General features: G+C 29.0%; 52 protein-coding genes and 3 pseudogenes (1 of these 55 only partly in view). 40 read left to right on the top strand and 15 right to left on the bottom strand.

The genetic code is table 11. From position 1 onward, the window contains the following. The 12 genes from BUB83_RS11175 to BUB83_RS22715 form a co-directional block, all read left to right on the top strand. Positions 1–582 carry the 3' portion of a site-2 protease family protein gene (locus BUB83_RS11175; protein ID WP_073338555.1) on the top strand. 480 nt of this gene lie to the left of the window's left edge, so the window shows 582 of its 1,062 coding nt (coding positions 481–1,062); the start codon falls outside the window, past its left edge; it ends in the stop codon at positions 580–582. Positions 583–611: 29 nt separating this feature from the next. Beyond that, positions 612–1,988 (top strand): ThiF family adenylyltransferase, encoded by a 1,377-nt coding sequence (locus BUB83_RS11170; protein WP_073338554.1) that lies wholly within the window; start codon positions 612–614, stop codon positions 1,986–1,988. Next, the gene (locus BUB83_RS11165) at positions 1,989–2,882 is read left to right on the top strand and encodes an ABC transporter ATP-binding protein (RefSeq protein WP_073338553.1); all 894 of its coding nucleotides are present in this window, start codon (positions 1,989–1,991) and stop codon (positions 2,880–2,882) included. It begins immediately after the preceding gene. After that, complete coding sequence (locus BUB83_RS11160) at positions 2,879–3,967, top strand: ABC transporter permease (protein WP_073338552.1); 1,089 nt, start codon at positions 2,879–2,881, stop codon at positions 3,965–3,967. The genes BUB83_RS11165 and BUB83_RS11160 overlap by 4 nt, the downstream gene beginning before the upstream one ends. A 12-nt stretch (positions 3,968–3,979) precedes the next feature. After that, on the top strand, positions 3,980–4,132 hold the full coding sequence (locus BUB83_RS21945; RefSeq protein ID WP_159434078.1) for a hypothetical protein: 153 nt from the start codon (positions 3,980–3,982) through the stop codon (positions 4,130–4,132). After that, complete coding sequence (locus BUB83_RS11155; protein ID WP_207649334.1) at positions 4,113–4,436, top strand: hypothetical protein; 324 nt, start codon at positions 4,113–4,115, stop codon at positions 4,434–4,436. Before BUB83_RS21945 ends, BUB83_RS11155 begins: the two co-directional genes overlap by 20 nt. After that, positions 4,426–5,850, top strand: coding sequence for a B12-binding domain-containing radical SAM protein (locus BUB83_RS11150; RefSeq protein ID WP_073338550.1), 1,425 nt, complete (start codon positions 4,426–4,428; stop codon positions 5,848–5,850). Before BUB83_RS11155 ends, BUB83_RS11150 begins: the two co-directional genes overlap by 11 nt. Then, on the top strand, positions 5,847–7,691 hold the full coding sequence (locus tag BUB83_RS11145) for a YcaO-like family protein (protein WP_073338549.1): 1,845 nt from the start codon (positions 5,847–5,849) through the stop codon (positions 7,689–7,691). The genes BUB83_RS11150 and BUB83_RS11145 overlap by 4 nt, the downstream gene beginning before the upstream one ends. 367 nt (positions 7,692–8,058) lie before the next feature. Continuing rightward, the gene (locus BUB83_RS21620; protein ID WP_143160526.1) at positions 8,059–8,232 is read left to right on the top strand and encodes a PD-(D/E)XK nuclease family transposase; all 174 of its coding nucleotides are present in this window, start codon (positions 8,059–8,061) and stop codon (positions 8,230–8,232) included. A gap of 274 nt (positions 8,233–8,506) precedes the next feature. Next, entirely contained in the window at positions 8,507–9,514 is a 1,008-nt protein-coding gene (locus BUB83_RS11135; RefSeq protein WP_242950665.1) for an ATP-binding protein, read from the top strand. 274 nt (positions 9,515–9,788) lie between these two features. Beyond that, a complete protein-coding gene (locus BUB83_RS11130) occupies positions 9,789–10,928 on the top strand; it encodes an RNA-binding domain-containing protein (protein ID WP_073338548.1) in 1,140 nt (379 codons plus the stop codon). Positions 10,929–11,467: 539 nt separating this feature from the next. After that, positions 11,468–11,590: a hypothetical protein gene (locus BUB83_RS22715; protein ID WP_278336926.1), complete on the top strand. Its 123-nt coding sequence runs from the start codon at positions 11,468–11,470 to the stop codon at positions 11,588–11,590. An 88-nt stretch (positions 11,591–11,678) separates the two neighbouring features. Here BUB83_RS22715 and BUB83_RS11125 read toward each other — a convergent pair whose 3' ends face one another. From BUB83_RS11125 to BUB83_RS11115, 3 genes are all read right to left on the bottom strand, one after another. Continuing rightward, complete coding sequence (locus BUB83_RS11125) at positions 11,679–12,155, bottom strand: type II secretion system protein (protein ID WP_073338547.1); 477 nt, start codon at positions 12,153–12,155, stop codon at positions 11,679–11,681. Positions 12,156–12,347: 192 nt separating this feature from the next. Continuing rightward, a complete protein-coding gene (locus BUB83_RS11120; RefSeq protein WP_073338546.1) occupies positions 12,348–12,815 on the bottom strand; it encodes a hypothetical protein in 468 nt (155 codons plus the stop codon). A gap of 144 nt (positions 12,816–12,959) precedes the next feature. After that, positions 12,960–13,217 (bottom strand): hypothetical protein, encoded by a 258-nt coding sequence (locus BUB83_RS11115; protein ID WP_073338545.1) that lies wholly within the window; start codon positions 13,215–13,217, stop codon positions 12,960–12,962. Positions 13,218–13,626: 409 nt separating this feature from the next. On the opposite strand from BUB83_RS11115, the gene BUB83_RS11110 reads away from it, so the two are divergent. Both BUB83_RS11110 and BUB83_RS11105 read left to right on the top strand, forming a co-directional pair. Next, positions 13,627–13,881, top strand: coding sequence for a hypothetical protein (locus BUB83_RS11110; protein ID WP_073338544.1), 255 nt, complete (start codon positions 13,627–13,629; stop codon positions 13,879–13,881). A gap of 236 nt (positions 13,882–14,117) precedes the next feature. After that, positions 14,118–15,491, top strand: coding sequence for an NAD(P)H-dependent oxidoreductase (locus BUB83_RS11105; RefSeq protein WP_073338543.1), 1,374 nt, complete (start codon positions 14,118–14,120; stop codon positions 15,489–15,491). Positions 15,492–15,667: 176 nt separating this feature from the next. Here BUB83_RS11105 and BUB83_RS11100 read toward each other — a convergent pair whose 3' ends face one another. Then, on the bottom strand, positions 15,668–16,552 hold the full coding sequence (locus BUB83_RS11100) for a transposase (protein ID WP_073338542.1): 885 nt from the start codon (positions 16,550–16,552) through the stop codon (positions 15,668–15,670). Between the two features lie 293 nt (positions 16,553–16,845). Here BUB83_RS11100 and BUB83_RS11095 point away from each other — a divergent pair. From BUB83_RS11095 to BUB83_RS11085, 4 genes and pseudogenes are all read left to right on the top strand, one after another. After that, positions 16,846–17,388, top strand: a pseudogene (locus tag BUB83_RS11095) (helix-turn-helix domain-containing protein); the annotation flags it as partial. 37 nt (positions 17,389–17,425) lie between these two features. Further along, complete coding sequence (locus BUB83_RS21610) at positions 17,426–17,659, top strand: transposase (protein ID WP_143160525.1); 234 nt, start codon at positions 17,426–17,428, stop codon at positions 17,657–17,659. Between the two features lie 153 nt (positions 17,660–17,812). Beyond that, a complete protein-coding gene (locus BUB83_RS11090) occupies positions 17,813–18,904 on the top strand; it encodes a GerAB/ArcD/ProY family transporter (protein ID WP_073338541.1) in 1,092 nt (363 codons plus the stop codon). A gap of 273 nt (positions 18,905–19,177) precedes the next feature. Next, complete coding sequence (locus BUB83_RS11085) at positions 19,178–19,723, top strand: ATP-binding protein (protein ID WP_073338540.1); 546 nt, start codon at positions 19,178–19,180, stop codon at positions 19,721–19,723. Positions 19,724–19,848: 125 nt separating this feature from the next. Here BUB83_RS11085 and BUB83_RS11080 read toward each other — a convergent pair whose 3' ends face one another. Together BUB83_RS11080 and BUB83_RS11075 are read right to left on the bottom strand one after the other, a co-directional pair. Then, positions 19,849–20,688, bottom strand: coding sequence for a prolipoprotein diacylglyceryl transferase family protein (locus tag BUB83_RS11080; protein WP_073338539.1), 840 nt, complete (start codon positions 20,686–20,688; stop codon positions 19,849–19,851). A gap of 87 nt (positions 20,689–20,775) precedes the next feature. Continuing rightward, positions 20,776–21,219, bottom strand: a complete 444-nt coding sequence (locus BUB83_RS11075; protein ID WP_073338538.1) for a hypothetical protein — start codon at positions 21,217–21,219, stop codon at positions 20,776–20,778. 277 nt (positions 21,220–21,496) lie between these two features. Here BUB83_RS11075 and BUB83_RS11070 point away from each other — a divergent pair, with 277 nt between their 5' ends. Then, entirely contained in the window at positions 21,497–22,426 is a 930-nt protein-coding gene (locus tag BUB83_RS11070; RefSeq protein ID WP_073338537.1) for an Rpn family recombination-promoting nuclease/putative transposase, read from the top strand. 588 nt (positions 22,427–23,014) lie between these two features. On the opposite strand, the gene BUB83_RS11065 is transcribed toward BUB83_RS11070, so the two are convergent. Continuing rightward, positions 23,015–23,827: a hypothetical protein gene (locus BUB83_RS11065; protein ID WP_073338536.1), complete on the bottom strand. Its 813-nt coding sequence runs from the start codon at positions 23,825–23,827 to the stop codon at positions 23,015–23,017. 362 nt (positions 23,828–24,189) lie between these two features. On the opposite strand from BUB83_RS11065, the gene BUB83_RS11060 reads away from it, so the two are divergent. Then, positions 24,190–24,783 carry a carbohydrate ABC transporter permease gene (locus tag BUB83_RS11060; protein ID WP_073338535.1) on the top strand — a complete coding sequence of 198 codons (594 nt, stop codon included), beginning with the start codon at positions 24,190–24,192 and terminating at the stop codon, positions 24,781–24,783. Positions 24,784–24,820: 37 nt separating this feature from the next. Here BUB83_RS11060 and BUB83_RS11055 read toward each other — a convergent pair whose 3' ends face one another. Next, positions 24,821–25,411 carry a DJ-1/PfpI family protein gene (locus BUB83_RS11055; RefSeq protein ID WP_073338534.1) on the bottom strand — a complete coding sequence of 197 codons (591 nt, stop codon included), beginning with the start codon at positions 25,409–25,411 and terminating at the stop codon, positions 24,821–24,823. Between the two features lie 914 nt (positions 25,412–26,325). Here BUB83_RS11055 and BUB83_RS11050 point away from each other — a divergent pair. Further along, positions 26,326–26,847: a sigma-70 family RNA polymerase sigma factor gene (locus BUB83_RS11050; protein WP_073338533.1), complete on the top strand. Its 522-nt coding sequence runs from the start codon at positions 26,326–26,328 to the stop codon at positions 26,845–26,847. Continuing rightward, positions 26,844–28,943, top strand: coding sequence for a beta-propeller domain-containing protein (locus BUB83_RS11045; protein ID WP_073338532.1), 2,100 nt, complete (start codon positions 26,844–26,846; stop codon positions 28,941–28,943). The genes BUB83_RS11050 and BUB83_RS11045 overlap by 4 nt, the downstream gene beginning before the upstream one ends. Positions 28,944–29,051: 108 nt before the next feature. Here the strand turns inward: BUB83_RS11045 and BUB83_RS11040 are convergent, their stop codons facing one another. Beyond that, complete coding sequence (locus tag BUB83_RS11040; RefSeq protein WP_073338531.1) at positions 29,052–29,303, bottom strand: MCP four helix bundle domain-containing protein; 252 nt, start codon at positions 29,301–29,303, stop codon at positions 29,052–29,054. A gap of 175 nt (positions 29,304–29,478) precedes the next feature. Between BUB83_RS11040 and BUB83_RS22855 the strand changes: the two are divergent. The 11 genes and pseudogenes from BUB83_RS22855 to BUB83_RS10995 form a co-directional block, all read left to right on the top strand. After that, a pseudogene (locus BUB83_RS22855) lies at positions 29,479–29,592 on the top strand (catalase-peroxidase 2); the annotation flags it as partial. A gap of 128 nt (positions 29,593–29,720) precedes the next feature. Then, positions 29,721–31,019 (top strand): hemolysin family protein, encoded by a 1,299-nt coding sequence (locus tag BUB83_RS11035; protein ID WP_073338530.1) that lies wholly within the window; start codon positions 29,721–29,723, stop codon positions 31,017–31,019. Between the two features lie 68 nt (positions 31,020–31,087). Beyond that, complete coding sequence (locus BUB83_RS11030; protein WP_073338529.1) at positions 31,088–31,900, top strand: AraC family transcriptional regulator; 813 nt, start codon at positions 31,088–31,090, stop codon at positions 31,898–31,900. A gap of 177 nt (positions 31,901–32,077) precedes the next feature. Further along, positions 32,078–34,057, top strand: a complete 1,980-nt coding sequence (locus BUB83_RS11025; RefSeq protein WP_073338528.1) for a sulfatase family protein — start codon at positions 32,078–32,080, stop codon at positions 34,055–34,057. Positions 34,058–34,081: 24 nt separating this feature from the next. Further along, on the top strand, positions 34,082–34,246 hold the full coding sequence (locus tag BUB83_RS21940) for a hypothetical protein (protein WP_159434077.1): 165 nt from the start codon (positions 34,082–34,084) through the stop codon (positions 34,244–34,246). Beyond that, complete coding sequence (locus tag BUB83_RS21605) at positions 34,194–34,505, top strand: hypothetical protein (protein WP_143160524.1); 312 nt, start codon at positions 34,194–34,196, stop codon at positions 34,503–34,505. Before BUB83_RS21940 ends, BUB83_RS21605 begins: the two co-directional genes overlap by 53 nt. Before the next feature lie 406 nt (positions 34,506–34,911). Then, complete coding sequence (locus tag BUB83_RS11015) at positions 34,912–36,669, top strand: sensor histidine kinase (RefSeq protein WP_073338526.1); 1,758 nt, start codon at positions 34,912–34,914, stop codon at positions 36,667–36,669. Next, entirely contained in the window at positions 36,662–38,188 is a 1,527-nt protein-coding gene (locus BUB83_RS11010) for a response regulator transcription factor (RefSeq protein ID WP_073338525.1), read from the top strand. The genes BUB83_RS11015 and BUB83_RS11010 overlap by 8 nt, the downstream gene beginning before the upstream one ends. Positions 38,189–38,290: 102 nt before the next feature. Continuing rightward, a complete protein-coding gene (locus BUB83_RS11005; protein WP_073338524.1) occupies positions 38,291–39,592 on the top strand; it encodes an ABC transporter substrate-binding protein in 1,302 nt (433 codons plus the stop codon). A gap of 81 nt (positions 39,593–39,673) precedes the next feature. Then, positions 39,674–40,564 (top strand): carbohydrate ABC transporter permease, encoded by an 891-nt coding sequence (locus BUB83_RS11000; RefSeq protein WP_073338523.1) that lies wholly within the window; start codon positions 39,674–39,676, stop codon positions 40,562–40,564. A 2-nt stretch (positions 40,565–40,566) separates the two neighbouring features. Beyond that, positions 40,567–41,418, top strand: coding sequence for a carbohydrate ABC transporter permease (locus BUB83_RS10995; RefSeq protein WP_341465349.1), 852 nt, complete (start codon positions 40,567–40,569; stop codon positions 41,416–41,418). 194 nt (positions 41,419–41,612) lie between these two features. Here BUB83_RS10995 and BUB83_RS10990 read toward each other — a convergent pair whose 3' ends face one another. Beyond that, complete coding sequence (locus tag BUB83_RS10990) at positions 41,613–42,461, bottom strand: helix-turn-helix transcriptional regulator (RefSeq protein WP_073338522.1); 849 nt, start codon at positions 42,459–42,461, stop codon at positions 41,613–41,615. Between the two features lie 326 nt (positions 42,462–42,787). Here BUB83_RS10990 and BUB83_RS10985 point away from each other — a divergent pair, with 326 nt between their 5' ends. Together BUB83_RS10985 and BUB83_RS10980 are read left to right on the top strand one after the other, a co-directional pair. Beyond that, entirely contained in the window at positions 42,788–43,945 is a 1,158-nt protein-coding gene (locus tag BUB83_RS10985) for an iron-containing alcohol dehydrogenase (RefSeq protein ID WP_073338521.1), read from the top strand. 293 nt (positions 43,946–44,238) lie between these two features. Continuing rightward, positions 44,239–46,782: a diguanylate cyclase gene (locus tag BUB83_RS10980; RefSeq protein WP_073338520.1), complete on the top strand. Its 2,544-nt coding sequence runs from the start codon at positions 44,239–44,241 to the stop codon at positions 46,780–46,782. A 245-nt stretch (positions 46,783–47,027) separates the two neighbouring features. On the opposite strand, the gene BUB83_RS22445 is transcribed toward BUB83_RS10980, so the two are convergent. From BUB83_RS22445 to BUB83_RS10965, 3 genes are all read right to left on the bottom strand, one after another. After that, on the bottom strand, positions 47,028–48,968 hold the full coding sequence (locus BUB83_RS22445; RefSeq protein WP_073338519.1) for a methyl-accepting chemotaxis protein: 1,941 nt from the start codon (positions 48,966–48,968) through the stop codon (positions 47,028–47,030). A 304-nt stretch (positions 48,969–49,272) separates the two neighbouring features. Next, complete coding sequence (locus BUB83_RS10970; RefSeq protein ID WP_073338518.1) at positions 49,273–50,253, bottom strand: D-isomer specific 2-hydroxyacid dehydrogenase family protein; 981 nt, start codon at positions 50,251–50,253, stop codon at positions 49,273–49,275. A gap of 92 nt (positions 50,254–50,345) precedes the next feature. Beyond that, entirely contained in the window at positions 50,346–51,602 is a 1,257-nt protein-coding gene (locus tag BUB83_RS10965) for an L-lactate MFS transporter (RefSeq protein ID WP_073338517.1), read from the bottom strand. A 429-nt stretch (positions 51,603–52,031) separates the two neighbouring features. On the opposite strand from BUB83_RS10965, the gene BUB83_RS10960 reads away from it, so the two are divergent. Continuing rightward, positions 52,032–52,631, top strand: coding sequence for a hypothetical protein (locus BUB83_RS10960; RefSeq protein WP_073338516.1), 600 nt, complete (start codon positions 52,032–52,034; stop codon positions 52,629–52,631). Between the two features lie 154 nt (positions 52,632–52,785). Here the strand turns inward: BUB83_RS10960 and BUB83_RS10955 are convergent, their stop codons facing one another. After that, entirely contained in the window at positions 52,786–52,962 is a 177-nt protein-coding gene (locus BUB83_RS10955; RefSeq protein WP_084133522.1) for an aspartyl-phosphate phosphatase Spo0E family protein, read from the bottom strand. Between the two features lie 268 nt (positions 52,963–53,230). After that, positions 53,231–54,082 (bottom strand): aldo/keto reductase, encoded by an 852-nt coding sequence (locus tag BUB83_RS10950; RefSeq protein ID WP_073338515.1) that lies wholly within the window; start codon positions 54,080–54,082, stop codon positions 53,231–53,233. A 323-nt stretch (positions 54,083–54,405) separates the two neighbouring features. Between BUB83_RS10950 and BUB83_RS10945 the strand changes: the two genes are divergently transcribed. The 4 genes and pseudogenes from BUB83_RS10945 to BUB83_RS21280 form a co-directional block, all read left to right on the top strand. Further along, entirely contained in the window at positions 54,406–55,281 is an 876-nt protein-coding gene (locus BUB83_RS10945; protein ID WP_073338514.1) for an ABC transporter ATP-binding protein, read from the top strand. Between the two features lie 9 nt (positions 55,282–55,290). Then, positions 55,291–56,094 (top strand): ABC transporter permease subunit, encoded by an 804-nt coding sequence (locus tag BUB83_RS10940; protein WP_073338513.1) that lies wholly within the window; start codon positions 55,291–55,293, stop codon positions 56,092–56,094. Between the two features lie 12 nt (positions 56,095–56,106). After that, complete coding sequence (locus tag BUB83_RS10935) at positions 56,107–56,904, top strand: ABC transporter permease subunit (protein WP_073338512.1); 798 nt, start codon at positions 56,107–56,109, stop codon at positions 56,902–56,904. A gap of 80 nt (positions 56,905–56,984) precedes the next feature. Next, a pseudogene (locus BUB83_RS21280) lies at positions 56,985–57,630 on the top strand (ATP-binding protein); the annotation flags it as partial. Positions 57,631–57,671: the final 41 nt, after the last annotated feature.

The following is a 57,671-nucleotide window of genomic DNA, read 5'->3' as shown; positions in this document are numbered from 1 at the left end:
AACATGCTTTTCTTACATGAGATCAGTCATGTTATAGTTGCTCGCAGATATGGAGTTAATGTACCGGAATTAGGAATAATACTTTATTGGTTTATGCCGGGAGCATTTGTTAATTTAAGTAATACGTGTGCATTAAAGAGTGTTTTAAAGCGAATAAAAATTTTCTCGGCCGGAATATTTTTCAATTTGTTAATTTCAGGGATTTCATTATGTATATGTTGCTTTATTGATGAGAATCTAAAATTTTATTTTATCTGGTTAGCCATTGATAATTTTTTTAATGCCATATTTAATTTATTCATTTTTTTGAAAATGGATGGATATTTAATTTTAAAAGAAATTATTGAGGAAGAATATTTGAGAGAGCGTTCTATTAGCTACATTAAATCAGTTATAGCAACGTTTTTATCTAAAAGAACAGCAAAATTAAAAGAAGGGCTTGAGTTTTATAATTATGTAGATTTAAAGGCAGGTAGTGCTACAAAGAAGGCAGTATATATTACATATGGAATTTTTGCGTTTTTATATATTCCGATTCTTTTACTTTCTTTTCTAGTAACATTACTTTACAGTCTAATATAGTAAAAACTACTAGAAGCGGAGGTGGAAAAATGAGTGAGACTTATTATATAAATTGTTTTATACCTGTTACAATTAAGGAAAATGAGGTTTTTTTCGGAATTACAATGGGAAAAAGTAGTCAGAAACACAAATTTCATTTTATAGAAAAGCAAAAAGAAATCATAAAAAAACTAATTGCTGGTGAATCCTTTAGTAAAGAAGAGTTGATAGAGTATTTAGGAGAAGATACTGTAAATTATTTTATAAAAAATAAAATTATCCTTAATCATACTCAGGATACACAAAGTATTTGTAGTAGAACAAATGCTTATTTTAATATGCATTTGAATAGTCGTGCCTTAAATAAACTGAAAAAATCTACGGTACTTTTATTAGGCTGCGGAGGCATAGGAACGCATGTAGCTTGGAATCTTACCACTATAGGTATAGGCAAGATTGTTTTATTAGACTTTGACAAGATTGAATTAAGTAATTTAAATAGGCAATTATTATTTGATGTTAATGATGTGGGTAAAAGTAAGGTTGAAGTTTTAAAAAATAAATTAAGAAATATTAACCCAATGATTGAAATTGAGACCATTAATACGAAAATTACTTCGGAAAAAGTTTTGAAAGATATATTCTTAAAATATCCTAGTGATTTAATTATTAAGACCTTAGACTCACCAACGGAATTTCCTATGTGGATTGATTCATTATGTAGTAAGCTAAAAATTAATTACATTGCGGGAATTACTTCAGGAATGTTCTCACTTATAGGACCTACATATATTGCAGGTTTTTCTCATGGATACTCAGATTTTTTTGATTCTATTAAGCAATATGAAATAGTCAGTGGTATTGCCCCATCTATATCTATTCAACAAAGCTATTGTGGCAGTGAAATTTCTAATGAAGCATTAAAATTACTAACAATGATGGATTTGCGCACTTTAAAATATATAAATAAAATTCACTACATAGACATTATTCGTAATGTTGAAATGGACATGATTCCTAAGGATGCTTTTATAGAAGCAGATATAGATTATAAAGAAGGTATTAGAAAAAATATTCTAATGGTGAGTTTAATATTTATTATTAGTGTATTATTGACAAATTGGAATGCTTTATTTTGGATAGGAGCCTGTTTTTTAATTATTGCGCCACTATTTTTATATAAGACTTCAAAATATATTTCCATGTCAGTTTTTATAAATCTATCCTGGTATATGCTCATTGGGATAATATCGTTAATAGTAAAAAATCATCATCTTTCTGATAACATGTCATTTTACACAATTATTTCTAGTATAACGGTTCTATTTATTTTTTTTAGTTTAATTATTTTTGTGGGTACGGTAATTTCGCGAGGAATGTTTGAGTTTAAAGTGTCGATAGGTAAGATGTTTTCAGGAGGTAAATAGATGATTCAATTTGAAAATGTTAATAAAATATATAAGGATAAACATCAGGAAAAATATGCATTAAAGAATGTTAGTTTTAGTATTGAACAAGGAGAAATTCTAGGCGTAATTGGACGAAATGGCGCAGGTAAAACTACCATGTTTAAAATTTTAAGTGGCATACTTGCAAATGATTCTGGTAGAGTAATCATAGAAAATAAATCAAAGAGAACAGATATGATTAGCTATTTGCCGGAAAATAGAGGATTAGATTCTCGCCACATTGTTAAAGAACATCTTAGTGATTTATTAGGATTTAAGGGTATAAAAATGTCCGAGGCAAGGGTACTAGTAAAAAAATGGTTAAAAGAATTTCAAATGGAGGAGTATTCTGACTCCAAAATTGAATCTTTATCTAAAGGGAATCAACAAAAAATCCAATTTATAAGTGCTATAGCCAATAATCCAGAAATATTAATTTTAGATGAACCTTTTAGTGGACTTGATGTTATTGCTACAGATTTTTTTTGGGAAATGATTAAAAACGTAAAAAGTCAGGGAACAACAATTATTTTTTCTACCCATAATTTACAGGATAAAATGTTGCTTTGTAAAAAGTTTCTTTTTTTAACAAAGGGAGAAATTGCTAAGTATGGGACTATAGATGAAATACAAAATGATTTTAAAAAAATGTTAGAAATAGAGTCAAAAGAGGTTGAGAAGGAAAAGCTTTTTCAATTTATTAGTGCTAAGGAACAAAAAAGATATAACATAAATGGTTGCATTATGCTAGAGAATGATGATATGGCAAAAGAATTATTTCATAAGCTAGGTAATCCTTATTGTGAAAAATTTTTAGTAAGAAAACAAAGTTTAGAAGAAATTTTTAGAGAGGTTAATGGTGAATCTTTATGAAGCGAAGACAATTTATTAATGCAATTATGATTAAATTTCATAATTTAATGGATTCTATTGCTGTGAAACTTTGTTTATGTATTACATTATTGATTAGTTTACTATTTTCCTTTTGGCCGTTTATAAACAATAATATTGTTGGAACTAACCAATTAAATATTTATACAAACTTCACTTATGATTCAAGTAAAATAGAAGATTTAAAAGAAGTTTCTCGTGATTTGGCGGATGTTGAGATTATTTTTGAAAATGATAATTATCATATAAAAGTTCATAGTGACGATTTTAATCAATTTGAAAATACTATTATGAATATTATACGTGAAGAAAATGGAAAGTATTTTATTGAAAAATATAATGGGGATATTAACCAACAAGATATGAGTTTTATCACAAATCAAAATATAAATATAGAATATGATAAAGATATTCAAGAAATTAATAATGAAATAAATACAAAACTGATGATTGCAATTTTTATTTTTCTTCTAATGATTATTATTTTGACAAGTAGAATTGGAGCAGGAGTAGCTTATGAAAAAGGAAACCAAATTACAGAAGTTATTTTGACTAGCATTTCAAGAACAAAGTTATTTTATACAGAAATAATTTCAGGTTTTTTTGTGGTACTAGTAAATATGATGCTAGTAATGTTACCTATGTGCTTGGCTTTTTTTATTAGGGATGACAAAATCACTATGGATTTTTCTTTTTTTTCCACATCTATGATTGTGCAATCCATGACTCATTTAAGTATTTGTATTTTTAGTTTAGTGTTATTAAGTATTGGATTAAGTAGTTTATCTAAAAGACCGGAAGATTCTAATGCTGCTACAATTATTGTAATGATTCCTTTATATGTTTCATTTATCTATTCCATATTTTATCTAAACTTTTTTGCAGGGTTTTGGTCTTTTTTAAATTATATACCTATGTTTTCTATTTTCAATATTCTTTCAGTCATTGTAAACAAAGGCATTTCAATGAATAGATTTTTAATATTTATAGGAGTAGATATAGTAGTAATTAGTTTAGAAATATACATTATGAAAGCATTGTATTGTAAAAACATATCAAAAGAGTAGGGGGTGATAAAAATGGATAGTAGATTACTGAGTTTTCTAATTGGAGCAGGGGTTGCTTGTATATTTCTTCTTATTTTTAGAAAAGAGTTAAAAAGAAGAAGAAATGCTATGTTAAAAACCATGAAAAGTTTTTTTCGGAAAGGTAATGATAAAAATGTTGAATAATATGGATTTTAAGCCTTGTCGTGTGACAGAATGTTTTTCTGATGAAAATGGGATAATTGAAGTTTTAACAGAAAAGGGGCCAATACGATTAAAAAATGCAGGTAGAATATTATGGAATATGTCAACTGCTGAATATACAATAAATGAAATTGTTGAGGAGGTTGTAAAAAAACTCCAATACACAAATAAAGAAGAGGTATATAAGGCTTGTATAAAATTATTATTAGCTCTTAATCAAAAAGAATTAATGATTTTGAACTGGAATCCGTTGTACAAAAGGAGGTCACCACAATATGGAATCTGAAAAAGTAGATCTCTTGTTAATACTTGCTCCATCACCTAATCCAAGTTTAAATTTAGGGTTTAATGCACAAGGAATGCCTCCACTTGGATTAGGATATATAGCAACTTATGTAAGCCAATTTGATTACAGTGTTAAAATATTGGACTTATCCATTCCAGAAAATACAATAGAAGATGTATTAGATATGGCGGTAAGAACTCAATCTAAACTTATAGGTATTTCTACTACCACAGAAACATTTAATTCAGGTATACTCATTGCAGAAAAACTAAAAGAGAATAATGAAACTCAGTATATTTTCATGGGTGGCGCACATGTAACATTTAAAGCTGATGCTGCATTGAAATCTGGATTTATTGATATAGTTATACGCGGTGAAGGTGAAATACCAACCAAGGAGTTATGTGATTATTTTATTAAGGATAAAGGTAATTTAGATGAAATAATGGGAATATCTTATATGAGTGGTGAAGAAATAATAAATAATCCAGATAGCGTACTTATTGAAAATTTAGATGAATTACCATTCCCAGATAGAAAGTTTTTTGAATTAGATAAATATCCGCATAAAGGGAATTGTTCAACAAGTAGAGGATGTCCAGGTAAATGTATATTTTGCGCAGCCTCAGGACTAGCAGGGGGGAAATATAGAATGCGTAGTGCTACTAGTATAGTAGCTGAATTTGAATATTTAAAAAGTATTGGATGTAATCATATTGATATAGTAGATGATACTATGACTGCTAGCATAAAAAGATTAGATGAATTATTAAATATTCTTATAGAAAAAGAACTAGGTGTAACTTGGTATTGTGAGTCAAGAGTTGATGTGATCACAAAAGAATTATTAATAAAAATGAAAAAAGCAGGATTGAGAATTATTCAGTTTGGTGTTGAGGCAGGCAATCAAAAGATGCTGGATTGTCTGAAAAAAAATATTACCATTGGTCAAATAGAGAACGTTTTTAATTGGTGTAAAGAACTTGAGATTCCAGCTATAACCAATATGATTTTGGGACAACCTTATGATACAAAAGAATCCATTGAGGATACTATAACATTAGCGAAAAAAATAGTAAGCTTTGAAGCTTATGTTAATTTTACTATATGTACTCCTTTTCCAGGAACCTATATGTGGGATCACTATGAAGAATTACATATAAAAATTGTTGAAAATAATTTAGATAAATACACTACTTTTTTTCCCGTAATAGAGACAAAAGATTTCACAGCAAATGAAATAAGAAATATATATTATAAAGCTTCTTTAGAAGTACTCAAATTTAGACAAAAACTTGGTCATTTAAATGAAAAAGGAATAATTAGATTTAATGAGCAGCTTTTGTTAGCTTCAAATTATGCACATGATCAGTTCAACTATTATAAGGTGAACATAGGGAGGCAAGAATTATGAAAGAAAGACAAAAAATGCATTTTAAATCAAAAAATCCAGAAGAAACTGTAGAGTATATTCAATATATTTTAAAGCAACATCAAATTGAAGTTGAAGAAGAGTGGAAGGATGAAAGTTTAGCAAACACATATTCTTTGAGATTATCAATCAAGAATACTAATATAGGAACAAATGGAAAAGGTTTAACGAAAGGATATGCTAGAGCAAGTGCATATGCTGAATTTTTAGAACGGTTCCAAAACAATTTATTAAGCATTTATCCAAGAACAAGGCTATCAGAAGACAATATCTATTATTCTTATGATGAGAAACTGATGGAAGTAAAAGATGTTATTGAGGATAATAATGAATTAATTAAAAAGCTATTTAAAGATAGAAATATTGAAAATGCAAATTTTGATGAAAAAAGTGATTTGCTTTTGAGATTACATAAAGCTGAATATATGCTCACTAAGAGGCAGAATATTTTTATTACTGTTCCATTTTATAGCAAACGAAAAAAAGGGGTAAATTATTTGCCTTATAATATCTATGCTAGTATGTATGGCAGTAATGGAATGTGTGCAGGAAACACACCTCAAGAAGCAATAATTCAAGGTTTATCAGAGATAATCGAAAGATATGTTCAAAAGAAAATTATACAAGGACAATATTCTTTACCGGATATACCTATACAATATATAGAAAAATTTCCGGAAATTTATGTAAGATACAAGAAACTTAAAAGTATTGAAGGGTTTTCTTTTTTTCTAAAAGATTGTTCTTTGGGAGGGAAATATCCAGTTGCTGCCTTAGTAATTGTAGAAAATAATTCTGGTTATTTTGGGGTGAAATTAGGATGTCATCCGGATTTTGGGGTAGCAATGGAGAGGGCGTTAACAGAAGCGGCTCAAGGTGGAAATATTACAGATTATTGTAGAAGAAGTAAGCTTGATTTTTCTAACAATTTTGTTGATAATGAGGTAAATATAACAAATACATTTAAAACAGGGCGAGGACAATACCCATACTCGTTATTTAAAAAAGAAAAATCTTTTGAATTTATTCCAGTAAGAGATGTTTCGGAGATGAATGATCAATCTGTATTAGATTACATGATTAATGAAGTAATTGGGGAAGAATATGATATTTTAATCAGAGATGTTTCTTATCTTAATTTCCCATCATTTCATATCATTATTCCTAATATGTCAGAAATGGGCAGCGGTGACAATAAGGGATTTGATTTAGTTGCAGGTATGACATTAGTTGAATATTTAATTAACAATCCTGGAGAAATTAATGAGAAGAATTGTCCAATTCTTTTGTACGTGCTTTATACTGTTTCTAGGATGGATTTAAATAGTTCACTTAGTGTGCTTTCTGGAACTTTATTACATAATGATATGATTCCGGGGGAAGAATTTAATCTTGGATGGTTATATATGGTTGTTTTATGTTATGTTTATCAAAACAATTATGAGAAGGCTAGTGAAAAAATGAATTTATTTGAAGATATATGTTCAGGTAGAGGAGTAAAAATAAAACCTTTCTTTAGGGCAGTAAATTACTATATTACAGGTATGTTAGAAATGAAAAGTCATGAAAAGACAATAGAGTATTTAAAGTTATTTTTTGAGGAAGAAATTTGCCAAAAGCTAGATAATATATTTTGTAATCCGGCTGATGTTTTCAAAAAAAGTTATATTTATCATGACGTTAGAATAAAAGAAGATTGTGTTAAAAGAGGATGTTGTGATTATCATTTATATCAAGACTTGATTCGCTTAATGAAAAAAGCACAATTGAAAAATATGATACAACAAGAAAGAGTAGGGAGTTATTTATGTGAAATTTCATAAGGAATTAAGTGAAATAATAATCCATTAGTTAAAAAATGTCAAAAGCTCTGAGCAACAAAAATTGCTCATTTCATTTACAATTTTTGCTCCCTTTATAGCAAGCTCAATCTAAAGATTTCGCAAAAACCCCATAGGTGTAATATTTTCTGGGAATAAGCCCTTTAGCAAAAAAAACAATGAAACATTAAAGAATTGTCATTTATTTGGCGGTTCTTTTTTGATTTGACCAAGGAATCTCCTGGGAAAAGCTTTATGACAAGAATAATTATGACTTGGGAACAAAACAATATTTTTAAATTCAAAATGAATAAAATAGTGTAAACATGGTATAATTCAATAGAGAATAAGAAAATGTGAGGTGGCAAAAATGAAAGCAAAGTATATAAATCCATTCACAGAAGAAATATTTGAAGAAGCTTTTAAAGTGGCTGAAATAGCTAAATTTACTTCTGAGGAATTAGTAGAGTATGAAGAAAGTTTAAAAATATATAGAGATAATATTAATGTAATAGAAACGGCTAAAGAAAAAAGAAAATTATAATAAAATCCATATGGATGAGATTATGAAAAGATTATTTCATATGAATAAAAAACCTATAATTGATTTTTTAAATGCTATCTATAAGGAAGATATTAGTTATAATTCAGGAGTTTAAAAATATGGTTAAAAGTTTTTATGATCCTAGCAAAAGTTGGAATAACTTTTGTTGCTATTTCCTTTGTCATAAGCTGTCATATGGTTCTCCTTGCGTTTTATCACTCCTAGTGTTATTAATGTGTTAGAAGTGGTAGAAACTGATATAAGGAGTGGTATTATGAAATTATATGAAAGTGAAACGGATAAAGGACTTAAACCAACAGGTGTATATGTTAGAAGTGGAACAACATCTGCCCCTGCATCTGAAGATGCTATCCGTATGATGATAAAAATGACAGATGGTGATTCATTTGAGGCAAATCGTTCTCTAGTTCAAGAGTTGACTTTTAATAGATTAGATGAGGAATTAAAAAAAAGAGGTTTAGAATTTACTGAAGTTCAAATGAAAAATTTAGGCATTCTTTCTTCTGATGATATTTATACAAATATGGGGTTACTTGTTTCAGACCAATGTAAACACTCTATCAAATTTGCAATTTTTCAAGGCACAGATAAGCTAGTTTTTAAAGATAGAAAAGAACTTACTGGTTCCATATTTGTTCAGCTTACAGATGCTTATAAAACCATAGATTTTTATAATGGTACAAAAGCCACCTTTCATGATTTACTACGCACAGATGAGAGGGATTATCCAGAAGATGCTATTCGTGAAGCTTTGCTGAATGCTATCGTTCATAGAGATTATTCATTTAGTGGTAGTACATTTATAAACCTTTACTCTGACCGTTTAGAGATTATCTCTTTAGGAGGACTGGTATCTGGACTATCATTAGAGGCAGCTATGATGGGAGCATCACAACCCAGAAATGAAAAATTAGCAAGCCTATTTTATAGAATGAAACTAATTGAGGCATATGGCACAGGTATAAGCAAGATAATCAGTTGTTACAAAGGTTTATCTGTACAACCCAAGTTTGAAAATGTAGAAGGTGCATTTAGGGTTATTCTACCTAACACACATGCACAACAATTAAGTGTAGAAGATCAAAAGTATCTCCAGATACTAAGATTATTTGAGAATCAAAAAGAAATCACCCGAAGTGATGTTGAAGAAGCTTTGGGAATTGGTACGACTCATGCAATTAATATGCTCAAAGAAATGCTTTATAAAGATTTGATTAGTAAGGTTGGAAATGGCAGATTGACGAGATATATGGCGAAATAAAAAGCAAAACAAATCATTCACTCCGGCCATAATTTGTTATTATACCCTGGGATATAGTAATAAAATTGTGGTTTTATTTACAATTTTGTTTTGCTTTTATCAAGTCATTAGATAAATTCAGGAGGCCAGTATGAAAAAACAAAAGAAGCCTAGTGCACCAAGACATAAAAGATTAAAAAAATCATCTAGACTACAAGTAGCAAAAGGTTGGATTTCTTAAGTTTGGTTATAATGAATTTAGGATATAATTAAATATAAAGGGTAGGTGATTAGCGTGACATTATCTATAAGTGATTTAAAAGATATATTAAAAAATGGAGAGAACTCCCATGTAGAATTTAAAGAAACAAATGTTAGACCTGAAAGTATTGCAAAAGAATTAGTTGCATTTTTGAATTTTGAAGGTGGAACATTATTTATTGGAATAAGTGATAATGGTGAAATATTAGGTGTTAACGATAAAAATTTCGAAGAATGGACAATGAATATTTGTAGAAATTCAATATTTCCACCTATTATACCTAGCTATGAGGAGTTAATAATTGATGATAAGAAGGTTATAAAAATACATGTAAATAAAGTTTCAAATAAGCCCTATTATGTGTCTACAAATAATAAATATTACATAAGAGTTGGTTCAACTTCACGTGAACCATCACAGCAAGAATTGATTAGCTTGCTACAAGACTATAATGCTCTTCACTTTGAATTGACACCTATGTTTAACTCAAGCCTTAAAGATATTAGTAAAATAAGAATAGAAGAGTATTTTACTAAACGAGGAATAGAGATTGATGATTTTAGTAATGATGAGCTTGAAAATTTATTATTTAATACTGAAATTATGGTGGAATCTAACTCAAAGAAATACATTAGCCTAGCAGGTATGTTATTCTTCTCTAAAAAGCCAAGCTTATGGTTAAAAAACGCAGGTGTGCAATTAGTTAGGTTCAATGGAAATGATGTAACTGATGAAATTATTGATAAAACATTGGATTTTGTTAATATACATAACAAAGTTAGTGAAAAATTTGAAGGTATAAGAAGAATTGATATATATGAATATAACAAAAAAGTATTGCGTGAGGTAATAATAAATGCTTTTGCTCACAGAGATTGGAGCTTAGATGGTGCAAAGATTAGAGTTTATATATTTGATCACTTTATTGAAGTAAGAAGTCCAGGAAGAATACCTGATACACTCACACTAGATAGAATGAAAATGGGAATTTCTTATTATAGAAACCCTCTAATTATGCAAATGCTTGTTGACTATGGATATGCTGACAAAATAGGAAGAGGAATCATGAGTATAATAAAGTTTCATGAGAAAAATAATTTAAAATTACCAGAGTTTGAAGAGTTAGGTTTTGAATTTAGAGTTAAAATATTTAGAATAACTAGTCAACAATAGAATAGCAAGGATTAATTTGTCTACTTCATTTCCAAATTAATCCAAAGACTCCTAAGGGTAAACAATTTTTTATTAACATTAATTAAACAATGAATAATAATCAAAAAAATAGATTTATATAAATAAAATAAACAAAGTAACTATAGGGTTTTCAATATAAAAATTAATTTATTCATAAAATATATCGTTGATTTGTCTAGCTTAGACACAATGTATAAATTAATATCTAGGGTAAAAACCCTATAATAAAACAGGAGAGTGATTAAGGTTTTGGCAAAGGGAGTGCTCAATTTTGAGCGGAGCCAAATTAAATATATAAGTGTTTAAAAAAGTACATATATGGTAAAATTTTTACTAAAGAGTGTATATAGAGAGAAATTGAATCAGATGGAAAATTCAAATAAATTAATAAGATTTGATTGGTTTATAAAGAAAATGCTACGGGATAAAAGTAACTTTTAAAGAAAAAGTAAATATTTTCCCAGAATACTATTTGATTAATATAGAGAGATTTAAGAATACTGTAAAAGAGGATATAGATGAGTGGATATATATGCTTAAAAATTCAGATGGCGGAAGAATTATTATATCAAAAACAATATGAAGAAGCATCGAATTTATATAATTTAACTAAAAGGGCGGAATTCTCCTATCTTCTATAAGTGGGAGATGGATAGCCCTTATTATTTTAGGTTCCCTAAAATAATAAGGGTTTGACAAATAGCTTATAAATAACAAAATATGAGATGATTATTTAGTTAAATTAATGGTATAAAGGCTTAGATTGCCATATGTAGAATATTTGTTGCTATCTGGATTGTAAGATACATCAATTTTTATATTGTTAGTTGTTGACGTTAGTGTAAAAATATAAAGCCTATGATCAAAGGCTGCAGCTAAAGCATCTTCATCCAAAATTCTTTTATCAATATATTTAGGAACAAAGACTTTTTCAAAAGATCTGCCAGAACCAGTAAAACTGATAGTATTTCCAGTAGAATCTTTACCACTAAAAGATTTTCCATTATTATTTAGGGTTATATCCCCATTTATATAAGCGTAATTTAATGCATCACCAATTATTTTGGCATTGTATTTGTCAGCTGCAAGGTTAGCTTTTTCTCTATAACCAATAAATTTAGGAATTGATACAGCAGATAATATACCCAATATAGATATAACAATTATAAGTTCAATTAAAGTAAAACCTTTTTTAGAAATTTTCAAAACTAATACTCTCCTTTACCATAAATAAAATTCAAGTTACAATAATTATATCAAATAAAAGAAAAAAAAACCAGTTAGTAACAAAAAAAAGTCTTTCGGTTTAGAGCAACAAAAATTGTAAGCAGAAAACATAATATCATGGAATGCATCACTAAATTCGAAAACCATATTAAACTCAGGAATTTGTGAAAGCTAATCAACAATTTGAGTTTTACGATAAGAAGGTATGTTTTGGAATATTCTTATTACAAACATATGGTTAGTAAGATTCAATTTCATAAAATTCAAGAAAAATACTGGAACTAGAATACGTTTTTCTTCAATAATTTCTTTTATATCTTCTAACATGGCTTTTGGGTCTAATCCTGAAATATTTGAAAGGACATCAAAATCAAATAAATCCTCAACAGGTCTTTCAGCATTTAATGCTTCAAATATATTTAAATCATTTAAATCCATTTTATCTTGAATTTTTGATAGTTTTTCTAATTGCATATCACCCCAGAATGCTTTTCTATAAGCATCTTTAGGTGCATCCCACATATTTACATGACTTTCACGAACATCACGACGAATAGAGCAAAGATGGACAAATTCTATTTCAGGATTATTTTTCCATAGATCAATAACGCTTGTCAATAGATTATCTAAAACACGCATATGATCGCCGTTAAAGCAATCAAAATCACCAGTAGATTCAAATCCAGTACAGATGTCATCTTTATTTTGAAACCATTTGGATAATTTATCTTTTGTTTCTTTTGAAGTTCCTTTTTTAAGTTTTACGAACCAATAATAAAGGCCTCAACCGTAAACTTGTGTTGCTGGATTCATTACAAACAGTATTAAATGCTCGTCATAAAGTCTGTGCATTGGCTTAATGATTTCTTCTTTATCTAACCCAGTAGCTTTGGATAAATACTCCATATTAAAAACGTCAGGATGTATTTGATAGGATGATTTAGCCACATTATAAGCACTCATTGAGGCATGGTCTAAGGGTACAATACCTGGTTCTAGGAAACCTGTTCCTCTTGGATTAAAAAATAGTCTTGTTTCCATTTTAATTGCTCTTCGCTACCTAATATATAAGTAGCTTTTTTATTTTCACTCATGTTTAACTGTACCTCCTTTTGTTATTATAAAAGATTACAGTACAATTTTCAGATATTATTGTAATTGCTGTAAAGGGATTTTTAAAAGATGGCGCGGTTAAAATTAGGTCAACTTCCTCTTTATAAGGCTTAGCAAGTTTAGTTATTATAGTAAATAATCAGGATGATGTTGAAACATTAAAGAAATGGTTAAAAGTATCTAGTTCTGTACAAAGTTTAGAGGAGTTTGTTAGTAAAATTAAATAGATCGAGCTAAAATACTAGGGATAAATATTTTTCTGGGTATAAAACTATAAACAGAAGGAAGAAAATTCGGATGGTCAGGCTGGTACGCAACTCAATTTTTAAGAGGTCGGTTGGATAGTGATGAAATAAAAAGGTTAGAAAACTCAAGCCAAATGGTATACTTTTTACCTCCAGATAGTGAAATTTCACCAGTATCTTCAAATCTATCAAAGGATAGTAGTGAAAAGAAAGATTGGGAAAGAAAGCTTTCTTCATTAAAGAAAGGGCAATGTATTTCTCAAGGACTTTTCATTGATGATAGTGGAGAGAATAAAGGTGATGTAGCTGTGGTAGTGGATATTACGGCTATTGGGGATAGAGGTTAGCAAGTTAGAATGTAACTGGATATTTAATAATATTTACATTTCATAAAAATAAAGATACTTCCTTAATTATCTGATATAATTTAGATATTAAGAGGTTTTTTATTTTTGTAATCATCTTTGAGATATAAACTTATTGAAAATTTGTGGAGTTATTTTTTAAATAAATATGGTATTGATTCAGCGGAGTTTGAAATTGAATGGTATAAAAAACTATTAAGAAAGATGGAGAATGAATAATGAAAATATTAGTTTTGAATGGAAGTCCAAAAGGTAAGAATAGTATTACCCTGCAAACGGTATTGTATTTACAAAAAGTCTACCCTGAGCATGATTTTACAGTTTTAAATGTAGGACAAAGAATAAAAGCATATGAAAAAGATTTTAGTGAGGCTAATAAAGCCTTAGAAGATGCAGAACTGATTTTATTTGCTTATCCTGTTTATACATTTATTGCTCCTTATCAGATGCATAGATTTATTGAACTTATTAAAGAAAATGGTGTAGATTTAAAAGGAAAATTTACAACTCAAATTACTACATCAAAACATTTTTATGATGTGACTGCTCATAAATTCATTGAAGAAAATTGCCACGACTTAGGACTTAAATATATTCGAGGTTTGTCTGCAGATATGGATGATTTACAAGAAAAAAAAGGTCAAATAGAAGCTGAGAGCTTTTTTCAGCAGCTATTGTTTTCCATAAAAAATGATATTTATATTTGTGCTTCACCAGGTGTTTATAAAGAAAAAAGAGAGATTTATAAACCAATTTTAGAAAATACCTCTAAAGAGAGTGGTTTTGATGTAGTTCTCTTAACAAACTGTTCAGATGATGATACTAATTTAAGAAATATGATTGAAGATTTTAAGTCAACATTACCTTATAAAGCAAGAGAAGTAAATTTGAGAAAAACCATTATTCATGGAGGATGTCTTGGTTGCTTAAGTTGTTCAGTTACAGGAAAATGTGTGTATAAGGATGGTTTTGATGATTTTTTAAGAAACGAAATTCAAAAGGCAAATGCAATTATATATGCATTTACTATAAGTGATCACTATACACATTCAAGCTTGAAACTTTATGATGACCGTCAGTTCTGTAATGGACATAGAGCTGTAACAGAGGGGATGACTGTAGGATATTTGATTAGTGGGGATTATATGGCAGAAGCTAATCTTCAAACTATCCTGGAAGCACGTTGTGAAGTGGGTGGAAATTATCTTGCTGGTGTTGCAACAAACGAAAAAAATACTTCTAAGTCAATTCAAAATTTATCACAGAGTATTTGTTATTCACTGAAAAATAAGTGTACAAGACCAAAGAACTTCTATGGTGTTGGAGGCACAAAGATTTTTAGAGATCTTATTTATTTAATGCGTGGAATTATGAAGGCTGACCATAAATTTTATAAGGAGCATGGTATTTACGATTTCCCGCAAAAGAGAAAAGCAAGAATTTTAATGATGTATATCATTGGTTTTTTGATGAACTTACCTTCTGTACAGAAAAAAATGAAGGGTCAAATGAATGAGTTTATAATAGCTCCATATCAAAAGGTGATTGAAGATGCTAAACCTAAAAAAGAGTATCAAATTCAATCCAAATAGCAAACTAAATTTAAAGATTTCGCAAACACCCCAGCAGGTTGTGCATAAATTAGATTGCACAACAGCAACAAATAGAAGTATTGTTGCTGTTTAAGCTACCGTTATGAATATTTCATACTTTTTAAATCTAAAATAATAAAGTACATTAAAAAGATATTCTAGGAGTTTTTCAACTCCTAGAATATCTTTTTAAATTTAGCTTTACATTCTTTAACACGATTATTTACATTTTCTACAAAATCCTCAGTTTCTTTTCTTGTTATAGTTCTTCCCTTTGATGAACTTGTGCATTTTAATTTATTTTTACAAGCACCACAAGCATCATAATTAAAGTACTTTTTTTGTTTAGCATTTATCTTTTTAGTATTTATCTTTTTAGTATTGCAATATAGCTTTTGCCCCTCTGGACAAATATATAGATCTTCATCTTTTAAATACTTAAATTTTTCACTAAAATATATGGTATCTCCTATACTATTTGAGTAAGTTGGTTTCGCAACATAAGGTATAATGCTTTCTTCACTACATTTGATAAAATCTTTTGTATGGAAATATCCTTTATCTGCTAGAACTTCAATTGAATCCACAGTAAAGATTTCTTTTGCTTTTTTACTCATATTGTACAATTGGCCTTGGTCGGCGGAATTATTAATCACATCATAAGTAACTATTAGCTTATTTTTGGTATCTACAACTGTTTGCACATTATACCCCACATCAGTACCTTGACTAGCGCCAAATTTAACAGTCTTAGCATCTGGGTCAGTGAAATTAATCTCACTTTCATCGTTTAAAACTATTTTAGTGTCCAAATCTCTATAATATTGTAACTTTTCTTCTAGTGATTTTATTGCAGAAATAAATGACTCTCTATCAAAATCATTATTATTCTCATCCAAATTATCGTTTACTTCTAGTTGATGAATATAGTCATTAATTTTATTTTGAGCTAATTCTCTTACTTTAGATAATTTATTTAGACTATAATGCTTGCGCTTTGATTCAGAAGCTTCTATCTTTGTACCATCAAGAACTACTAAGTTTTTACCATATAGCCCCAAATTAATGCAGTAATCTACAAAGGATTTAAAAACATTTTCAAGAGCTTGCGAGTTATCTTTTCTAAAATCTGCTATAACCCTATATTTGGGTTGTACACCTTTTAACTAAAAGGGCGGAATTCTCCTATCTTCTATAAGTGGGAGATGGATAGCCCTTATTATTTTTGGTTCGATACCAAAAATAATAACTTCTTGACGAATAAGTAAGTATGGATTATATATAAGTGTAAGTAACAGATTTCTAAAAAACAATTGTGGAAATTAAAGATTAAGGAATGAAATGAGGTGAGAAAATACTAAAAGCATACAAATTCAGAATATATCCCAATGAAGAGCAAAAAGTATATTTAGCTAAGACTTTTGGATGCACTAGATTTGTATATAATAAAATGCTAGGAGATAGAATTAAATCATATGAGGAAAATAAATCCATAGATATTAAGACTATGAAATATCCTACCCCTGCACAGTACAAGGGTGAATTTGAGTGGTTAAAGGAAGTTGATAGTTTAGCGCTTGCCAATGCCCAAATGAATTTAGATAAGGCTTATAAGAATTTCTTTAGAGATAAATCTGTAGGATTCCCAAAATTCAAGAAGAAAACCAATACCAATAACTACACAACTAATAATCAAAAGGGCACTATATACATTGAAAACAATCATATCAAAGTACCTAGTGGAAAGTATTTCATTAGTATTTTAGTTGAAACTGAAATTGTTGAACTAGCTAAAACAGATAAAAAAATTGGTGTAGATTTAGGAATAAAGGAATTTGCAATAACAAGTGATGGAGTGTTTTTTAGTAATGCCAAGCACTTAAAGAAATCAGAAAAAAGCTAGAATTAAAGTAGCAAAGCTGCTGCCAAATTTAATGTTGAGTATGGTCCTTCTTACTGGAAAGTTTAATAATGTAGGTTTTTCTAGTGGGACTAAAAGCGATTCAGATTGCATGCATGATGTAATATATGACGTTGAAGCAAAAGATCTATGCATCAAGGATTTGGGATATTATAACTTAAGAATATTTGAAAAACTTAATGAAAAGGGAGCTTTCTATCTTTCTTCAAGCTTATCTATCTCATTATTTTTACTATTCTCTTTTTAATGAATGTTTCCCAAAAGTTGTTTCTCTCTAGTGAAATTAAAAGCTACTTATAGGCTAGTGTGTGAAATAATTTTATTATTATAAATAATATTTTTTAGGGTAAACTAATTGTTAAAATAATGAGTTTGGTGCTATGGCTTGGAGGAATATATTTTGAACAAAACAATCCTTACGGAAAAACAAGGTATTTGTATAGTAATAATGTTTATCTTATCAAATGCTATCCTAGGTGTAAGAGGTATCCAAGCAAAGGAGGATTTTTGGGTAGCACTTATTCTAACAATAGCTATTACAATATTCATGTCATTTATCTTAAGTAAGCTATATTACACATATCCTAATAAAGATCTATTTGATATTATTGAAATATGTTTTGGAAGATTCATTGGTAAGATATTTATAACACTTTATGTTTACTTTCTTTTAGAGGAAGGAACTATGGTATTGATGAATTTTGCTTATTTTACTAATTTAACTTATTTGGACCGTACTCCATTGCTTGTAATAAAAATGTTTTTTCTCCTTTTATGTCTTTACACCTCAAAATTAGGAATATATATCCTAGGAAGATGTAGTGAATACTTTCTTATATGGGTTATTCCTATAATCGGATTTTCAATTGCATTTTCAATACCTGATATGGATTTTAATAATATTAGACCATTTTTTAATACCGGTGTGCGTCCAATCATGATGGGTGTTCTCTATGCATATACCTTTCCTTTTGGTGAGATTGTAACTCTTTCTGCAGTTTTATCTAACTTAAAAGAAAGAAATTCTGCTTATAAAATTTATATTTCAGGTACATTAATATCAGGATTAATCTTACTACTAACTTCTAGCACTAATATTTTAGTATTAGGGGTAAAAGTAGCTTCCTCAACCTTTTATCCTACATATATTACTATGTCTAAAATTCAAATTGGGGATGCTATACAAAGAATAGAAATTATAATGACCCTAGTCTATATATTATCTGCACTTATTAAAACAAGTGTTTATTTACTAGCAACATGTAAAGCAATAATCAAGTTATTTGATTTTCATGATCATAGCTTTTTATTAACACCTACTGCATTCTTAATGTTAAATCTATCTATTTTTCTTACTCCAAATATATTAGCCTATTGGGAGTATAACGATAAATTTTGGACTTATTGGTCACTTTTCTTTTTATTTATTTTCCCTGTTATTCTTTTAATAGTATCCTCAATTAAAGAGTATAAGAAAATAAAGTTCTTGTGACTTGAGAGGTGTGTTTTCTTAGAAAAAACACCTTTATATATTTATTTAGAGCAATTCTTTAATAAGCAACAAAAACTGTTCCATTCTTTGTTTTTTGATATATTTCTGCAAACCTATTACAAAGGATGTTGATTAAATGAATAAAAAACTAAAGATATTAGTTTCAAGTATAGTAAAGTTATTTAACCCTGAAATTATTATGTTGTAAGGGGTCAGGTACCTTACAAAAACTGGAATGGTTTTTGCTGCTATCTGTAAGGCACAGCTAGGCTAGTGTTTAAAGATAGAAAAGAACTTACTGGTTCCATATTTGTTCAGCTTACAGATGCTTATAAAACAATAGATTTTTATAATGGTACAAAAGCCACCTTTCATGATTTACTACGCACAGATGAGAGGGATTATCCAGAAGATGCTATTCGTGAAGCTTTGCTGAATGCTATCGTTCATAGAGATTATTCATTTAGTGGTAGTACATTTATAAACCTTTACTCTGACCGTTTAGAGATTATCTCTTTAGGTGGACTGGTATCAGGATTATCATTAGAGGCTGCTATGATGGAAGCATCACAACCAAGAAATGAAAAATTAGCAAGACTATTTTATAGAATGAAATTAATTGAGGCATATGGCACAGGGATTAGCAAGATAATCAGTTGTTACAAAGGTTTACCTGTACAACCCAAGTTTGAAAATGTAGAAGGTGCATTTAGGGTTATTCTACCTAACACACATGCGCAAGAATTAAGCGTAGAAGATGAAAAGTATTTACGGATACTAAGATTATTTGAGAATCAAAAAAGAAATCACCCGAAGTGATGTTGAAGAAGCTTTGGGAATTGGGTAATTATATATCATATGTTGTAAAATTAAGTTATAATTGTAGAGAATAATATTCCTTAAACTTTTGAATTAAGTACAATTTGTTAATTAGCACCGGTGCACTAGTAAGAAGGCTTTTTACAATAGCGAGTATTCTTCTCATGATGAAAATGGAAATCTATAAAGAGTTTTATAACCCCAATTAAGATAATAGAAAAATAAAGAACAGGATAAAAAATTCTTGTTATATAGTACTCATAGGGTAATATTCTAAAATACAACACAAACCATCTAAAAGCAGAAAAGTACATAGCAGAAAGAATAAAAAACACGCTTTCTTTTAGCTTAATCTTTTTTCTTAATAAAAGGACAACTAATATAAATAAAAGTGCAAATCCTCCTTCAAATAATTGAGTAGGGTAACTCTTACCATTGTAAATAGATTGAATTAATTTTGAACCAATTATGCCATTTAGAACTGCCTCATCTTTATGTGGAAATTGAACTCCAAGAAAAGAATTTGTGTGTTTTCCTCCACAGCACCCATTAAGAAAACAACCAATCCTCATAATAATGAAACTAATAAAAAATGGGGTAGTCAAAGTATCTAAAAATACTTTAATATTCTTTTTTATAATTTTATTGATAAGTATACTTACTAAAAAAGCTACTACGATTCCTCCGTATAAAGAAAAATATGCTGTTTTTAATAAGAAAAAGCTTATATTATTTTCTCTAAAATATTTATAATTCACAAAATAATTTAACCCTCTTGCGCCTAATAAAAAGAAAATAATTATCAATAAATATATACACAAGATTTCTGACCACTTATATGTTTTTTTTCTTAACAAGTAGCATGACAATAAAAAACCTATTGTCATGCTTAAAACCATAAAAGTTGAATAACTTTTTAATACTATCTGTTGTCCAAAGAAACTAAAATTAATATTAGGATGCATTTTTTCTCCTTTATTTATCTAAAGTTTTTTTCGCTTTTAGGTCTGCTGTTATTGTTAATTCACCATCTTCAGAGCTAAAAGACTCGATTAAACTACCCTGTAATGAAACGCTATCATCACCTTCATAGGAAGCATTAAGTATGGTTTCATATTTAAAATAACTGGTTCCCATTCTTTAGTTTCTTCATTATAATAACCGGCACCAACACTCTCTTCTGCAGTCATACCTTCTTCAATGTCACTTTTTTTATAAGGTATCACTAATTCTAAAATTGCTGCAAGTTCCTCCTGAGTGTCTATGGAAAAATCATATGCATCAACCTCTATTTCGCCCATTACAGCAGGTGCGTCTACTTTTTTTATGATACATTCTGCTTGTTCATCTAAGGTTAGTGAGGATATTTTTAGCTTCACACCATCAACCTGTGCCTCTAAATTATCCCCATTTAGCTTTTGGTTTTTCGCACATCCAGCCATAGATGTAACAATCAATAAAAATACCAAAATACTTGACAAAATTCTTTTCTTCATATTATCCTCCTATATGTATTCTTAATTTAAGTATATATTAGAAGGCAAAATAAAAAAATCACCCTTTGAGGTGATTTAAAATACAATTAATAATTCTTCTCAACAGTTTTTGTTGCTATTTTAGATATTTAAAAAGAAAAAAGAACGTACATGCGTATAAAATCGAATTATTTGTAAATAATATAAAAGGAAACACAATAATTTACTTTTGCAAGTTAATTATTGTATAATTAATATAGAAAGATGAATTATTACTTATAGATAGGAAGTGAATTCAATGGAAAATTCAAATAAATTAATAAGGTTTGATTGGTTTATAAAGAAGATGTTACGGGATAAAAGTAACTTTAATGTGTTAGAAGGCTTGCTAACAGCGTTACTTAAAAAAGATATCGTTATTTTAAATATTTTAGAGAGTGAAGGCAATCAAACAAGTGAAACCAATAAATTTAATAGAGTAGATATTCTTGTAGAAGATGAAAATAAAGAGAAGATAATAGTTGAAATACAAAACGAAAGAGAATCTGATTACTTAGAAAGAGTTCTTTATGGAAGCTCCAAAGTTATAGTAGATTATTTTAAATTAGGTGACAAATATAAAGATATTTCAAAGGTTATTTCAGTTAGCATCCTTTATTTTAATTTAGGCACCGGAAAAGATTATATTTATTATGGAACTACAGAATTTTATGGAATGCATACAAATGAAAAATTGAAGGTGAAAAATAAAGTAGTGTATATAGATGATACAGGTGATGATAAGGTAACTTTTAAAGAGAAAAACAATATATTTCCAGAGTATTATTTAATTAATATAGAAAGATTTAAAAATACTGTAAAAGAAGATATAGATGAATGGATATATATGCTTAAAAATTCAGAAATCAAAAAGGAATTCAAGTCCAAGTATATCAAAGAAGCAGAGAGACAATTAAATCTTACAAAACTAGAACAAAAGGATCGAAGAGCCTATGAAAAACATTTAGAAGCTATAGCAATTGAGAGAGATATAATGTCTACAGCTAAGGTAGAAGGATGGATTGAAGGAAGAGAAGAGGGACGAGAAGAGGGAAGAGAAGAGGGAAGAGAAGAAGAAAAAATAGTTACTGTTAAAAATGCCATTTCTTTAAATTTATCAATAGATCAAATATCTGCATTAACTGGATTATCAATTGAAACAATAAAAGAAATCATGGAAAAATTATAGAAACGTGAATTACTAAGTTTCTTTTTAAATTGTGATCTAATATCAAAAAGCTTGTAGTAATCAGGGATTAGTAACTTTAGTGTGAAAATGTTGATATCAATCAAAAATTGCTCATTTTATTTACAATTTTTGTAAAGCACCTGACCCCTTACAAAAACTGGAACAGTTTTTGTTGCTTAATTATTTAACAAATGAACCACAAGATGACGAGATTATGAGTAATTATGAACTATGTTGTTCTATCAAGTATTGTAGTAAAATACTTTAGAGCAGCATAGCTTTTTTAGCTTAACTTGATGGCTATGAACTATCGGGTGTAAAATCCTTTCTAATAAATTAAGAAAGAATAGAATATATATATAAAATTATACTGAAAAAGAGAAGCATTACTATATGGAAGTGATGGAGTGGCTGGAATATTTATTTCAGAGTTGGTATGAGGACTTTTATATAACACAAAAATGAGTTTGCCTAGTATGTGGGAGTTTCCAGGGGTAAGGTTGAGAGTGGGCGCCGGCACTTATTAACAATATTTACAATTTGTTAATAAGCACCGGTGCTTTTGTATTTTAGTAGGAGATACAAACCCTAATTTTCAAATAAAGTATCCAAAGAATATTCTTGAAACTCAATATCAGATGGTTTTTCAAATAATTTATTATCTATATCAGCATTTGCTTCAAAACTAGTAACCTTACTTCCATTAACTTTATTTCCTGCTGAATAAGTTTCAGTTTTTAATGGTATTGAATATTTAATTGAAATCCACATTTTCACAGTATACATACCTGAATCCGGATCATAATTTTTAATTTCTAAATAAACAACATCCTCCCCATCTAAATTATCTATTTTTGCAATAACTTCCTCGTTTTCTGAAGTGAACAAATCTTTAAAACTAGCATCATCCATAGAAGTATCACCACTATCTTTTTCATCATCTTCTTCATATTCTCCATCTAGCATAACAACACCGGTTTTTTCACCTTCAGTATATTGGTAAGTAGCCTTATCTGCCTTATTGTAAATCATAATCATTTTAGTGTTTGTATTTTCATCCATGGTTTCCATACGATATGAATCATTCTTAGAATATGTTTTAGTTTTAACAACACTGTTATCTGCATTTATTGATTCTGTCTCTGTTATAATGGTTTCTGGAGCGTCATATTTTATACTATTTAACAATTCCATTCCCGTTAAGCTTTTATCTATCTCAACTTTTTTTTCCTCTTCTAAAACTGGCTCGTCCTTCTTTGCATCATCTTTCTTTTCGTTCCCTGAAGTTTCAACCTGATTCTTTGGACCATCAGAAGTATCTTCAAAAGTATTTTTAGAACATCCAGTAGCTAGAAGTGTCATCATAGAAATTACTATTACTATACTAACTATTTTTTTCATTATTCTAATCCCCCAATTAAATAGTTCTTATTTGATTAACTTTATACTTCCTATCAATGGTAACCATCCTCCTATAATTTTTATAAAATAGATTCTACTTTAATCATAAGAGTTTTTTAGCTTGTTTCCAATATACTAGTAGTCACTTTCGTAGTAACTTAAGGCTAGTATTTATAAATATTATAGGTGACTAGTCATCATTTTAGTAAAATTAGTTTCTATATGGGGACATTTATCAATTTCCTCCTTCACTTTTTGCTCCTATTAAAAACTTGACCATTGAAAACTATAGATATGTATTATCAGAGAGTGTCAATGTGTTTATATATTTTAAAAACAGCATTTTTGTTGGAGTTATTTCAATGATCCTAATAGCACTAATAGCAAGTTCATTAGCTTATGTATTGTCCAGGTATAACTTTATTGGGAAAAATCTTATATTTTCATTGATTATTGCAACCATGGTAATACCAGGGCTTGGGTTGATTATTCCACAATATCAAATAGCAGTAAAATTTAATATAACTAATCGTTTGCTGGGATTAATTCCTGTATATACAGCGTGGATGCTTCCTTTTTCTACATTTATGATTAAGGGTTTTGTTGATAATTTGCCAAGAGAACTTGATGAGGCAGCTTATGTAGATGGAGCCTCTACCTTATGTGTTTACTTTAAAATAATTTTACCTTTAATGAAACCGGCAATAGCTGCGGTTAGTATATTTAACTTTCTATCTTCATGGGAAGAATATGGGTGGGCCCAAACAGTAATTAGTAGTGAAAAGTTAAGGACAATTCCTATATATATTGCAGGCTTTTTTGGAAGAAATAACTTTACGCAATTTGGATATGTATTTGCTATATCATTTCTATCCTTGATTCCAATTCTAGTTATTTTTATAAGCTTCCAGAAATATTTTATCACTGGATTAACCACTGGAAGTATTAAAGGTTAAGTTTTGTACTAGATAATTTATGATTAGATATAAATTTCTATTTTATAAAACCCATTAAACGTTTAACAGTATCTGTATTTTCTTTTGATGTAAGCAGTTCTAAAAGTGTAAAAGCTACATCAAATGCTGTAGAGGGATTGTAAGAAGTTATTATATTTTTATCTATTACTATTGATTCATTAGATATTATGTTTACACCAAGTTCTCTTAATTGTTTTTGTCTTTTCCCATTAGAAAGGTTATATGTAGTTGCATTTCTTTCAGTTAAAACACCACTTTTACCAATAGGAAGTGCGGCTACACAAATAGAAGCAATAATTTTTTCTTTTCTATTAAATTCTTTTATAATATTTAAAAATTCTTCACTGAATGCATCTTCATAAAATCCAGCTTCTTCAAAGCCACCAGGGATTGCTAATGCATCGAAATCATCAACATTTAAATCTCTTATATGCATTTCAGGAGTTACAGTAAAGTTCCAGGTACATTTAAGAGTTTCTCTTGTTCCAACGGTTACTAATTCGGTACTTCCATCTCCTTCAAATTTATTCCAACCTATTACATCGGTAAAAACACTTGCTTCAACAGCTTCAAATCCATTAGCAAGTAATAAACAAACTCTTTTCATAAAAATTCTCCTTTTATGTCGCCACAAATTACCAGGGCAGGGTATTAATATTATTAATTATATCTTTTTTATCGTCTATGTCAACTTAATGGGTTGAAGTTAGGAAGTCGTGATGTGTTTATTAAAGAGCAATTAGCAAATTAATGCGAAATATAATGGTTCTAAAAAAATTGTATACTATATTTATTTAGTCATGGTCTTTAGTAGCTCAGATTTTTATACAAAAATGAAAATAATGTTATTATTTGTCGAATATAACAAAAAAATAATATTATATGATAAAATAGATTTTAGAAAAATATACAGTTTAAAGTATAGATATTCCAAGGAGGCATTAATTTGGCTAAAAGCACTACTGAAGAGAAAATCTTAAAAAAGAATAAAATTGTAGATTTGATAATAAAAAATTCTGGAGAATATGGGAAAAAGGAAATAGCTGATTTTTTGAAATAACTCCACGAAGGGTAGAACAATATATAAATGATATTAGGGAACTAGGAATCATAATAAAACATGAAAATAAGAAGTATGTATATGTAGACTCTGAAAACAATGATTTTTTTATTTTCAATGAAATTGATAATAGGGATATAAGAGAATTTTTTACCTATGAGGAATTGAAACTGATCTATAATTTTAATAGTATCATAGTTCTCGGTTAGTTTATTTTTTACCTCTATGAACCACATAAAAGAAAAGATAGATTAAAAGAATTAAATAAAAAATATGATAGTATAAAACTAATAAAGAAAACTTAGAAATAAAAAATACCCCTTCTAAGTTTTCTTTATTTTGATTTCCACCAATAAGCACAATTATAGCTTATACATTAATTATAATTTGAATAAACTATTTAAGCATTTTTAACGTCTAATAAGTAAGAGCTTAAAAATATGGAGAAAGGAGGTTGCAACTTGGACTTAGAAGAAAAAGTTTTAAAAGCAAAAAAAGGTGATGATAATGCATTTTATGAATTAATTTCAGAAAGGAAAGAAATGTTATATAGAACCGCTTACACTTATGTAAAGAATAAAGATGAAGCACTAGATATTCTAGATGAAACCATTTATAAAGCTTATATCTCCATTAAGAAGTTAAAGGATCCTAGATTTTTCAATACTTATCTTACCAGAATTTTAATAAATATTTCACTTGACCATATTAGAAAAAATAAAAAAATTAATGTGGTAGAACTTAAAGATAATATCCCTATTGAAAAAGCTAATTTAAGTTTTGAAGAAAAACATGATTTAAAAGAAGCGGTTAACAAACTTGATGAAAAATATAAAACCGTTATAATACTTAAATATTTTCAAGATATGACTATACAAGAAATATCCGACACCCTGTCATGTCCATTAGGAACAATAAAATCACAACTACATAAAGCTCTTAAATTACTAAAAATAGATTTAAAGGAGGGCGAATTAATATGAATGAATTTAAAGAATTAAAAGAGGATTTTGAGAATATTCAAGTTCCACCAGAAATAGATTTGATTATTGAAAAATCAATAAAAAGGGCAAAAGCTTATAAAAAAGGAAGATTCATAAAGAACTCATTCATTGCTGCCTCCCTGACTATTTTTATAGTAGCTGGTGCAGTGGGCTTTTTAAAGCTACCGGATTTAAAAAAATCTAATATGGCAATAGAAAACAAATCAGAAAACCAGAATTTATCTGAAATCCTAGATAATTCAACTAAAGAAGTCACCCCCTTACCAACAGTAGATTCTAAAGATAATTTAATAGCTTTGCTAGATTCAGTACCTGAATATTATCATGATTTAAGTAATAACCTTAACCTTAAAGGTGGGGAATGGGTGGAAGATTCATTAAAGGCAACTTATGAAACAAACGCTGTTAATTTTTCGGACTCAAAGGAGTATTCAAAAACAAATATACAAGTAAGTGGTGTAGATGAAGAAGATTTATATAAAACTGACGGAGAGTATATTTATAAGATTATCCCATTTGGAGATGAATCAAGTTTCAATATAGTGAAAGCATATCCAGCAGAAGAAATGGAGAATGTAAGCAGTGTAACTTTTGAAAAAGGATTTAGGCCCAAAGGTCTTTACTTAGATGGGGATAAGGTTGTGGTAATAGGAGATTATTATATAGAAGAAAAACATGCTCCTAAACCACCTTTCACAGAAAGTCTTGATGAAATAAAAGCTTATGTATACAATATCGAAGATAAAAACCATATAACTAAAATAAAAGAAATTTCCATGGAAGGGTACTATGTTTCCTCTAGAATGGTGGATTCAATAGTTTATATAATTACTAATGAATCTATTGATAAAGAAAATTTGGATGCTTTGGGGGCAAAGATAACTCCTGAATTTAATGATAGCCATAGGGATACTGCTATAGTAAAAGATTTCGCTTGTATTAAATATTTACCAAATACAATAACTGCAAATTATATTAATATTGCCTCAATTAATTTAAAGGCGCCTAATGAAATTATCAACACAGAAACTATTTTAGGCTATGGAAATAATATATATTCATCAGCTCAAAACCTTTATATATCAGGTACAAGTTTTGATGAAAAAGGAAATGAAAAAACCAATATTTATAAATTTGCCTTAGATAAAGGAGAAGTAAAATTTATAGCAGAAGGAAATGTCCCAGGTTCGGTTTTAAATCAGTTCTCAATGGATGAATATAATGAATACTTTAGAATTGCTACCACATCAGATACTTATAATGAATCATTAATAGAGGAGGAGCCTAGTGATTCTGATAAAGCTATAAAAGATTATAAATATAGCTCTTTAATTAGTGATACTAAGAATAATATGTATGTTTTAGATAATAATCTAGATGTTGTTGGTGAAATAGAAAATCTTGCTGAAGGAGAAAGAATTTATTCAGCTAGATTTATGGGAGATAAAGCATATATGGTTACTTATAAACAAGTTGATCCTCTTTTCGTTTTGGATTTTTCAATTCCAACTGATCCAAAAGTTTTAGGTGAACTTAAAATTCCTGGGTTTAGCGATTACCTTCATCCTTATGATGAGAATCATATAATAGGTTTTGGACAAAATACTTCAGTGATTAATGATGATGGTATAGAGAGAGTAATAAATGAAGGCATGAAAATGGTTTTATTTGATGTAAGTGATTTTAGTAATCCCAAAGTTCAATTCTCAACTTATATAGGAGATAGCAACACATACTCACAAGTTAGTTATGATCATAAAGCTTTCTTGTTTTCCAAAGAAAAAAATTTAATTGCCTTTCCTATCAATGATGAATATGGTGATGGTTTTCAAGGTGCATATATTTATAATGTGGATTTAGAAAAGGGATTTACATTTAAAGGCAAAATCACCCATACTACTGAAGAAGAGTTGAATGATATATACTCAAATTCAAAACCTGATAGTGCTTATTGGGCTCATTTGATTGAAAGGATATTTTACATTGATAACAGGATATACACTCTTTCCAGGGAGTTAGTTAAAGCCTCAGATTTAGAAACTCTAGAAGAAATTAAGAGTTTGGAATTGAAATAAAAAGCTTCAATAATAATGATTGCAGTTATAATTAATGGTATATTTGCGGCTATTGGTCTTGGGTTCTTTAATTCAACTATTATCATTAGTAGACCACTTAAAAAGATTTTAGATTCTGCAAAATTTATTTACTTCGGTTTTTAATAAATGTGATTGATTTGCAAGTTTTTCACTTGTAGCCGCAGTTTCTTCGGCAGCTTCTTTATATAAATCTAAGCTGTTTGTGTTGATTTTTTTCATACTATTTGTACCTACGACTCCAACTAAACATGTGACTAAAGAAACTAAAATAAAAGCTGTTATTAATTTTGATGAGACTTTAAAGTTCCCAAAAAATTTTGTTTTTGTTAATAAGTTCATTTATAATTCCTCATTGGTGGTTATACTATAAATAAATTAGTATACAAAAATATATTATATTGAAATATAAGGTTAACACAATAATATAACAACATATTTAACCAGTATTTAATCAATATTTAACTTAGTATTAATGTTAAAAGGAAAGTAAAGAAAATAGATTGGTATGTAACATTTTCGTGGTTTAGATAAAAGGGGAGGCGCAGATGGGGCAAGAGTAACATTAGAACCACAAAAACATTGGGAAATAAATGAGCCGGAGAAGCTTAGCAAGGTTTTAAATACTCTAGTAGTTTACTAAGACTGTTTACAAGACTTTTAACAAAATTGCTTTTTTGTTTAATTTATTATAAAATATGTTATCATCAATTATGATATTTTTATATTCATAATTATAGGAGCGTGAAAATTTTTACTATGGAAATTTTATTTTTATTTATATTGATTGCGGTAAATGCTTTCTTTGCAGGTTCTGAAATTGCTTTAATTTCTTTAAACGACAACAAAATAAAGTTATTAGCTGATGAAGGAGATAAAAAAGCTAAGCAATTAGTTAAGCTATTGGGGGAACCTAGTAGATTTTTGGCCACTATTCAGATAGGCATTACTCTTGCAGGTTTTCTAGCCAGCGCTTTTGCAGCTGAATCCTTCGCTGACCCACTTGTAGATATATTTAAGGGGTACAATCTGCCTATGTCAGAAGCTGTACTAAGGGTTACTACGGTAACTATTATAACAATTATTTTGGCCTACTTTACATTAGTTCTTGGGGAGCTTGTACCTAAGCGTGTTGCTATGAATAAAGCAGAGCCTATAGCTTTCTTTGTGGTGACTCCACTTACTATTTTATCAAAGATAACAAGCCCTTTTGTAAAACTTCTTACTCTTTCCACAAATTTTTGTGTAAGATTATTTGGAGTAGATCCATATTCTACTGATGACAATGTTACAGAAGAAGAAATTCGAATGATGGTTGATGTAGGAGAAGAAAAGGGTGCTATAGATGAACGTGAAAAAATAATGATTAACAATATCTTTGAGTTTAATAATAAAAAAGCAGAGGATATTATGACTCATAGAATGGAACTTGTTGGTATACCAGTTAATATTGAATTAAAAGAACTTATCAAAACTTTAAAAGCTGAGCAGTATTCCAGAATTCCTGTATATGAGGAAAGTATTGATAATATTATTGGAATTCTTCATGTGAAAGATTTGCTTTCACTAGTGATGGAAGATGCAGAGGAAAAATTTGATTTGGCTTCATATATTCGAACCCCTTTCTTTATACCAATGCAAAAGAAAATTGATGAATTATTTTTCGAGATTCAAAGTGCAAAGAGTCATATGGCCATTGTTTTAGATGAATACGGTGGAACTTCAGGCGTGGTTACTATTGAAGATATTGTTGAAGAAATTGTGGGAAATATATTTGATGAATACGACGAAGAAGATGATAGAGAACTAAAGCAGATTGATGAAATGACTTTTGAGGTTAGTGGCATGATTAGTCTTCATGATTTACAGGAGCCTTTAAATGTAGACCTTCCAGTGGAAGAATATGAAACATTAAATGGTTTTTTCATTGGGTTATTTGGAAATATCCCTCCAAAAGGAATTGTAAGTGAAGTGAAGTTTAAACATTTGAATATTCAAGCTGTTGAAGTTACTGATAAACGCATAGAGAAGGCAATTATAAGTATACAAAATAAATAATAAAAAAAAGGGTTGTTAGCAAGCTAAATCTAAAGATTTCGCAAACGCCCTAGGGGTGAAATATATCGATGAAACGGGAAGTCATTGTAGCAATTACATCAGAGAATATATACCAATTACCATATTCCATTAACACTATGGCGGTGGACTGGGCACAACGAGACTTAGAACGCCCAGAAGGTACGAAGAATTATTTATTGATACAATGTTTGTCAGGATATGGAAAAATCCATTTTGGGGATAAGCGCTTTAGTATTGAACCAGGAGATGTTTTTATCTGGAAGCCTGATGCAGAACAATACTATTATGATTCAGGTAATGAATCTTGGTGTGTTAATTGGATCAGCTTTAATTGTATAGGACTACCTATTTATATGGAAGAATCTTTTTATGTTAGTAAAGACTGTCCTATAAGTTTAGGATTATCCATGTTTGATACTATAAAAAAACGAATTCAAGAAGAAACAGTTGAAGGTCATATTCAAGCTGCAGTAGCATTGTTTTCATTTTTAAGTGAAATATACATTTGTGACAGACAGGCAATTAACAAGGTAGATGGATTTGATATCACATTAGTATCGGATTATATGAAACAAAATCTAACAAAGCAATTGACACTTGATGGATTAAGTGAGGTGTTTCATTTCTCTGAATCATATTTGTGTCGGTTGTTTAATAGAGTCTATCATAGAACACCAATTCAATATTTTATTGAATTAAAAATTGATAAAGCCAAAAGATTACTATTATCAGATGGGGAAGAAAAAATTAGAGATATTGCAAAACAATGTGGTTATGAAGATCAAGTCTATTTTGCAAGAGTTTTTAAAAAGTACGTAGGTATGTCACCATCTATTTACAGGAAGTCTCAAGTTCAATAATATGAGTTCAGTATTTTCATATATAATAGTCTATTATTTCTCTATAACCTCTTAAAATAAGGGTATATAATTATTATAAGAGTACAATATAATTATAATGTAATGAATGGAAAATAGTTACCGGACAATAGGTAATCTATTGAGTTTATTGTAAAAATAAATTGGAGGAATAAAATTATGAGACAACCCAATATTCTATGGCTAATAGCAGAAGATATGTGTCCTAACTTAGGGTGCTATAAAGATGTAGATGCAATTACACCTAATTTGGATCAATTGGCATCAGAAGGTCTACGCTATGATTTGGTAACTAGCTGTGGGCCTGTTTGTTCTGCCGCTAGAACCACTCTTGCCTTAGGTATGTTTCCACCATCTGTAGGAACAGGTAATCATCGGAGCCATGTCAAACTGCCATCCAATATCAAATTATTTGCCCAGTATATGCAAGAAGCAGGCTATTTTACTGCTATTAATAAAACTGATTATAATTTTCAAGTTGAATATGACAACCATGGGATGAAAGGATGGGATATAGAATTTGATGCAAAGTATTTTGAAGACTCTGCAGATGTGCCCGCTGCCATTCAAAGAGCTTGGAAGAATAGAGATGACAAACCTTTCTTTTTTATGAATACCTTTGCAGTGACTCATCAATCAAAATATGGATTTCCCAATAAACCTGAAAAACACCGTGAAATGTTTATACCCAGAACAAAACCAAAGGATTACCGTGATAGAAACAAGCTACATATTCCAGCCTACCACCCAGATAATAAAGATACCCGTGAAATATGGGGCCAGTATCATGAATGTGTGACAGCTATGGACAGAATGGTGGGTGAAACCATTGAACACCTAAAAACTGACGGTTTATATGAAGACACCATTATTTTTTTCTTTGGCGATAATGGCATGGGCATTCCAAGTGGTAAGTTCAATATGTGGAATGAAGGGACTGATGTACCCCTTATTGTTAGAGTTCCTGATAAATATAGACATTTAACAACGGTATATGACATAGGTGCGGTTAGTCACCGTGCAGTGACTTTTATAGATTTTGCACCAACGGCATTAAAACTGGCAGGGGCTGAAATACCTAATTATATGCAGGGGGAAAGCTTCTTGAACCCGGACAGTGATAAGGTGCCAAATGTGAATTTTTCTTATAGAAACAGAATTGATAGTAGTTGTGAATTGGTTCGTTCTGTAAGAAATCAGCAATACTTATATATTAGAAACTTTTATCCCCAAAAAGGGTGGCGTTATTCACCATATATAGCAATAAGTTCTCCTTATTTTATGGCATCATGGGACAAGGAAGTTGGAGAATGCCAGGATGACATAAGAACTTACAATCGGTTAAAAGCTTTTAATATGTCCAAAAAACCTATTGAGGAGTTATATGATCTTGTTAATGACAAGGATCAAATGAATAATTTGGCATACAAGCAGGAATATAATGAACAGCTTTTGTTTATGAGACAAGAAGTTCATATAAATATGATAGATTTAACAGATGGAGGTCTTATTCCAGAACAAGTATTAAAGAAAATGGCTGCTGCAACTACAGCTTATGAAGTGATTCATAATAAGGAGTTGTATCCACTGAAAAATATATTAGACATTTGTAACAAGATGTTAGATGAAGAGGTAAAGGCAGAAGATTATTATACTTATTTGCATGCGGACAATCCTATAATAAGATATTGGGGAGTTCAAGGTATTTATGCTGTGGGAATTTATGACAGAATCATAGCTTCTAAGCTTAAGGAACTTCTTAAGGATGAGAGCGTGGCTGTAAGTCTTGCGGCAGCTGAGACTATTATTGCATTGACTTTGGATGAGACAGATATAGTTCAGGCCAAAGAAGTGCTAATTGACTGTTTGAATTGTGAAACGGATGTGTTGATACCGCTAGAAACCATTGATTGTATGGACCGCTTAGGAGAGTCAGTGAAAGATTTAATTCCTTTTACAAAAAGATTGCTTAATATGAAGGCTATTTCACAAGAAAAGGATGCAGACAGATATTTGCATGCGGTTTATTCTATGTCAAAGCTATATGCTGAGAAAATGGGAGTGCCACATGAATATAATGATAATGATATCAAATTTAATGAAAGATTGTATGAGTTCCGACGTCTTAACAGCTTATAAAAGGAAAGAAGGGGAGGCAATGAGATGAGTAAAGGATTTCCATGGATAATGCCAAAAACTAAACCAGATGATAGAAAAATTAGTGCTGCAATGAGTAGATTGTATGATATTTATGGTCCAAGAGGTGATAATGAAAATGAATTCTATTCCATTTTTAACCCTCATTCCAACAGCTGCAGGGCCTTTTGATCCTGATGCTTTTGCTGATAATGGCAATGCAAGGGGGATTACCTGGGGACTATGCCATATGAGAAAAAGTGATGATACCGGCTTTTATATTGCTCGTTTTGATTGTGATTTATCAAGCTATAATCTTCATCCGGAACTGAAACGGGACCGCTTTATCATGAATGAAACAACTTATTTTCAGCCCTATGCTGAAACTGATAATTCATTGGTAAAGACTTTTCAGGAAGATATGAAAAAAGTTGATATAGATACTTTATAAGATGGAAATTATTGCTTGGGGAAAATAGTGAATGATTAATTGCAATATTTATTTATTATTGTAGTTTTTAGGAACTGTGTAGCATAATTGATGATATTATAAATATAATATTGAATCATAAAATATATACTGAAACAAAGAAAGACAATGTATCAACAAGTGCAATTATTGCAAGTATAGTCATGAAATATCAACATTATACAATTAAACAAATAAACCAATGTTTTGCAAATAAGTAGGCATTGGTTTGTTTGTTTGTTTTGCTCAAAATTAGAAAGAATGTAACTAATGTAATTATATCCAGGGATATTTATTCAAAACAAGTAAGATAACATAAGGTTTTGTTAATACTATAGATGAATCAGTTAAACGTTTATAATTAATTGCTTGAGAAGAGGAGAAAGTAATGATAAAAAAAGATACAAAAAAGATTCATAATATATATATAAAGAATTTTATAATAATTATTGTTATTCCAATATTATCAATAGGAATAATGGCAATGTTTATGTTGATAAGAGAATCCAGTAATGCAATAGATGCAAATATGGAATTAGTTGAAAAAAATATTTTAGATACTTTGGAGAATGAAATAAATGATTCTTCACTGCAATTTAGTAGGTTTTTATTAACAAACAATAATCAAGTTTTGGATACTGTGGCATTATATAATATTTACGATGGTGACAAACAGTATATGTATGAGCAATTATTAAAAAATCAGTTTAATCTTTTAGTATTACCTAAATTGGAATTGGCTGGAATTCAATTTTATATGAAGGGTGAAAGAGAATATTACTTTAAAAATTCTATTGAATTGCCTAGAAATGAGATAAAAAATACAAAATGGTATAAGAATGCTCTAGAGCAGCAGGATAAAATACATGTAAATGTTGAAAATAAAAGTATTATATCTAACAATGGATCATCAAATAACAAAGAAAAAATATTAGTGTTATCAATTTCACCAGATAAATATGATATTTTTAATCAAATTGAGATGGGAATTATGTACGTAAAATCAAATGCACTTAATGTAATTGAATCTGCCAATAGTTGGTCTGATCATATAAGTGTATATTTGGTTGACGAAAATCAAACTGTTTTAGCAAAATCAGATGAAAGATTTGAAGAAGAAATTTTATCTAATAGTTACTTAAAAAAAGGAAAATTAGGTGGAAATAAGTACAATATAACAAAAATAAAAAACACTAATTGGAGGCTAGTTATAATATCAAGAACTAATTTTATTACAGAAGAGTTTAAATTATTTTTTTTGTTAATTGTTGTTTGTATATCTGTTGTTTTTTCTTTGTTTTATATTTTTTCAATAAAATTTTTAGGAAATATAGTAAATCCTTTAGGAAAATTAGCGGAAGTTATGGAGAAAAGTAACATTAGTAAAGCATCTGTTACTGTTGAAAAGAATGTACCATATGAAATACAGGTTATACAGGGTACTTTTAATAAAATGGTTCTAAGAATTAGACAGCTTATTTTAGAAAATGAAAAAAAAGAAATTGAAAAGCATAAAGAAGAACTACGAGCACTGCAATTTCAGATGAATCCTCATTTTTTATCTAATACATTAAGCACAATTCGTTTTATGGCACAGGTAGCAAAATACGATGGAATAAGAAAAATGACTGAGTCATTAATTCAAATATTAGATTGTTCTTTTAGAAGCAATGAAAGCTTTCATACATTATATGAGGAAGTAGAGATGCTTAATTCCTATTTATATATTATGGGTATGCGATATGTAAATAATTTTGAAATAGAGTTTCAAATTGATAAGGATTGCCAGCAGTGTCTTATACCAAAGTTGATACTGCAACCATTATTTGAAAATTCAATAGTACATGGATTTGATGAAAAGCAAGATATAGGTCATATTGTGTTTAAGGTTTTTAAAGAAAAAAATTATATAAAAATTCATATTACTGATGATGGCAAGGGAATGTCAGAAAAAGAAATTGAAGATATACTTATTAAAAGAAATGAAAACAGTAATAAAATAGGAATTATAAATATATATAATCGGTTAGGTTTATATTATGAACAACAATTTAATTTTATAATTTCAAGTAAGATACAAGAATACACAAAGGTGGAAATTGTATTTCCCTATAAATTAAGAAATAAGGAGAATAAAAATGTATAATGTATTAATTGTAGATGATGACGCAATGAGCAGAGCAGCAATTATAACTATGATAAATTGGGAGAGTATTGGATTCCAAGTTATTGGGGAAGCGGCTAATGGAAAAATTGCATTAGAACAGATTCATACAAAGATAGTACATGTTATGATAACTGATATGAAAATGCCTATAATGGATGGTATTGAACTTATGCATAAGGTTCGGCAAGAAAATGGGTCTATTGTAATCATTGCACTTAGTTCTTTTAATGAATTTGAACTAGTAAGAGAAGCGTTTAAAATTGGCATTGAAGATTATCTGTTGAAAGCAGAATTGACTTCTGATTATCTAAATTCTTATATGCAAAATGTAAAAAGTAAAATGGTACCACAAATAATAAAAGCAATTCCCAAAATGAAACAAGATATATTAAAGGAATATATTTATGGAAGAGTTGAAGTACCACAAAATAAATTTCATAATTTTTATATTGTAATAATTGAAATCTCAGATATTGTTAGTGTAAGAAAAAGGTTTTCAGATTTAAATGAAGATTTATTTATTCCAATGATGGAGGTTATAAAACAAATTCCCAGGGTGGCAAAAGAATGTGAATTAACGCAATACTCAGAGACAAGATTAATTTTATGCTATTATGTACCAGGTGATTCTTTTGAAAAATTACATTCTTTATGTAATCAGATAAGTAAAGTACTAAAGAATTATATGAACTTGTATGTTACCATAGGGGCAAGCCCATTGGCTATTGAGGCAAAGGAATTTCATAAAGCTATTAATTTAGCAAGCTTAAATTTATCATTAAAATACGTATATGGTGAAAATAAAATATTTACCCATAAAGACGAAGAAAAGTTTGAGCTGGGAGAAGTTTTAAAGAAAAAAGACATATTTAACCTTTTGTTAACAAGTGTAAAATTTTTAGATAATGAAAAAATGATGCAGGCACAATCAAAGCTATTTAATAATTTGGAAAAAGAAAATCTGGAGTCTCTTAAAAAATTATGTTTACAGATGATTTATTTTGAGGGAATAATGCTAGAAGAAAGTGGAGACAGTATCTGGAACGTTTTTGGTCTATCTATTTGTTTTGAAGAAAAAGTGGAAGGACTTTTAGATGGAAAAGATGTTGTAATGTGGGTTAATAATTTTAATAGATGTGTTTTTGATTATTTTAGGAAGAAATCTTTTATGAATTTAAATGAAACATCATTCCAAACGATTAAAAGATATATTCAGGATAATTTTGCAGATGCTAATCTTTCTTTAGGGGAAGTTGCTAGTTTGGCAGGATTAAATGAGAGATATTTCAGTTCAAAATTTAAAAAAGAGTGTGGAAAATCCTTTATAGAATATTTGCAAAGCATTAGGATTAATAAAGCAAAAAAATTGATGGAAGGTACAACAATGAAAGTTTATGAAATTAGTGAAGCTGTAGGGTATAAGAATGTAGAACATTTTACTAGAGTATTTAAAAAAACTGTTGGCCAATCACCCAAAGCTTTTATGGACAAAATGTGAAAATACATCAAAAAAAGTGAAGAAACATCATATATCCTGTATGAGGAAAATGTTATTTTATTAATGTAGTGAAAAAGTATTTCAAATAAAAGGAGGAAGATTATGAAAATAAAAAAAATTTTTGCATTATTGCTAGTGATTTCTATTATGACAACGTTATTTGTTGGATGCTCTGATTCAAGTACAGAAAAAGAGGATAAGGTTACATTAAAAATAGCATGCTTTGCACCAGATGATAGTAAGCTATTTAATGACAAGGATTTACAGGGTGCTTTTCAAAAAGAACATCCTAATGTTAATATCGAAGTAGAAGAATATAAGGATGCAGCCGAATATAATAATGCTATGAAGATAAGAGCTTCAGCAAATCAATTGCCGGATGTTATGTATATGAAAACGTATATGTTTTCAGATTATAAGGATTATTTATCTGATTTGACAGAATTAGAATCAACAGATAATAATTTGTTTTCAAAAGATTACAGAATTGATGACAAGGTTTATGGATTACCTACTGTATCAGGAAAAAGTTATGTGTATTATTGGACAGATATGTTTGAAGAAGCTGGTGTAGAGGTCCCTAAAACTTGGAATGAATTTGCAGATGTAGCTAAAACACTAAAAGATTTTTATTCCAAGAATGATCCAAATTTTATTGCTTTAGGAGTAGGTGCTAAAGATGAATGGCCAACGTACCCATATATGGAGTTTATGCCAGCAGCAGAAAGTGGAAATGGTGCTTTATGGAATGAGATAGCAACACAGGACGAGCCATTTGCAGAAGGAACTGATATAAGTAAAACTTATCATAAAGTATATGACTTATTTACTTCAGGTGTTTGTGGAAAAGATCCATTAGGAATTGGACATGATCAAGTTTCATCTTTGTTTGCAGAAAAACAAGTAGGAATGATAACATTTGCACCTACATTACTTTCAAAATTACAAGGTGAGGGTAGAGATTTATCTACACTAAGTACTTTCTATTTACCAGTGAGAGATAGTGAAGATGAAGAATTTAGAAATGTAATTCAAGGAGATAATTTCTTGTCAATTTCACAAGATTCTGCTAATCAAGAAATAGCAAAAGAGTTCATTAACTTTTTCTTTAGCAATGAGTGGTATCCAGAATTCATTAATGCAAAAGGTGATGACTCAGCACTTAGTACATATTCAAAAGAAAAGGATCCAATACTTAAAGCTGCAGATGAAAAACAACCAGATATGGTAAATGTTTGTTATGATGGTGGTAATAAGGATTTTAATGACATTGTAGCTCAAACAAAATTTAATTACAAAAAATTAGGAGCACAGTTTTTTATAGAAGGCTTTGATTTAGATGAAGAATTAGTAAGATTAAATGAAGCTTGGAAACAAGCTAGAACAACATTAAATATTAAGTAAAGAATAGTTTTCTAGATTCATTATGCAAGTATTTTATGACTTGCATGATGAATCTTAATAGAAAAATAAAAAGGAGTTTTTATGAATAGTTTAGCTAAGCAAAAATACCTCTTCATATATATAAGTTTAATTGTACCCATTTCTTTATTGATATTGTTTGTTATATATCCTATGGGTGAATTGTTTAGAATTAGTTTTACAAATTGGAATGGATTATCATTAGAACAAACTTTTGTTGGATTTCAAAATTATAGTACAATGATTTTTCAGTCACCTGATTTATGGCTTTCACTAAGAAATAATATGGTGTATTTTTTCACCCATTTATCATTTATACCTATTGAATTGGCGTTAGCGGTAATGTTAAATTCTACATTTTTTGGTTCAAAGTTTTTTAAATCTATAACTTTTATGCCATATATTTTAAATGGTGTTGCAGTAGCATATGCCTTCTCATACTTTTTGTCACCTATTAATGGAGGGTTAAATGCTACACTTACATTATTTGGATTAGACTCACTAATACATAATTGGCTTTCAGAAACTGCAATAGTAAATCATATATTAGCATCTGTATCTTTGTGGAAATTTAGTGGGTACCATATAATCCTATTTATCGCAGCATTACAGTCTATTCCAAAAGAAATGTTAGAAGCGGCAACAGTTGATGGCGCAAATGCATTTCAAAAATTCAGATACATACAAATACCATCAATTAAAATGGTAGTAGATTTTGTATTGTTTACAAACGTAGTTGGTTCGTTACAAACATTTGACATTCCTTTCGTTATGACAAGTGGGGGACCAGGATACGCTTCATATACATTCACATTATATACCATAAATACTGCATTTAAATATAATAACTTTGGATTAGCAGCAACAATGGCTATTGCCATGATATTTTTAGTTGTTATAATTTATGGAGTACAAAGCTTTGTTATAAAATATGTTGGAAGGGATAAAAGGTAATTATGAAAAATATGTCTTTCTATACAAGAACAAAAATAGAAAATGCTATTAAAATATTAGTTTCTTTAATTATAACTGCAGTAGTAATAGGACCTATATTAATAACTTTATTTGCAGCTGTTAAAACTAGTTCGGATATGGTAAATACATCACCTTTGCTATTGCCAGCATTTAAAAATATTACATTTGATAATTTAAAAGAAGTTTTGTCAAATAGATTATTGCCGTATGCTATTAGAAATACAACTATAATTGTAGTGATAAGTATTTTCTTTAATGTGATGATTGGATCTGTTACAGCATACATTTTGGAAAGATTTAAGTTTCCATTTAGAAAAGTTATATTTCTATTGTTTTTTGTGGGGATGATGATTCCAACCTATATTACAGAAATTGCAAGATTTAAAGTAATACAAGGATTAGGATTATACAACACATTAGGAGCACCAATTTTCATATACATTGCTTCAGATTTAACGCAAATATATATTTATAGGCAGTTTATATCAAAATTGCCAGTTTCACTAGATGAAAGTGCTTTATTAGACGGGTGTAGTTATTTTACGGTGTTTAGGAAAATTATATTCCCATTGTTGGCACCAGCAACATCAACACTAATTATAATAAAAGCAGTTGCAATTATTAATGATATGTATATACCATATTTGTATATGCCAAATACTAAGTTAAAAACAATGACAACATTTTTAATGGGATATGCTAATGCTGAAAGTGGCTCTTGGCAGAAATTATCTGCAGCAGTTATTATTGTTATGATACCTACCTTTGTTATTTATGTTATGTTTCAAAAAAACATTATGGAAGGTTTGGCTGCTGGAGCCGTTAAGGAGTAAAATTACAATCTGTGTCATGTAAGATTACTAGCAAGCTAAAGGTAAAGATTTTTCAGACACCCCATGGGTGATTATAATCTTACAAAACTGAATGCCTTAGAAAGAAGAATATGGACGGTGTGCGGAAAATCAAATGCACGGGTTGATTATGAGAAGGAGGCGATTAAGCCTCCGACTTAGTCTACTTAAATATTTTAATTGCTATTATAAATATTTAATTGATACTGTTTAGGAGTTATTTTATATTTATCTTTAAATAATTTAATAAAATATGAAATATTTGCGTAACCTAACCCATATGCAACTTCTGTTACATTTTCAGTTTTTAGATATTCTAAAGCTACTTGTAATTTTTTGTTCTTGATATATTCTACTGGTTTTTCACCAACAATTTTTTTGAAAGAATGAGAAAAATTAGATTCTGACATATATAATTCATTAGCTAATTCTTTAATATTGATAATGGAATGTATGTTTTCATCAATATATTTAATAGCTATATTAATAGGATTAGAGGAACCATCCTTTAATATATTTAAGGCTGATTTATTTTTTATTAAATCAAATACTAATTTCTGAGCATATAAATCAATTAAAAATTCATTATTAGATTCATTGCTTATTGAAGCATTAAAAATACTTTCTATATCTTTAGAAATATCAAATTTATTTTCTCCTAAAAAGAAGTTTTTTGTTAGCTTTAAATCATTTATTGCTACATTTGAAAATTGGGTTTTCCTTAATACTTCATATATCAATTCATTGTTTAATTCAAAAACCAAGGCGGTTGTATTTACATACATATCCATATGAACCTTTGAATTTGGAGGAAGAAGTAAATAGTTATCCTTATTATACTTGAATTTTCTATTATCATTTAAAGTAACGTTTTTATGACCATTAATTATTGTACAAAAACGAGAATAATTATAGGTTCGATATTCGCCGGAATAATTTTTGGGTAAATCATAATAAAGGATTTTAACATACTCTGTTTCAAACCCATCAAGTATTTCAAGTTTTCGGTCAAAAATATTTAACATAGACTCACCTCTTAATGTTAAAAAAATATCAATCTATTCAAAAAAGTGATGTTTTTTTCAATAAAGTGTTAGTTTTTTTTTCATGTAGACAATATAATATGAACTATAAGGTTATAAAAACATCATAGTATAAGAACCTTATAATGTCAACAGAATAGAATTAATTAGCTGCTATTTCATAAACAATGAAATAATTCATAAATATTTTAATGTTAAATATTTAACTACTTTTTAAGGACAATTTCAATCTAAAGATTTCCCAAATACCCCAGGGATAAAACATTTATTAAAATTAATATAAAAAAATAAGATGGAGGTAGTACATAATGAGTTTACAAGGATTTAGAGTTCCAAAAGAAATTATATTTGGTGAAGGAGCATTATCACATTTATCAACTTTAGAAGGTAAAAGAGCTACACTAGTAACAGGTGGAAATTCAATGAAAAGATTTGGATTCTTGGATGAAGCTAAAAAACAATTAGAAAAAGCAGGAATGGAAGTATCAATCGTTGATGGTGTTGAACCTAATCCATCTATAGAAACAGTTATTAGAGGCGGAAGAGAAATGGCAGAGTTTAATCCTGATTGGATTATTGCTATTGGTGGTGGTTCAGCTCTTGATGCTGCAAAAGTAATGTGGGTTTATTATGAATATCCAGCTACAAAATTTGAAGATTTAGTAGCTTTTAAATTTCCTAAATTAAGAACAAAAGCTAAATTTATAGCTGTACCATCTACTAGTGGGACAGCCTCAGAAATTACAGCTTTCACAGTTATAACTGACCCTGAAAATCATATAAAATATCCTTTAGTTTCTGCAGAAATCACTCCTGATATTGCTTTATTAGATCCAGCACTTCCTGCAAAAATGCCAGCACATATAACAGCAAATACAGGTATGGATGTTATGACACATGCTGTAGAAGCTTATGTATCAACTGCAGCTACAAGTTATACAGATCCTCTTGCTATGGAAGCTATTAAACTAGTGTATAAACAACTACCAGTTGCATATGTTGATGGGGATAATATGAAAGCTAGAGAAGATATGCATAATGCGTCAGCACTTGCTGGAATGGCATTTACAAACGCATCATTAGGACTTGTTCATAGTCTAGCACATAAAATTGGTGGAGAATTTGGTATTACTCACGGTCTTGCAAATTCAATATTATTACCTTATATCATTGAATATAATATGAAAGCTACAGATAAATTTAAAGAAATAGAAAAGCAATTGGAAATAAAGGATTTAGTAGAAGAGCTAAAAACATTAAATAAAAAAGTAGGAATTCCTGTAACTTTAAAAGAAGTAACAGAAGTAGATATGTCAGAAGAAAAATTTAAGGAAGTATTAGATAGAATGAGTAAAAATGCTTTTGAAGATCCATGTACATTAACAAATCCTAGAGTATCTTCTATAGAAGATGTTAAAGCTATATATGAATCAGCATATTATGGTAGAACAGCAAAGAATATATAAATAATTTATAAGAGCAAGCGCTCAGCAAGCTTTCTCGTTAAGGACCCAGGGTAGAATAAAATTCCAATTGATATTGGAATAATTACTACCCTGGTTTTTTTCTTCGCATTGTATTATTTTTTATGGTTACAGTATTAAATAAAAGTACAATTGAAGCAATGATTAATTCCTAATTTTTATATATTTCTATTTGTAGCTATATGTATATCATCTCACATATCTTTAAGTTCTTTTGTGGAGCTTGTTGAAGATAAATGATATAATAATGGAAACGGTTAATATGCGGAGGAACTATGGATAAAGCTAAGATTAAAATTTTTCATAATCAATTAAAAGAAAATACTTATAGAATTACATATGTAGAATTATGGATTATTTCAGCTATGTTCTTTGTATGGAGCGTATTTGATTATTATTTATTGCCTTTACAGTGGATGAAATTTATTTTTGTTAGAAGTGGCGTTACCCTGCTAATAGTTTCAATGCTTATTTTTGTAAGTTTTAAGAAATTTAGAAAGCATATTAACAAGGTGTGTTTTATCAGCAATGTAATACTTATTATTTCAATTGCTTGGATGTTGCCATTTACAGAAAATTATTTATTAGCTTATATTATGGGATATAGTTTTACAACTTTGATGAGTGCTGGAGCTATTTTGTGGAGACCTTTATATACACGTATTATGATGGTAATTGCCAGCATAGCCCCTGTTATAAGTTTTAGTATTTATAAAATTCATAATATTAGTACAGAAAACTTAATTGCCGGTGTATTTTATCTCGCTACATTAATAATCTTTACAATTGGGATGAATATATTGAGGTATTCAGCGGCAAAAAAAGAATATATTGCTCGTACAAATTTAGAAACAGCTAGAGAAGAACTTGAAAAATTGTATGTGATGAAAAATGATTTTATTGAAAATATAACCCATGATTTTAGAACGCCTCTTATGATAATTTATAATTTAGCAGGTATTTGGAAGAAAAAAGAGGGAAATAATGAAATTAAAGTTGGGGAAAAAGATCAGTCAGAAGTCTTTAAAACCATATATCTTTCTTCAGTGCAACTAAAAAATTCTATTGATACATTATTGGAAGTAGCAAAAATGGATGCTAGAGGAGTTACACTAAATATAGTTAAATTGCCAATTGTTGATTATATAAAAAATCTGCAGGACTTTTATAACTCGGCACTATATCTTAGTAATACCAAAATATTACTAGAAATTCCAGAAAAAGAGATTGATGATTTTTATATAGATAAAGAAAAACTTGAAGCTATAGTAAATAATATTATATCAAATGCAATAAAATTTTCTGATAAAGAAAAGGGAATTGTAATTATTAAAGTAAAAAATTTGAATAATTCAGTTCAGATATCAATTAAAGATAATGGAATTGGAATATCAAAGGAGAATCAAGAAAGGGTTTTTAAAAGATTTGAACAATTGAATAATTCTAGGAATTTATCATATAAAGGAACTGGAATAGGTCTAGCTTATTCTAAGCAATTAACAGAATTGTTGATAGGCAAGATTTGGTTTGAATCTGAAGGTGAGGGTAAAGGAACAGAATTTTACTTGGAATTTTTAAAAGGATATAAACACTTTCCTATTTCAAAAGAAGAGGTTTATAATATAAATGAGGCTTTGTCCAATATATCCAATGTAGAAGCGGCTGATAACATTATATTTGCTGAATTAAAAGATACAAAGGAGAATGTAGTAGAAACCTTCTTTGAAGATATTGAAAATAGTGAGTTTGATTTAAAAAAATCTAAGATTTTGTTAATTGATGACAATGCTGATATATTAAATATAGAAAAAACTATTTTAAAGAATGCAGGTTATAAGAATTTTATTTTAGCTTATAATGGAAAACAAGCTTTGGAAGCTATTTATGAATATAAACCTGATATTATTATTAGTGATTATAATATGCCTATAATGACAGGAGATTTATTGCATGATGAAATAGCAGCTAAAGAGGAGTTTAGCAACATTCCTTTTATATTTGTTTCAGCAATAGCAGATAATGATATAATGATAAAAAGAAAACGTAAAGGTGCAATGGCATATTTGAAAAAACCACTTAATGAAGAAGAATTTATTCTTAATGTTGAAATCTTTTTAAAAAAATATATGGAATACTTAAAAACCTTTAAAGATGCAAATATTGATGTATTAACACAATTAAATAATAGAAAAAGAACCTTTTATCTTTTAAATAAATTAATTTTAAAAAACAAAGGTGAGGATTTAACTATAGTATTTTTTGATGTAGATAATTTTAAGCAAGTAAATGATTTATATGGACATGAAATTGGAGATAAAGTACTAGCAACTATAGGGAAAACACTAAATAATAATTTGCGTAGAGATGATATTGCAGGAAGATATGGTGGGGATGAATTTTTAGTAGCACTACCAAATAGTAATAGTATGCAGACTATAGCTTTGTTAGAAAGGATAAAAAAATCCTTTAAAATTAGTAATGAGAAAAACAAAACCATTTTATTTAAGTGTAGTTTTGGAATTTCATCTCTTAAAGAAAATGAGGACTATATTTGCAATGAATTAAAGCTAAAAGGATTAAATGAGATTTTTGATGGTGACAATTTGAATAATATTACAATGGAAAGAAAGCTAGAATTAAAAGAAAACATAGTAAAATTGTTGTTTTCTATGGCGGATAAAGCATTATATAGGGCAAAGAAAATAGAATGTAATAATTGTAATTACCACTTTGAAAATAGATACCAAAGTGGAGTCTGCCCTAAATGCGGAAGCGCTGATATAAAAGTTGGAAAAAATAAAATAGTTCAATTCAAATAAATTAATGATATTTTAAAAGATTATTTCAAAATTAACCTGCTCAATTTTGAGCAGGTTAATTTAGCATATCACCTTTTATTGAAGTCTTTATGGTATCCATATAATTAATTTCTATATTTCTATATTTAAAGCTATCATAAGGATAACAGTGCCTTGTATAAAAATAGTATAAAACTAAGAAAGAAAACTTAGAAAGAGAAAATACACTTTCTAAGTTTTCTTTGTTTTATTTTACACTAATAATCTTAATACTTTCCAAAATCAGAATTATTTAAGGAGATTTGTTTTACTTCATTTGAAGATTCTAGACTAAGGCTTTCTTGAGTATATTCTATATCATTTACTTTGTCTTTAAGCTTAAAGGTTGCCACTTGTAGTTTAAGCATTTCTGCTTGACCAGACAGCTCTTCACTTGCTGCTGCTGTTTCTTCCGCAGTAGCGCTTGTAGTGTGTACCACGTTTGCAATTTCTGTTATACCTTGTTTGATTTGTTCAACACTTTGTGCTTGTTCATTGGAAGCTATTGCAATTTCACCAACTAATTCTGTTGACTTAGATATGCCATCAACAATTTTATTTAGGGCATTAGCAGTGGCGTTTGCAATTTTCGTACCATCTTGAACTTTAACAATAGAGCTTTCTATCATTGTAGTGGTTTCGCTTGCCGCATTGGCGGATCTAGCGGCTAAGTTTCTTACTTCTTCTGCAACCACTGCAAATCCTTTACCATGTTCTCCCGCTCTTGCAGCTTCAATTGCTGCATTTAAGGCTAAAATATTGGTTTGGAATGCAATCTCATCAATTACTTTGATAATTTTAGAAATATTATTGGAGGAATCATTAATCTCTGTCATTGCAGTTAACATATTATCCATTTGTTCATTACCTTGTCTTGCGTAGTTTTCTGCAATGGTAGATATTTCTTTTGCTTTTTCTGCATTATCCGCATTTTTTCTTGTTTGTGAAGCTACATCATCAATAGTAGCGGTCAACTCTTCAATTGAACTTGCTTGTTCTGTGGCCCCTTGTGACAGAGAAATACTTGAATTAGCTACTTGATTGGAGCCTATAGCAACTTGTTCTGATGAAACATTGATATTTCTCATAACTAAATTTATTTTATTTGTCATAGATTTAAAAGCTGTTGCAAGTTGTCCAGTTTCATCTTTTGTATGGATATCTATGGAAACATCTAAGTTGCCATCAGCTAAAGTATTTGCAATACCAACTAATGAATTAATAGGTTTAGTCACTTTGGATGCTATGAAGATAATAACAGCGATGATTGACAGTAAAGAAATTGTAAATATTATGACCATACTAATTAATATATTATTTAATTTGTTTTCAAAATCTTTTTTTGGTAATGTTGTTACGATTTTAACATCATCCATTTTTTGAAATGAGGCATAAACTGTTTCTCCATTATAATCATACTTAAAGAATCCATTATCTTTTTCCAAAATTGGACTTAATGCAGGAATATCATGAATATCGGTTCCAACATTATCTGAATTTTGATGATAAAGAGTAATTCCATCTTTATCAATTATATAAGCATATCCGCTTTCTCCAATCTTCAGCACCTCAATTAAAGGCTGTAAACCAATATCTTCTCTAATTTCATCAATGTAAGTGGGTAATAATCCGATTTGAACAATACCAGGTTCATCTAGTCTAGAAACACCAATATACTGAAAGAGAGCTTTATCTGTACCTCTTTCGCTTGGTTCTTGTGCTAAGCGACCATTAGCCTGTCCAATCAATTCAATAAATGGTTTTGTTTGATCAGTTGTATTAAAATCAAACCCATAAAAGTCTTCAATTGTTCCATTAGTAATTACACCTTGTCCATTTGTAATATGAATTTCGTCTACACCAAGACTAATTGCTAATGCTTGTAACTTACTTGTTTCTAGCATGGAAGGGTTTTCTTTTATTATTTCAGCAATTGATTCTGCTAAGTCTAGATTTTTTTCATCTAAAGTATTAAGGAATGTTTCTTCAATGTTACTACGTGCGTCAATGTTATTCTTTAAGTTGCTTATTTGACTTTTCATTTGAGCTTCAATCAATTGCATGACTACGCCTTGTTTAATTTGCCCGTAAATCACAACACCAGTAATTATATTTATAATTAGTAGTATACTGATAATTGGGATTAATATTTTATTCTTTAGTTTCATTTTAGACCTCCAGTATAAGTGTTAAGTATAGGCATCCTAGTGGGATACATATATAATCCTTTTAATAAATATAATCTCTTTAGGTGATTTCATTATCCAAACTATATTTAAAAGGTAAAATACAAATGAGTTAAATATTTAATTTAATTAAAATTTTAATTCATTTACTTGACATTATACTACAAATTTTGCGCTAAGCCAAGAGTTATTACTGATGAAGAATACTATAAATTAAAAATCAAAGACTGCAAATAAATTTAAAACTAAATTTATTTGCAGTCTTTTTCATTCTCAAATATAAAGCTTATATTTTCGTGGAGCAAGTACCTGTTTCTATTAAATCATGAATAGCTTTTATTGAATTTCTTACCATGTTTGATACTGCGATATTTGTATAAAAAGCCATATGTTGTGTCATTATAACGTTTGGAAATTGACGAAGATAGGCTATCTTTTGGTTACTGATAATATCAGTTCTTTTATCTTTATGATAAAGGTCATCTTCTCCTTCGATAACATCTAAAGCTAAGGCTCCTATTTTTTGTGATTCAATTCCATGGATTAAAGCATCCACATCCATAAGTTCACCTCTTGCACAGTTTACTAAAATTACGCCATCTTTCATTTTTGTGACGGTTTCATCATTAATTATATGATAGGTACTTTCTAGCAAAGGGGTATGAAGGGAAATAACATCACATGAACTTATAAGTGTGTCTAAATCTGTATATTCCGCATATTTTTTAACAGTATCATTTTCATACATGTCATAAGCAAGTATTTTACATCCAAAGCCAGATAGATTTTGGATAACGCTTATGCCTATATTTCCTGTTCCAATAATTCCAACAGTTAATTCATTAAGCTCACGACCTTGTAAACCTGAGAGGGAATAATCATTTACATTTGCTCGATACATTGCTTGTTTATAATGCCTTAAAGACATTAATATAAACATTACTGTGTATTCTGCTACGCCTGTAGGTGGATAACTAGAATTAGCAAGAGCTAAACCTATTTCATGAGCATGATTTATATCAATATGGTTATAACCAATGGTTCGTGTAGTACAACATTTTATTCCAGCTTGTTTTAGGTAATCTTCTATATCAGCAGTTAAAAAACTTCTTCCTAAAATAGAAAGGGCATCATAACCATGTACCAATGATAAATTATCTTTGGTGAGTGCATCAGGGACACAGGTTATTTCACACTGATATTCCGCTTCATATTTATCAAAATATGGTTTTTCATCATCATAAACTTCAAAAGCTAAGATTTTCATATTAATCCTCCGTTAATCTGCATGTTTTTGCAAATCATTTATTTGTGATTAAATAGAATTATAACAAAAAACACAGATTAGTGCTAATTTTATCAAAGGTATATTTTATTCTTTTCATTAATATTCTTTTTCTCTAAGGACATAAATAATAGTGTAAGAAATATTCCACCCAAACTTAATACTAATGCAATATAGAATGCTAATGTAAAATCGCCTTTATTTGAGTCAGCTACTTGAACAGCTATTTTTGGTCCAAAAAATGCTGCAGCCGAGTAACCTATAAATGTTATTCCATAATTAACCCCATGGTATTTCATTCCGAATTTTTCTGCTACTACGGATGGAAAAACACCCATTGTACCACCAAAACATAAACCTATTCCAATTAATGAACATGCAAAACCTAAAATTGATGTTGTATTTGCAATAAATAATAACATTATAGCTATAATAGAGTAAATACATATTAACGCTTTATAACGCCCCAACTTGTCGGAGATAGTTCCCCAAAATACACGACCTAAACAATTACTGAGTGCATATAAACTTACATAGAATGCTGCTTTAGTTGCGGATAAACCAAACATACTTTGTCCAATAGTCGAAGCGTTTGAAGTAATCATCATCCCAGATAAGGCTCCTATCATTAGCATGGCTACAATTAAATAAAACTTCGGTTTCTTTATCATACTTGTCCAGTGGACATCAGTTACATTTTCAGTTACATCCTCAGTTATATCATTAGTAGAAATTGAAGATTTATCCTTTACGCCCTTGTAACCTGCAGGAGCAGGTTTTACAAACATACTTAGGCTAACCGTAATTAAAAAGTAGGCAATACCCATGAATCTAAAAGTAGCTAAAACACCTTGACTTTGGATAAGATAGTTAATTATAGGCGCTGCAAGAATTGTTCCCCCACCATATCCAGCTGTAACAATACCAGAGGCTAATCCTTTTTTATCTGGAAACAATTTAATAATATTTCCAAGGTTACCGGAGTAAGCCATAGATTGTCCTAATCCTGTTACAACACCATATGACAAATATAAACCTAAGGGTGTTCTTACAAAGCTTGTTAAAATAAAACCAATACCGAACATTGCAGAACCTAACATTATAGCAATTCTTGCCCCTCCTTTATCCACTAATTTACCCCCTAAAATCATTGAAATAGCAGATATTGCTGTGCTTATGGTGAAGGCTGTCATTACTTGAGATCTTGTCCAATTAAAATGTGCTGCTAAAGGTCCAGCAAATACACTAAATGCATATACGGCTCCCACGCATAAATTTATAATAGTTGATGCAAATAATGATGTATTGCGATTAATTTTTTTATCTGTCATTAAATAATCCTTCTTTCTTTTTATCTAATCTTTCTTTAGTTTTATCCTTATTGGCTCTATAAATATGTTAAGCAATCAAATGCAATCATGTAAAAATACACTGGTTTACATGATTGCATTAATGATAATAATACAACAGATTATTTATTATGAATATGTTTAAAAGTACAAAAATCTTTGTACCAAGAAAAAACTGTAAATTTATTTGTAAATTATTCTAAAAGAACCTTCTTTTATTAATCATTAAATAATATAATTATATGAAACTCAAATTACATTTTATACAGAAAATTATACATTTTATACAGAAAATTATACATTTCATCAAAAATTATAATAAAATGATTATTTTTGTGTTAGAATTATTAGGATGAATTCCATAAATAAGGATTTCTTGTAGTAAAAAAATATATTTTCAGGAGGAATATTTTGAAAAAATACTTAAATTATTTATTAATAACATTTTTAATGGTTTCACTTGTTGGTTGTGCAAATAAAACAAACTCTGCTGAATCAAAAGTGAATAATTCAGCAAGTGAAAAAACAGAAGAAAAAGCTGAAGAAAAAACAGAAGAAAAAGCTGAAGAAAAAACAGAAGAAAAAGCTGAAGAAAAAACTGAAGAAAAAACTGAAGTGAATGATAATGATTCTATATCAGAAGAAATTAAAATAACAGTAGCATATGCAAATGAAGAACAATTAAAGAAATATAACAACGCTAATATATTTATTATTGATGAGGATGGCCCAGCTTTATTGATTTTACCTAAGGAAAAAATAACTGATTTCAAATTATCACATGTTGAGCATGCTGATGCTAATCCATCTGATGAAGGAGAACTTTTATATTCAACAGAAGAATTAACACCGGATAAACCTTTGATTTTTAACTTTTATATGCCAGATATGCCAAGTATTAGAGCATCTTATAAAACTGAATCTGGTATTGAACAAAGTTGTGCTATAGGGGAAAGCCAAATGGATGGCTCTATTTTCTTAATAGACATGGGGAAAGAAACCAATAAATAGTATTTATTCTACAAATATAAGTTTAAAAGATAGTATATTATAGTTTGCTAGTGCAAGTGGCAGCCATAGGAGTTAATATAAAAAAAATATAACTACTATGCCTGCCATTATTGTTTTTTGGTACAAACAAAATTATAGATTGAAGTACATTATTTTATTTACCATTAAATTGACTAAGCTTATTCATAAATAGTTGATATTCCTTAATAAGAAGGTCTAAATCTTGACTAGCTTTGATAATTTCAGTAGTAAGAAGATTTGATGGATTTTTTTCTATTAGCTTATTTAAATGTTCTCTTTTTTCTTCCAGATAAGTAGAGTTTATTTCCATTAAAATGACCTCCTCAAACTAGCGTTCTATATTTTATATAATACAAGAATTGTTGGCAAAAAGCAACATAAAAATATAAATATTTACATAAAATATATAAAGAATACATAAAAACAATATTTTACAATAATGATCAAAATATCATTCAAACTAGTTTAGGGTAATATAGGTATCCCAGTTCAACTAATAATTTATTATAATTTCAAAAAATTATAAGGGTGCTCAAATTTGAGCACCCTTATTAAATATAGAAAAATTTATAATTGTTTTACCATGGTACTGTATCTGGGTCGTCAGCATGTCCCACACACCCATTCAATTGATTCAATAAATTCATATCTTCTTCATCTAATGTAACATGAAAGAATTTTGTGTTATCAATTATCCTATGAGGCTTAACTGATTTTACTAAAGGTTGAAAACCACGCTGTATACTCCATGCAAGTGCAATATATGCTGCAGAGGTATTATGTTTTTTAGCAATGTTATTAACAACTTCCAATTGCAGTACTTTACCTGTACCCAAAGGACTATAAGCTTGTAATAAAATACCTTTATCTTCACACCATTGTACTAGCTTACTATCCACATCACCTGGACACAAGCGTAGTTGATTAACTGCAGGAATAATTTTAGCTGTTTTTAATAATGCTTCTAAATGATGAATTTTAAAATTACTAACACCTATGGCTTTTATTTTACCTTCCATATATAGTTTTTCCATGGCTCTCCATGTGGATTGAATAGTCTCTTCCCAATGATCTCTGTAATAAACGGGATTAGGCCAATGAATTAAATATAAATCCACATAGCTAACCTGCAATCTTTCTAAAGAAGCTTCAAAAGCTAACAATGTCTCTTCATAGCCATGAGATTTGTTGCCCAATTTGGTTGTCAAAAATATTTCTTCTCTTGGAATTCCGCTGTTTTTAATAGCTTTTCCAACCGTTTCTTCATTATCATAACCTTCTGCGGTATCAATGTGACTATATCCAGCCTCAAAAGCAGTAAGAAGTGCTTGATAACCTGTGTCATCGTTTGGCATTTGCCATGTACCATATCCAACACAAGGAATTTTTGTTTGATTATTTAGTGTATATATGTCTTTAACTGATTTCATAAAAAAAACCTCATTTCTAGAATTGATGTGTATACATATTTGAACAATTAAAGTATACACAAGAAAAATGATTATGTCAAGAATTAACCTATGTAAGTAAATAGTTCGATTTTGATTGTAGCTGTTATTTACGAAGATTTAGTCCATTTTAAGGATTAGAATCAATTTGAAATAGTCTTTAATATAAATTCAAATGTAGTTGTTAAATTATTGTTTTATTACAAATTAAATATAATTAAGTTGAGATATAATTAAGCAGTTGATATAATGAATCCATGTACAATAATTATCTTATTAATATTTTTATGGATGGAGGTATAAAAATGAGTAATATTATTGAAATCGATAAATTAACCAAGTATTATGGAAAATCAAAGGGAATAGTTGATGTTAGCTTTAATGTTGAGGAAAAAGAAATATTCGGATTTATTGGGCCTAATGGGGCAGGGAAGTCCACCACTATTCGATTATTATTGGGTTTGATTTATCCAACATCAGGACATGCTAAAATTTTTGGAAAAGATTGTATTGAATTTGGGCCAGAAATTCGTGAAGAAATAGGATATTTGCCTTCCGAAGTTTTCTATTATGATAAAATGAAAGTTATTGATTTACTTAAATATTCAGCTAGTTTTTATAAAAAAGATTGTACTAAAAGAATGAAAGAATTAGCTGATATTATGGAATTGAACCTTAACCGTAGAATTGAAGATTTGTCTTTTGGTAATAAGAAAAAAGTAGGGATTGTACAAGGACTATTACATGAGCCAAAGTTAATTATTTTAGATGAGCCAACCAGTGGATTAGATCCTTTGATGCAACAAAAGTTTTTTGATATTATTGCGGAAGAAAATAAAAAAGGTTCCACAGTATTTTTCTCTTCCCATATTTTATCGGAAGTTCAACAATTATGTAATCGTGTGGCTATTATAAAGGATGGTTCTATAATTAAAGTACAAGATATTAAGACATTAAGAGAAAACAATTATAAAAAGATTACCATAAGAGGCAATCAATTAAATAAAAGTAATTTCATTATCAATGGAGTTAGTAAAGTAGAAGAAGAAAATAATGAACTTCGCTTTTTCTATAATGGGGATGTAAACAAAATTACTGCCGCAATTAGTTCACAAAAGGTTAAAGATGTACTTATTGAAGAACCGTCCCTAGAAGAAATATTTATGCACTATTATAGGTAGGTGAAATTTATGAATATATTTAAATACGAAATGAAAATGTATGGTAAATCTATTATTATATGGTCTTTATCAATGATAGGTCTTATTGTTATGTATATGCTTTTTTTCTCAGCTTTTGCTGCAGATGCTGCACTTATGGATAAAATTCTAGAAAATTATCCACCAGAGCTTTTAAAAGCTTTTGGAATGGATGGAAGTCTTTCTTTGTCAACGGTTTTAGGGTATTTTTCTTTTGTATTTGTATTTGTGCAATTATGTGTGGCTATTCAAAGTTCCAATTATGGTTTTCATTTATTATCAGTGGAAGAAAGCGAACTTACAGCAGATTTTTTAATGAGCAAGCCTGTATCTAGAACTAAGATTTTTATGAGTAAATTTTTTGCAGCCTTTACAAGTTTAACTATTACAAATTTCTTTATTTGGCTTGGTAGTTTTGGGGCAATTATGCTTTTTACAGATGGTGCGGAGTATAATGGGGAATATTTGATCAAGCTTTTATTAACCACATTTTTATTTCAACTTTTCTTTTTAAGCGTTGGAATGTTTATTTCTATGTGTGTAAAAAAGGTTCGTAGTGTGCTTAGTTATTCTATGGCGTTATCTTTTGGTTTATATATTTTGAATTCTCTTAGAAGTATCATTGGGGGAGAAATTCTTGGTTTAATATCACCATTCTATCATTTTGAACCTGCAACTATATTAGCAAGTGGAGAATATGATTTTATGTTGGTGGGGATTAATGTTGGCATTATAGTTATTTCAATTATAGGTAGCTATATTTTATATCTTAAACGTAACATTCACTCAGTATAGGGGGTTTTTTATATGAATATTATTAAAAGAGAATTAAAAGCTAATATGAAATCTCTTATAATATGGAGTGCTTGTATTATTTTAATATTTGTTATGATGATGTCAGAATTCTCAGCTTATTATAATAATCCAGCTATGGCAGATATTTTGGATTCAATGCCAGAAGCTATGTTGAAGGCTTTTAGTATGAATGGTGCAAATCTTACAACTGTAAGTGGATTTGTTAGTATTGCTAATATCTATTTTTATATTATGCTGGGGATTTATGCTGTATTGCTAGGTAGCTCAATAATATCTAAAGAAGAAAGAGATAAAACAGTTGAATTTCTTTTTGCTTTACCAATTTCAAGAAAGAAAGTAATCACTAGCAAATTAATAGCAGCGGTTATTAATTGCTTTATTCTTTTAAGCGTCACTGGAATTACAGGAATTGTTGCAACTATGAAATATCAACCCAGTAAAGAGTTTTTTAAGTTCTGGGCATTAAGCATAGCAGCAATATTTATTATTCAAATTGTATTTTTAAGTATAGGTATGCTTATAGCCTCTTTATTAAAAAGGTACAAAAAAGCAGGAGCGGTTTCTATAAGTATATTGTTAGTAACATATCTTTTATCTATATTAATAGGGTTAAGCGATAAAATTGAATTTATGAAATATTTTACTCCATTTAAATATTTTGAACCTTTGTATTTATTAAATGAGGAAAAACTTCAAGGAGTGTATATAATTATTTCTTTAGGAATAATAGTAGTTAGCATTATTGGAACATTTATTTTTTATCCTAAAAGGGATTTGCATATTTCTTGAAGATAGTTATTTTAAAAGCAATGAATATGACTTTGAGAGTAGAGATGTTATAACAAGTTTAGCAATGTTAATAGAAGAATATAAAAGTAATATATGATAGTGGAAGTGTTGGTTTCAAGATTCTTTTCATCGTAATAGGTTACCCTATATTAATTGCAATTACTTTTTTTGTTTTTCAAATAACTATAGCTTTTGTGGCATGGCTCTCTTTAAAGCAAGTAAAGAAATTTAATGAGATAAAAGAAGGCGTAGAAAAAATAAAAAACGGTGATATTCACTATACAATAAAAACTACAGGGAAAAGCGAATTTGGAATACTTGCTGCTAATATTAATGATATAGGTCAGGGGTTAAAAGAAGCAGTGGACAACGAAGTTAAAAATGAAAGATTAAAAACAGAATTAATTACAAATGTTTCCCATGATATAAGAACCCCATTAACTTAAATATGCACAATGTGGATCTAGAGTTTATTTGGATGTTATAGACTTAGGGAATGAAGTGGAAGTGACAATAAAAAATATTTCAGCTTATGAATTAAATATCTCTGCTGATGAACTTATGGAGCGATTTAAACGTGGTGATGAATCAAGAAGTAGTCAGGGAAGTGGACTTGCATTGTCTATAGCTAAAAGTTTGATAGAGATTCAAAAGGGAAGTTTTATTATAGAAATAGATGGAGATTTGTTTAAGGCTATTATAAAAATGCCAAGATATGATAAATAATTTAAATAATGTTGAAGTTAAAATTATCAAATAAAAAGAGA

This window comes from Clostridium grantii DSM 8605 (genome assembly GCF_900129965.1).
Taxonomy (GTDB): Bacteria; Bacillota; Clostridia; order Clostridiales; family Clostridiaceae; genus Clostridium_AF; species Clostridium_AF grantii.
This window is presented reverse-complemented; position numbering and strand designations above follow the sequence as displayed.

Bases quoted from the DNA above. Each gene is read 5' to 3' on its own strand.
- BUB83_RS11150 (WP_073338550.1), top strand. From the start codon at position 4,426: ATGGAATCTGAAAAAGTAGATCTCTTGTTAATACTTGCTCCATCACCT.
- BUB83_RS22445 (WP_073338519.1), bottom strand. From the start codon at position 48,968: ATGAAACTAAAGAATAAAATATTAATCCCAATTATCAGTATACTACTA.
- BUB83_RS11025 (WP_073338528.1), top strand. From the start codon at position 32,078: ATGAGACAACCCAATATTCTATGGCTAATAGCAGAAGATATGTGTCCT.
- BUB83_RS11060 (WP_073338535.1), top strand. From the start codon at position 24,190: ATGATCCTAATAGCACTAATAGCAAGTTCATTAGCTTATGTATTGTCC.
- BUB83_RS10970 (WP_073338518.1), bottom strand. From the start codon at position 50,253: ATGAAAATCTTAGCTTTTGAAGTTTATGATGATGAAAAACCATATTTT.
- BUB83_RS11065 (WP_073338536.1), bottom strand. From the start codon at position 23,827: ATGAAAAAAATAGTTAGTATAGTAATAGTAATTTCTATGATGACACTT.
- BUB83_RS22715 (WP_278336926.1), top strand. From the start codon at position 11,468: ATGAGTGGATATATATGCTTAAAAATTCAGATGGCGGAAGAATTATTA.
- BUB83_RS11120 (WP_073338546.1), bottom strand. From the start codon at position 12,815: ATGCGTGTTTTAGATAATCTATTGACAAGCGTTATTGATCTATGGAAA.
- BUB83_RS21945 (WP_159434078.1), top strand. From the start codon at position 3,980: ATGGATAGTAGATTACTGAGTTTTCTAATTGGAGCAGGGGTTGCTTGT.
- BUB83_RS11080 (WP_073338539.1), bottom strand. From the start codon at position 20,688: ATGCATCCTAATATTAATTTTAGTTTCTTTGGACAACAGATAGTATTA.
- BUB83_RS10995 (WP_341465349.1), top strand. From the start codon at position 40,567: ATGAAAAATATGTCTTTCTATACAAGAACAAAAATAGAAAATGCTATT.
- BUB83_RS10985 (WP_073338521.1), top strand. From the start codon at position 42,788: ATGAGTTTACAAGGATTTAGAGTTCCAAAAGAAATTATATTTGGTGAA.
- BUB83_RS11165 (WP_073338553.1), top strand. From the start codon at position 1,989: ATGATTCAATTTGAAAATGTTAATAAAATATATAAGGATAAACATCAG.
- BUB83_RS11010 (WP_073338525.1), top strand. From the start codon at position 36,662: ATGTATAATGTATTAATTGTAGATGATGACGCAATGAGCAGAGCAGCA.
- BUB83_RS21605 (WP_143160524.1), top strand. From the start codon at position 34,194: ATGAATTCTATTCCATTTTTAACCCTCATTCCAACAGCTGCAGGGCCT.
- BUB83_RS11045 (WP_073338532.1), top strand. From the start codon at position 26,844: ATGAATGAATTTAAAGAATTAAAAGAGGATTTTGAGAATATTCAAGTT.
- BUB83_RS21940 (WP_159434077.1), top strand. From the start codon at position 34,082: ATGAGTAAAGGATTTCCATGGATAATGCCAAAAACTAAACCAGATGAT.
- BUB83_RS11145 (WP_073338549.1), top strand. From the start codon at position 5,847: ATGAAAGAAAGACAAAAAATGCATTTTAAATCAAAAAATCCAGAAGAA.
- BUB83_RS11155 (WP_207649334.1), top strand. From the start codon at position 4,113: ATGATAAAAATGTTGAATAATATGGATTTTAAGCCTTGTCGTGTGACA.
- BUB83_RS11040 (WP_073338531.1), bottom strand. From the start codon at position 29,303: ATGAACTTATTAACAAAAACAAAATTTTTTGGGAACTTTAAAGTCTCA.
- BUB83_RS10955 (WP_084133522.1), bottom strand. From the start codon at position 52,962: ATGGAAATAAACTCTACTTATCTGGAAGAAAAAAGAGAACATTTAAAT.
- BUB83_RS11070 (WP_073338537.1), top strand. From the start codon at position 21,497: ATGGAAAATTCAAATAAATTAATAAGGTTTGATTGGTTTATAAAGAAG.
- BUB83_RS10950 (WP_073338515.1), bottom strand. From the start codon at position 54,082: ATGAAATCAGTTAAAGACATATATACACTAAATAATCAAACAAAAATT.
- BUB83_RS11030 (WP_073338529.1), top strand. From the start codon at position 31,088: ATGAAACGGGAAGTCATTGTAGCAATTACATCAGAGAATATATACCAA.
- BUB83_RS11000 (WP_073338523.1), top strand. From the start codon at position 39,674: ATGAATAGTTTAGCTAAGCAAAAATACCTCTTCATATATATAAGTTTA.
- BUB83_RS11160 (WP_073338552.1), top strand. From the start codon at position 2,879: ATGAAGCGAAGACAATTTATTAATGCAATTATGATTAAATTTCATAAT.
- BUB83_RS11115 (WP_073338545.1), bottom strand. From the start codon at position 13,217: ATGGAAACAAGACTATTTTTTAATCCAAGAGGAACAGGTTTCCTAGAA.
- BUB83_RS21620 (WP_143160526.1), top strand. From the start codon at position 8,059: ATGAAAGCAAAGTATATAAATCCATTCACAGAAGAAATATTTGAAGAA.
- BUB83_RS10940 (WP_073338513.1), top strand. From the start codon at position 55,291: ATGAATATATTTAAATACGAAATGAAAATGTATGGTAAATCTATTATT.
- BUB83_RS10965 (WP_073338517.1), bottom strand. From the start codon at position 51,602: ATGACAGATAAAAAAATTAATCGCAATACATCATTATTTGCATCAACT.
- BUB83_RS10945 (WP_073338514.1), top strand. From the start codon at position 54,406: ATGAGTAATATTATTGAAATCGATAAATTAACCAAGTATTATGGAAAA.
- BUB83_RS11015 (WP_073338526.1), top strand. From the start codon at position 34,912: ATGATAAAAAAAGATACAAAAAAGATTCATAATATATATATAAAGAAT.
- BUB83_RS11005 (WP_073338524.1), top strand. From the start codon at position 38,291: ATGAAAATAAAAAAAATTTTTGCATTATTGCTAGTGATTTCTATTATG.
- BUB83_RS21610 (WP_143160525.1), top strand. From the start codon at position 17,426: ATGTTGAGTATGGTCCTTCTTACTGGAAAGTTTAATAATGTAGGTTTT.
- BUB83_RS10990 (WP_073338522.1), bottom strand. From the start codon at position 42,461: ATGTTAAATATTTTTGACCGAAAACTTGAAATACTTGATGGGTTTGAA.
- BUB83_RS11105 (WP_073338543.1), top strand. From the start codon at position 14,118: ATGAAAATATTAGTTTTGAATGGAAGTCCAAAAGGTAAGAATAGTATT.
- BUB83_RS11135 (WP_242950665.1), top strand. From the start codon at position 8,507: ATGAAATTATATGAAAGTGAAACGGATAAAGGACTTAAACCAACAGGT.
- BUB83_RS10980 (WP_073338520.1), top strand. From the start codon at position 44,239: ATGGATAAAGCTAAGATTAAAATTTTTCATAATCAATTAAAAGAAAAT.
- BUB83_RS10935 (WP_073338512.1), top strand. From the start codon at position 56,107: ATGAATATTATTAAAAGAGAATTAAAAGCTAATATGAAATCTCTTATA.
- BUB83_RS11055 (WP_073338534.1), bottom strand. From the start codon at position 25,411: ATGAAAAGAGTTTGTTTATTACTTGCTAATGGATTTGAAGCTGTTGAA.
- BUB83_RS11035 (WP_073338530.1), top strand. From the start codon at position 29,721: ATGGAAATTTTATTTTTATTTATATTGATTGCGGTAAATGCTTTCTTT.
- BUB83_RS11075 (WP_073338538.1), bottom strand. From the start codon at position 21,219: ATGAAGAAAAGAATTTTGTCAAGTATTTTGGTATTTTTATTGATTGTT.
- BUB83_RS11170 (WP_073338554.1), top strand. From the start codon at position 612: ATGAGTGAGACTTATTATATAAATTGTTTTATACCTGTTACAATTAAG.